Annotated in this window: 51 protein-coding genes, 3 tRNA genes and 1 other RNA gene (1 of these 55 only partly in view); 5 read left to right on the forward strand and 50 right to left on the reverse strand. The window is 69.0% G+C overall.

The features are described from left to right. Positions 1–142: 142 nt before the first annotated feature. The 3 genes from pcp to B5F79_RS07425 form a co-directional block, all read right to left on the reverse strand. Positions 143–787 (reverse strand): pyroglutamyl-peptidase I, encoded by a 645-nt coding sequence (gene pcp / locus B5F79_RS07415; protein ID WP_087219637.1) that lies wholly within the window; start codon positions 785–787, stop codon positions 143–145. 186 nt (positions 788–973) lie between these two features. After that, complete coding sequence (locus B5F79_RS07420; protein WP_087219641.1) at positions 974–1,933, reverse strand: DUF979 domain-containing protein; 960 nt, start codon at positions 1,931–1,933, stop codon at positions 974–976. After that, positions 1,930–2,664 (reverse strand): 5-oxoproline transporter, DUF969 family subunit, encoded by a 735-nt coding sequence (locus B5F79_RS07425; RefSeq protein ID WP_087219644.1) that lies wholly within the window; start codon positions 2,662–2,664, stop codon positions 1,930–1,932. The genes B5F79_RS07420 and B5F79_RS07425 overlap by 4 nt, the downstream gene beginning before the upstream one ends. Before the next feature lie 127 nt (positions 2,665–2,791). On the opposite strand from B5F79_RS07425, the gene sdaAA reads away from it, so the two are divergent. Both sdaAA and B5F79_RS07435 read left to right on the forward strand, forming a co-directional pair. After that, the gene (gene sdaAA / locus B5F79_RS07430) at positions 2,792–4,396 is read left to right on the forward strand and encodes an L-serine ammonia-lyase, iron-sulfur-dependent, subunit alpha (protein ID WP_087219647.1); all 1,605 of its coding nucleotides are present in this window, start codon (positions 2,792–2,794) and stop codon (positions 4,394–4,396) included. 226 nt (positions 4,397–4,622) lie between these two features. Beyond that, positions 4,623–5,501, forward strand: a complete 879-nt coding sequence (locus B5F79_RS07435; RefSeq protein ID WP_087219650.1) for an MBL fold metallo-hydrolase — start codon at positions 4,623–4,625, stop codon at positions 5,499–5,501. Positions 5,502–5,581: 80 nt separating this feature from the next. Here B5F79_RS07435 and B5F79_RS07440 read toward each other — a convergent pair. From B5F79_RS07440 to B5F79_RS07455, 4 genes are all read right to left on the reverse strand, one after another. Beyond that, positions 5,582–5,658, reverse strand: a tRNA-Glu gene (locus B5F79_RS07440). Between the two features lie 3 nt (positions 5,659–5,661). Next, a tRNA-Glu gene (locus tag B5F79_RS07445) sits at positions 5,662–5,738 on the reverse strand. Between the two features lie 17 nt (positions 5,739–5,755). Further along, a tRNA-Gln gene (locus B5F79_RS07450) sits at positions 5,756–5,829 on the reverse strand. A gap of 129 nt (positions 5,830–5,958) precedes the next feature. Continuing rightward, positions 5,959–7,353: a CCA tRNA nucleotidyltransferase gene (locus B5F79_RS07455; protein ID WP_087219653.1), complete on the reverse strand. Its 1,395-nt coding sequence runs from the start codon at positions 7,351–7,353 to the stop codon at positions 5,959–5,961. 432 nt (positions 7,354–7,785) lie between these two features. Between B5F79_RS07455 and B5F79_RS07460 the strand changes: the two genes are divergently transcribed. Further along, positions 7,786–9,144, forward strand: a complete 1,359-nt coding sequence (locus B5F79_RS07460; RefSeq protein ID WP_087219656.1) for an aminopeptidase C — start codon at positions 7,786–7,788, stop codon at positions 9,142–9,144. Positions 9,145–9,153: 9 nt separating this feature from the next. Then, a complete protein-coding gene (locus B5F79_RS07465) occupies positions 9,154–10,599 on the forward strand; it encodes an aminopeptidase C (protein WP_087219659.1) in 1,446 nt (481 codons plus the stop codon). A 377-nt stretch (positions 10,600–10,976) separates the two neighbouring features. Here B5F79_RS07465 and B5F79_RS07470 read toward each other — a convergent pair whose 3' ends face one another. Both B5F79_RS07470 and B5F79_RS07475 read right to left on the reverse strand, forming a co-directional pair. Next, on the reverse strand, positions 10,977–11,624 hold the full coding sequence (locus tag B5F79_RS07470) for an IMPACT family protein (RefSeq protein ID WP_087219662.1): 648 nt from the start codon (positions 11,622–11,624) through the stop codon (positions 10,977–10,979). Positions 11,625–11,630: 6 nt separating this feature from the next. Continuing rightward, positions 11,631–12,167, reverse strand: a complete 537-nt coding sequence (locus tag B5F79_RS07475; protein WP_087219664.1) for a PTS sugar transporter subunit IIA — start codon at positions 12,165–12,167, stop codon at positions 11,631–11,633. A 151-nt stretch (positions 12,168–12,318) separates the two neighbouring features. On the opposite strand from B5F79_RS07475, the gene rnpB reads away from it, so the two are divergent. Beyond that, an RNA gene (rnpB, locus tag B5F79_RS07480) (RNase P RNA component class A) lies at positions 12,319–12,677 on the forward strand. A 292-nt stretch (positions 12,678–12,969) separates the two neighbouring features. Here the strand turns inward: rnpB and B5F79_RS07485 are convergent. The 41 genes from B5F79_RS07485 to B5F79_RS07690 all read right to left on the reverse strand — a co-directional run. Then, complete coding sequence (locus B5F79_RS07485; protein WP_087219666.1) at positions 12,970–13,629, reverse strand: DivIVA domain-containing protein; 660 nt, start codon at positions 13,627–13,629, stop codon at positions 12,970–12,972. 63 nt (positions 13,630–13,692) lie between these two features. Further along, positions 13,693–13,959: a YggT family protein gene (locus B5F79_RS07490; RefSeq protein WP_087219668.1), complete on the reverse strand. Its 267-nt coding sequence runs from the start codon at positions 13,957–13,959 to the stop codon at positions 13,693–13,695. A 67-nt stretch (positions 13,960–14,026) separates the two neighbouring features. Further along, positions 14,027–14,836 carry a pyrroline-5-carboxylate reductase gene (gene proC, locus B5F79_RS07495; RefSeq protein ID WP_087219831.1) on the reverse strand — a complete coding sequence of 270 codons (810 nt, stop codon included), beginning with the start codon at positions 14,834–14,836 and terminating at the stop codon, positions 14,027–14,029. 12 nt (positions 14,837–14,848) lie between these two features. Then, positions 14,849–15,508, reverse strand: a complete 660-nt coding sequence (sepF, locus tag B5F79_RS07500; RefSeq protein ID WP_087219670.1) for a cell division protein SepF — start codon at positions 15,506–15,508, stop codon at positions 14,849–14,851. 57 nt (positions 15,509–15,565) lie between these two features. Continuing rightward, on the reverse strand, positions 15,566–16,294 hold the full coding sequence (locus B5F79_RS07505; protein WP_087219672.1) for a YggS family pyridoxal phosphate-dependent enzyme: 729 nt from the start codon (positions 16,292–16,294) through the stop codon (positions 15,566–15,568). After that, entirely contained in the window at positions 16,294–17,118 is an 825-nt protein-coding gene (locus B5F79_RS07510; protein WP_241147278.1) for a polyphenol oxidase family protein, read from the reverse strand. The genes B5F79_RS07505 and B5F79_RS07510 overlap by 1 nt, the downstream gene beginning before the upstream one ends. A 35-nt stretch (positions 17,119–17,153) precedes the next feature. Next, positions 17,154–18,296 carry a cell division protein FtsZ gene (ftsZ, locus tag B5F79_RS07515; RefSeq protein WP_087219676.1) on the reverse strand — a complete coding sequence of 381 codons (1,143 nt, stop codon included), beginning with the start codon at positions 18,294–18,296 and terminating at the stop codon, positions 17,154–17,156. 229 nt (positions 18,297–18,525) lie between these two features. After that, positions 18,526–20,025 (reverse strand): cell division protein FtsQ/DivIB, encoded by a 1,500-nt coding sequence (locus tag B5F79_RS07520; RefSeq protein ID WP_143786271.1) that lies wholly within the window; start codon positions 20,023–20,025, stop codon positions 18,526–18,528. An 8-nt stretch (positions 20,026–20,033) separates the two neighbouring features. Next, a complete protein-coding gene (murB, locus tag B5F79_RS07530) occupies positions 20,034–20,948 on the reverse strand; it encodes a UDP-N-acetylmuramate dehydrogenase (RefSeq protein WP_087219682.1) in 915 nt (304 codons plus the stop codon). 3 nt (positions 20,949–20,951) lie between these two features. Further along, a complete protein-coding gene (gene murC, locus B5F79_RS07535) occupies positions 20,952–22,367 on the reverse strand; it encodes a UDP-N-acetylmuramate--L-alanine ligase (RefSeq protein ID WP_087219684.1) in 1,416 nt (471 codons plus the stop codon). 506 nt (positions 22,368–22,873) lie between these two features. Beyond that, on the reverse strand, positions 22,874–24,001 hold the full coding sequence (gene murG / locus B5F79_RS07540; RefSeq protein ID WP_087219686.1) for an undecaprenyldiphospho-muramoylpentapeptide beta-N-acetylglucosaminyltransferase: 1,128 nt from the start codon (positions 23,999–24,001) through the stop codon (positions 22,874–22,876). A gap of 51 nt (positions 24,002–24,052) precedes the next feature. Continuing rightward, complete coding sequence (gene ftsW / locus B5F79_RS07545; RefSeq protein WP_241147279.1) at positions 24,053–25,585, reverse strand: putative lipid II flippase FtsW; 1,533 nt, start codon at positions 25,583–25,585, stop codon at positions 24,053–24,055. A 1-nt stretch (position 25,586) separates the two neighbouring features. Beyond that, positions 25,587–26,996, reverse strand: coding sequence for a UDP-N-acetylmuramoyl-L-alanine--D-glutamate ligase (gene murD, locus B5F79_RS07550; RefSeq protein WP_087219688.1), 1,410 nt, complete (start codon positions 26,994–26,996; stop codon positions 25,587–25,589). 19 nt (positions 26,997–27,015) lie between these two features. Next, positions 27,016–28,047, reverse strand: coding sequence for a phospho-N-acetylmuramoyl-pentapeptide-transferase (gene mraY, locus B5F79_RS07555; RefSeq protein WP_087219837.1), 1,032 nt, complete (start codon positions 28,045–28,047; stop codon positions 27,016–27,018). Between the two features lie 5 nt (positions 28,048–28,052). Next, positions 28,053–29,492 carry a UDP-N-acetylmuramoyl-tripeptide--D-alanyl-D-alanine ligase gene (locus tag B5F79_RS07560; protein WP_087219690.1) on the reverse strand — a complete coding sequence of 480 codons (1,440 nt, stop codon included), beginning with the start codon at positions 29,490–29,492 and terminating at the stop codon, positions 28,053–28,055. Between the two features lie 17 nt (positions 29,493–29,509). Beyond that, positions 29,510–31,303 carry a peptidoglycan D,D-transpeptidase FtsI family protein gene (locus B5F79_RS07565; RefSeq protein WP_164484275.1) on the reverse strand — a complete coding sequence of 598 codons (1,794 nt, stop codon included), beginning with the start codon at positions 31,301–31,303 and terminating at the stop codon, positions 29,510–29,512. 9 nt (positions 31,304–31,312) lie between these two features. Continuing rightward, complete coding sequence (ftsL, locus tag B5F79_RS07570; RefSeq protein ID WP_087219694.1) at positions 31,313–31,819, reverse strand: cell division protein FtsL; 507 nt, start codon at positions 31,817–31,819, stop codon at positions 31,313–31,315. Between the two features lie 249 nt (positions 31,820–32,068). Beyond that, a complete protein-coding gene (gene rsmH, locus B5F79_RS07575; RefSeq protein ID WP_087219697.1) occupies positions 32,069–33,031 on the reverse strand; it encodes a 16S rRNA (cytosine(1402)-N(4))-methyltransferase RsmH in 963 nt (320 codons plus the stop codon). A 27-nt stretch (positions 33,032–33,058) separates the two neighbouring features. Then, on the reverse strand, positions 33,059–33,517 hold the full coding sequence (locus tag B5F79_RS07580) for a division/cell wall cluster transcriptional repressor MraZ (RefSeq protein WP_087219700.1): 459 nt from the start codon (positions 33,515–33,517) through the stop codon (positions 33,059–33,061). Positions 33,518–34,099: 582 nt separating this feature from the next. After that, complete coding sequence (locus tag B5F79_RS07585) at positions 34,100–34,996, reverse strand: site-specific tyrosine recombinase (RefSeq protein ID WP_087219702.1); 897 nt, start codon at positions 34,994–34,996, stop codon at positions 34,100–34,102. 43 nt (positions 34,997–35,039) lie between these two features. After that, positions 35,040–36,689, reverse strand: a complete 1,650-nt coding sequence (locus B5F79_RS07590) for a CTP synthase (protein ID WP_087219704.1) — start codon at positions 36,687–36,689, stop codon at positions 35,040–35,042. Positions 36,690–36,885: 196 nt separating this feature from the next. Then, positions 36,886–37,791, reverse strand: coding sequence for a TIGR02452 family protein (locus B5F79_RS07595; protein ID WP_087219706.1), 906 nt, complete (start codon positions 37,789–37,791; stop codon positions 36,886–36,888). A 175-nt stretch (positions 37,792–37,966) separates the two neighbouring features. Further along, on the reverse strand, positions 37,967–39,604 hold the full coding sequence (gene recN / locus B5F79_RS07600) for a DNA repair protein RecN (protein ID WP_087219707.1): 1,638 nt from the start codon (positions 39,602–39,604) through the stop codon (positions 37,967–37,969). A 55-nt stretch (positions 39,605–39,659) separates the two neighbouring features. Then, positions 39,660–40,517 (reverse strand): NAD(+)/NADH kinase, encoded by an 858-nt coding sequence (locus tag B5F79_RS07605; RefSeq protein WP_087219710.1) that lies wholly within the window; start codon positions 40,515–40,517, stop codon positions 39,660–39,662. A gap of 239 nt (positions 40,518–40,756) precedes the next feature. Beyond that, entirely contained in the window at positions 40,757–41,494 is a 738-nt protein-coding gene (locus tag B5F79_RS07610; protein WP_087219714.1) for a TlyA family RNA methyltransferase, read from the reverse strand. 1 nt (position 41,495) lies between these two features. Beyond that, positions 41,496–41,816 carry an exodeoxyribonuclease VII small subunit gene (locus B5F79_RS07615; RefSeq protein WP_087219717.1) on the reverse strand — a complete coding sequence of 107 codons (321 nt, stop codon included), beginning with the start codon at positions 41,814–41,816 and terminating at the stop codon, positions 41,496–41,498. Continuing rightward, a complete protein-coding gene (gene nusB, locus B5F79_RS07620; RefSeq protein ID WP_087219720.1) occupies positions 41,816–42,379 on the reverse strand; it encodes a transcription antitermination factor NusB in 564 nt (187 codons plus the stop codon). Before nusB ends, B5F79_RS07615 begins: the two co-directional genes overlap by 1 nt. A 6-nt stretch (positions 42,380–42,385) precedes the next feature. After that, positions 42,386–42,748 carry an Asp23/Gls24 family envelope stress response protein gene (locus B5F79_RS07625; protein WP_087219724.1) on the reverse strand — a complete coding sequence of 121 codons (363 nt, stop codon included), beginning with the start codon at positions 42,746–42,748 and terminating at the stop codon, positions 42,386–42,388. 148 nt (positions 42,749–42,896) lie between these two features. Further along, positions 42,897–43,460, reverse strand: a complete 564-nt coding sequence (gene efp / locus B5F79_RS07630; protein ID WP_087219727.1) for an elongation factor P — start codon at positions 43,458–43,460, stop codon at positions 42,897–42,899. A 145-nt stretch (positions 43,461–43,605) separates the two neighbouring features. Then, positions 43,606–43,992, reverse strand: a complete 387-nt coding sequence (locus tag B5F79_RS07635) for a DUF956 family protein (RefSeq protein WP_087219730.1) — start codon at positions 43,990–43,992, stop codon at positions 43,606–43,608. A 112-nt stretch (positions 43,993–44,104) separates the two neighbouring features. After that, complete coding sequence (locus tag B5F79_RS07640; RefSeq protein WP_087219733.1) at positions 44,105–45,049, reverse strand: PTS system mannose/fructose/sorbose family transporter subunit IID; 945 nt, start codon at positions 45,047–45,049, stop codon at positions 44,105–44,107. 19 nt (positions 45,050–45,068) lie between these two features. Continuing rightward, a complete protein-coding gene (locus B5F79_RS07645) occupies positions 45,069–45,881 on the reverse strand; it encodes a PTS mannose/fructose/sorbose transporter subunit IIC (protein WP_087219736.1) in 813 nt (270 codons plus the stop codon). Positions 45,882–45,894: 13 nt separating this feature from the next. Next, complete coding sequence (locus tag B5F79_RS07650) at positions 45,895–46,896, reverse strand: PTS sugar transporter subunit IIB (protein ID WP_087219739.1); 1,002 nt, start codon at positions 46,894–46,896, stop codon at positions 45,895–45,897. A 657-nt stretch (positions 46,897–47,553) separates the two neighbouring features. Then, entirely contained in the window at positions 47,554–48,678 is a 1,125-nt protein-coding gene (locus tag B5F79_RS07655) for a M24 family metallopeptidase (protein WP_087219742.1), read from the reverse strand. A 170-nt stretch (positions 48,679–48,848) separates the two neighbouring features. Continuing rightward, positions 48,849–49,958 carry a hypothetical protein gene (locus B5F79_RS07660; RefSeq protein WP_087219746.1) on the reverse strand — a complete coding sequence of 370 codons (1,110 nt, stop codon included), beginning with the start codon at positions 49,956–49,958 and terminating at the stop codon, positions 48,849–48,851. Next, positions 49,955–50,503 carry a shikimate kinase gene (locus B5F79_RS07665; RefSeq protein WP_087219749.1) on the reverse strand — a complete coding sequence of 183 codons (549 nt, stop codon included), beginning with the start codon at positions 50,501–50,503 and terminating at the stop codon, positions 49,955–49,957. Before B5F79_RS07665 ends, B5F79_RS07660 begins: the two co-directional genes overlap by 4 nt. Positions 50,504–50,616: 113 nt before the next feature. Next, on the reverse strand, positions 50,617–51,117 hold the full coding sequence (locus B5F79_RS07670) for a YqeG family HAD IIIA-type phosphatase (RefSeq protein WP_087219752.1): 501 nt from the start codon (positions 51,115–51,117) through the stop codon (positions 50,617–50,619). A gap of 12 nt (positions 51,118–51,129) precedes the next feature. Further along, positions 51,130–52,419: an endolytic transglycosylase MltG gene (gene mltG, locus B5F79_RS07675; protein WP_206391078.1), complete on the reverse strand. Its 1,290-nt coding sequence runs from the start codon at positions 52,417–52,419 to the stop codon at positions 51,130–51,132. A 9-nt stretch (positions 52,420–52,428) separates the two neighbouring features. Continuing rightward, positions 52,429–52,842 carry a Holliday junction resolvase RuvX gene (gene ruvX, locus B5F79_RS07680; protein WP_087219756.1) on the reverse strand — a complete coding sequence of 138 codons (414 nt, stop codon included), beginning with the start codon at positions 52,840–52,842 and terminating at the stop codon, positions 52,429–52,431. Continuing rightward, positions 52,842–55,505: an alanine--tRNA ligase gene (gene alaS, locus B5F79_RS07685; RefSeq protein ID WP_087219758.1), complete on the reverse strand. Its 2,664-nt coding sequence runs from the start codon at positions 55,503–55,505 to the stop codon at positions 52,842–52,844. Before alaS ends, ruvX begins: the two co-directional genes overlap by 1 nt. A 319-nt stretch (positions 55,506–55,824) precedes the next feature. Further along, on the reverse strand, positions 55,825–57,318 hold the 3' portion of the coding sequence (locus tag B5F79_RS07690; RefSeq protein WP_158094863.1) for an S-layer homology domain-containing protein. The gene runs 696 nt beyond the window's last position; only the last 1,494 of its 2,190 coding nucleotides appear in the window; its start codon lies beyond the right edge, outside the window; its stop codon occupies positions 55,825–55,827.

Consider the following 57,318-nt stretch of genomic DNA (forward strand, 5'->3'; position numbering starts at 1 on the left):
GGCGCGACGTTCTTCTCGGCAATTGTGTCGCTCCCCCGCACGTCAAGAAAGGGGGTGCGGCTCCGCGACACTTTCTGGGTCAGAACCGTCGCAAAGCCGCACCCCCATCAAGGGCGCAGCAAGAAGAACGCCGCCGCGGGGCCTACTGCTCGGTGCCCTCGCCGGCGGCGACGGCGTCGTCGGTGCAGGTGACCGCCGCACCGATCATGGCGGTGAGGCCCGCCACCATCATGTCCACACTCATGGACGCGGTGCCCTCCCCCGTGGAGACGGCCTGCTCGGTGGCGTAGGGCACGTGCACGAAGCCGCCCCGGACGCCGGGGTGGCGGACGGCGAGGCAGTGCAGCAGCTCGTAGAGGACCTCGTTGCAGCAGAACGTGCCCGCGGTGTAGGAGACGGCCGCCGGAACGCCCGCGGCGCGCGCGGCGTCAACCATGGCAAAGACCGGCAGCGTGGCGAAGTAGGCGTCCGGGCCGTCCGCCTCGAGGCGGCCTACGGGCTGGTTTCCCTCGTTGTCCGGAATGCGCGCGTTGGCGTAGTTGATGCCCACGAACTCGGGCGTGATGTGGCTGCGCCCGCCGGCCTGTCCCACGCAGAGCACGAGGTCGGGCCGCTCGGCGTCGATGGCGGCCTCGACGGCGGCGGCGTCCTTGCCAAAGACGACCGGGATCTGCACCGTCACGACCTCGGCACCCTCGATCGTGCCCGGCAGGCGGCGCACCGCCTCGAGCGCGGGGTTGATGGTCGCCCCGCCAAAGGGCTCGAATCCCGTTACCAGTACCTTCATGCGAATCGCTTCCCTTCCTAGACAACCTGGGCGACCACGGAGGGTATGTACACCGGCCCGGAAGTGCCCGGCAAAATCCTTGCAGGTCAGAGGGTTGCCGAGAAGAACGTTCTTCTCGCAAAGTGTACATACCCTCGAGGGGTGGCGTACATACCCTCAGGAGCGCGCCCCGCGGGGCGCCGACGGCTACAGGCCGAAGACGATCATGTAGACGATCTGCGCCGCGAGCATGAACAGCGCGATCGGCACCTGCTTCTTGATGACGCCGTAGGAGTCCTTCATCTCCAGGATCGCCACCGGCACGATGTTGAAGTTCGCAGCCATAGGCGTCATGAGCGTGCCGCAGAAGCCGCAGGTCAGCGCCACCGAGCCGATGAGCGCGGGGTCGGCGCCGAGCGACAGCACGAACGGCGCGCCGATGCCCACCGTCATCACGGTGATGGCGCCGTAGGCGTTGCCCATGACCATCGTGAAGACCGCCATGCCGATGGCGTAGACGATCACGCCCACGACGGCGTTGCCCTGCGGAATCACGCCCGAGACCAGGCCAGAGATCACGTCGCCCACGCCCGCGGCCGTGAAGATCGCGCCCAGCGCGGCGAGAAGGACCGGCAGCATGGAGAGCGGGCCCACGGTGTCGAGCATGCGGCGGGTGTCGTCGAGAAAGACGCGCGGGGTGTTCTTTCTCGAGAAGGCCATGAGCAGCACGCCGCCCACGACCACGCCGAAGGTGAGGCCCACGAGCGAGCTGATGTTGGTGAACAGGGCGAAGACCAGCGCCATTACGCCCAGGGACAGGGCTGGCACGAAGAGCTTCATGCCGATCTTCTCGTAGTTGGACTGCATCTCCTCGGCCGTGGGCTCGCCGCCCACGCCGCGGCCGACCTGCTTGAGGATCGGCGGGATGACCATCAGCACCACGAGCACGCCCGCCACGGTGGACGGGACCCAGCGGCCCACGATGAACAGGACGCCGAGCACGCACCAGAAGAAGGCGGTGCCCAGGCGCTTCTCGTTGGTCTGGTCGAGGGCGTTGCGCACGCCGGCGTAGAACGCGATGAGGCCGATGAGGATGTAGACGACCTCGAGGAGCTTGTCGGAGAGCGTCACGTCGGCGCTCTGGAAGAACTGGAGGAACTCCGTCATCGGGCGTCACCGCCCTTCTCGCCCTGCGCGTCCTTCTCGGCGGAGGCGTCGGCGCGCCCGCGGCGCCTCATGAGGCGACGGTCGATGAGGTTGTAGTAGACGATCGCCGCGAGCATGGCGAGCACGGCCACCGGGATCTGAACCGCGGCGAGGTCGGCGAGGCTCACGTCGTAGCCCAGGCCCGCGAGCGTGCCCTGCACGAGCAGGCCGCCCGAGCCGCCGATGAACAGCACCTGGCCGAAGAACCACGCGACGTTGTCGATGCCGGCGGAGACACCCTTGAGCTCCTCGAGGTGCTTCTCGTCGATCTTCTTGCCGTCGCGCTCGACCGCGGCCTGCTCCATGGGCATGACGACCGGGCGGATGAAGCCCGCGACGCCGCCGAAGTTGACGTTGAACGCGGCAAAGAGCACGCGCACGACGCCGTAGGCCGAGACAATCATGCCGGCGGATGCGTTCTTGAGCTTGCGGATGAGCGCAGCGGCGGCCTGGCGCAGGCCGCTGCGCTCGAGGGTGCCCGTGATCACGAACGTCATGATGAAGATGCACATGCTTCGGTTGGAGACGAAGCTCTCGCCGAGGGTGTCCAGGAACGCCACCGGGTCCATGCCGCCCACCACGGCGGTCGCCACGGCGGCCACCATGATGATGAGGATGGAGTCGAGCTTGAGCGTAAAGCCCGCCACGACGATGACGATTCCCAGGAGCTTGAGCAGCTCTGTGGGATCCATCGGGGTCCTCCTTGTGATTCGGTTGATACGACGTGGGTATCATACCCCCTCACAGCTGCTAAGCTATCTGCGATGAGAGCGGGCGGCCGAGAAGAGCTCGCCGCCGCGACGACGCGGGAGGAGCCCCATGGCAGCCAAGCCCCAGACCCTTGCCACCACCTCTGCCTTCGAGGTGCTGGGCCCCGTCATGGTGGGCCCGTCCTCCTCGCACACCGCCGGCGCGCTTCGCTGCGCGCGCGTGGCGGCCTCGCTCCTGGAGGGGCGCATCGTGCGCGTGCGCTTCTCGCTCTGGAACTCCTTCGCCCACACCTATCACGGCCACGGCACGGACCGGGCGCTCGTGGCGGGCATCCTCGGGCTGGACACGGACGACGAGCGCATCCGCGACGCCTTCGACCTCGCGCGGGACGCGGGACTTGAGTTCGAGTTCTCCGAGGCCGGCGACGACACCTCCGTCCACCCCAACACCGTGGACATAGACATGGAGAGCGAGCGCGGCCAGCGCTGCCAGGTGCGCGGCGAGAGCCTCGGCGGCGGCAAGATGCGCATCAGCCGCATCGACGGCGTGGGCGTGGACATCACCGGCGCCTACGCCACCCTCTTCGTGGCGCACCGCGACGCCCCCGGCATCCTGGCCTCGCTCACGCACCTGCTGGCCATGGCCGACGTCAACATCGCCTTCTGCCGCACGTACCGCACCGAGCAGGGCGGGCAGGCCTACTCCGTCTTCGAGACGGACGGCGCGCCCGACGACTCCGTCCTGCCCATGATCCGTCGCATCCGCGACGTGAGCTTCGCCACCTTCATCTCCGTGCCGGGCTCCGCCTCCTCCGTCTCCCCCGGCGTCACCGCCGCCGAGCTCTTTGACGACGGAGCGCAGCTGCTGGACGCCTGCGCCGAGCGCGGCCTCTCCATCGGCGGCGTCATGGAGCTGCGCGAACGCGGGCTCTCCGGGGCCGAGCGCGCGCGGGGCGCCATGCGCCGCGTGATCGAGGTCATGCGCGAGGAGACGAGCGCGCCCATCGCGGCGCCCGCGCGCTCGCTGGGCGGCTTCATCGGCGGCGAGGCGCGGCTCGTGAGCGAGGGCGCGACGAGCTGGGCGGGGCCGCTCATGGGCGCGGTCCAGACCGACGCCGTCGCCCGCGCGATGGCGGTGCTCGAGCGCTCCGCCGCGATGGGCGTCATCGTGGCGGCCCCCACCGCCGGGTCCGCGGGCGTGGTCCCGGGGTGCGTGCTGGCCGTGGCGGACGCCGTGGGCGCCGATGACGACGCCGTCGCCTCCGCCCTCTGGTGCGCGGCGGCGATTGGCCTCAACATCCAGACGCACGCGTGCGTGGCCGGCGCCGAGGGCGGCTGCCAGGCGGAGGTCGGCTCTGCGGCCGCCATGGCCGCCGCTGCGCTTGTGGAGCTCCTCGGCGGCACGCCCGAACAGGCGCTCTGCGCGAGCTCGCTCGCCATCTCAAACCTGCTGGGCCTCGTGTGCGACCCCGTGGGCGGCCTCGTCGAGGTGCCCTGCCAGGCGAGAAACGCCATTGGGGTGGCGGCCGCGTTCTCCGCGGCGCAGCTCTCCCTCTCCGGCGTGAAGTGGCTCGTCCCGTTTGACCAGGTGGTGGCCGCGATGGCGGAGGTCGGGCACGCCCTGCCCTCGCGCCTGCGCGAGACCGCGCGAGGGGGCCTCGCCGCCACGCCCGCTGCCCGGACGGCCTGTGCAGGGTGCGCCGGCTGCGCGTAGGGATGCGTTAGAGACACGTGCGAGGCCGCACTTCTCGCCCGACGCCTGGAGTCCGCCCGCACTTCTCGCCCGCACTCATGAGTGCGGGCCGCACGGCACCGGATGCGCGCACTTACGACGATTCGCCGAGAGCGAGGCAGCACTCGACGGCTTCGCACCACGATTTTGCCCGCACTTCTCGCCCGCACTCATGAGTGCGGGCAACCAACGACCAGGGAGGCATCACATGTACGAGCTGATCCAGGTCACCGACCGGACCTGCTACATCGAGAGCCCCGCCAAGATCGGCCTCGTGCGGCTTGGCGACTCAGACGTCTGCCTCATAGACAGCGGCAACGACAAGGACGCCGGCCGCAAGGTTCGCCAGCTGCTGGACGCCAACGGCTGGCACCTGACGGCGATCTACAACACGCACTCCAACGCCGACCACATCGGCGGCAACCGCTACCTTCAGGGCCAGACGGGGTGCCGGGTCTTTGCGCCGGGCGTCGAGTGCGCCTTCACGCGCCGGCCGATCCTGGAGCCGTCGTTTCTCTATGGCGGCTACCCGTGCCGCGACCTCAGGCACAAGTTCCTCATGGCACAGGAAAGCGACGCGGAGCCCCTCACGGCGGACGCGCTCCCCAAGGGCCTCAAGACCATCGAGTTGCCGGGGCACTTCTTTGACATGGTGGGCTACCGCACGCCCGATGACGTCGTGTTTCTCGCCGACTGCCTCTCCAGCAGGGAGACGCTGGAGAAGTACCAGGTCAGCTTCGTCTACGACGTGGCGGCCTACCTGGAGACGCTCGAGACGGTGAAGGGGCTCTCCGCCCGGATGTTCGTCCCCGCCCATGCGCCGGCCGCAGAGGACGTCTCCGAGCTCGCGCAGCTCAACATCGACAAGGTGCACGAGATTGCCGAGAAGATCCTCGGGCTGTGTACGGAGCCCGCGTCCTTCGAGAGCGTGCTCCGGAGGCTCTTTGCGGACTACGGCCTGAGGATGACCTTCGAGCAGCACGTGCTCGTGGGCAGCACCGTGCGCTCGTACCTCTCCTGGCTTCGCGACGCGGGGCGGCTTGAGGTCGAGTTTGAGGACAACGTGCTGCTGTGGAGGCGGGCGTAGGGGCGACGCGGCGCGGAGCACCGAGAAGCCCGGAGATCAAGAGACAAGAAAAAGGGCCTCTTTCGAGGCCCCTGAACATTTGGTAGCCCGTACCAGATTCGAACTGGTGATCTCCGCCTTGAGAGGGCGGCGTCCTGAACCGCTAGACGAACGGGCCATTTGGTAGCCCGTACCAGATTCGAACTGGTGATCTCCGCCTTGAGAGGGCGGCGTCCTGAACCGCTAGACGAACGGGCCACATATGCAGTTGACAATGGCTGGGGTGGAGAGAGTCGAACTCCCGCTGACGGAACCAGAATCCGCTGTCCTACCACTAGACGACACCCCAATATTGCCATCTATGCGCCTCTCAGCGCGGAGAAACACTATACGGGAAAGGCGTCGGCGGCGCAAGCCCCATTTTTGGAGAAGTTGTGCGAGAGGTCTTCGGACGGCAGAGGAGCACCCGATATGCCCCCTACCAGCGCAGCCACGCGAGCTCCGCATCGCGGTCGTTGGGCAGCTCCCCCGCCATCACCACGGCGAGCAGCTGGGCGAGCACCATGCCCACGCCGGGCCCGGGCTCGATACCGCGGTCGCGAATGACGTCCGCGCCGCCCACGGCGAGGTCGCGCACCCGCCAGACCGCACCCGCGGCGAGCTCCGCGCGCAGGACGCGCGTCATCTGGTCGAGCTCGACCGCATACCCCATGCAGGCGGGAGCCTTTGCCACGGCGTCCGATCGCTTGAGGTCGAGCAGGGCAAAGGCGAGCTCGCGGGCCTGGCCGGGGGCCAGGCGCTCCAGCTCGGAAAGCATCCTCCTCATGGAGGGCGCCGTCGCCCTGATCTCGAAGTCATGGAGGGAGACGAGGGCGCACGCGGCGCGCGCCACCTCGCCGGGAATCGCCAGGCGTCCCATCACCCGCTTGGCCGTGCGGGCGCCGGCCCCGGGATGGCCGAAGAAGTGGCCGCGACCGGACACGTCCTCGCTCCAGCACTCGGGCTTGGCCACGTCGTGCAGCAGCGCCGCCCAGCGCAGCGCCTGGGAGGCCATCCCTCCCGTGAACTCCTCCACTCCCGCGCAGACGCGCGCGGTGTGCTCGAGCACGTCATGGGCATGGTAAGGGCTCCTCTGATCGAAGCCCTCCATAGGGGCGAGCTCGGGAATCGCAGACGCCATCACGGCGAACTCGTGACGCAGCGCCCACGCGGCGCGCCCGGTTGCCAAGATGCCGTCCACCTCCTGGCCTATGCGCTCGCTTGCGATCTGCCCGAGCTCGTGAGCGCACTCCAGGAGCCCCCGCTGCGTCGCGGGCTCGATCGAGGCGTCCAGCCGACACGCAAAGCGCACCGCACGCAGCACGCGCAGCGCGTCCTCCTCGAAGCGGCGCCTCGGCTCCCCCACTGCGCGAATCACGCGGCGCGCGAGGTCGCCCTGCCCGCCAAAGGGGTCGAGCAGGCCTCGCTCCGGGTGGAACGCCATCGCGTTGACGGTGAAGTCGCGCCGGGCGAGGTCCTCGCGCACGTCCGTGACAAAGCGGACCTCGTCCGGGTGACGGCGGTCGGAGTAGGCGCCCTCGACGCGATACGTGGTGGTCTCGACGGGCCTGCCGTCCACGACGGCGGTCACCGTGCCGTGGGCGGTTCCGGTCTCGTGCACCTCGATGCCGGCGGAGCGCAGCACCCGCGCCGTCTCCCGCCAGGGTGCGGACGTGGTGACGTCGACGTCGTGCCCCGGACGGCCCAGCAGCGCGTCGCGCACCCAGCCGCCCACGACCCATGCCTCGAAGCCCTCGGCCTCGAGCGCGCTCACGACGCGGCGGGCATAGCCGGGCAGCTCGCGCGCGAGGCGCGCCTCAATGTCGTCGGCCATGCGAGCCCCCTCTCCGTGTCGCGGAGAATTCTAGCATGCGCGACCGAGGGAAGCGGGTGCGCCAGCTGCAAAACAGCTCTTCGGGCCGGCAACTCAAGGCGTCCGGCGCAAAAGTCGCCTTCGGGCCGGTGGATTTCCCCCTCCTTAGGAAGTTAGATTTGAGTTTTGATATACATTCTCAGGTGTAACGCTGTTATCTGATGGCTTGAGAGCCTTTCGTGTCCCGTGTTACCGCTGACCCGAAGGCGACTTTTGCACCGGACGTCCCGAGTTGCCGGCCCCAAGGGAACTTTTGCAGGGGAAGCCCGGCTCGCGAGATCAGCGACGGGCCATTCACTCCTTGCGCAGACCACCACAATCACGCTGGCGGAACGCACGGTCAGTGCTACCCTAGTGCGCGGTCATTTCAGCCAACAAACGGGAGGTAAGACAATGGACGAGATGGCTTCCGTAACCGCCGACGACCTTGCCGCCGCGCGCGAGGAGTTCCTCTCCGAGCGGGCAAACGTCGTGGCCAAGAACGCTGTGAGCTCCAACGGCATCCGCGCCGCCGCGCGCGTGCCCGAGGGGGTGGGCGCCAACGCCATGACCTTCGACGTCGAGGTCACCCAGGGAGACCGCTGCGACCAGCAGCGCTCGGGCCGCTGCTGGATGTTCGCGAGTCTGAACACCATGCGCTACCGCGTCATCAAGAAGTACGGCCTCAAGACCTTCGAGCTCTCCCAGACCTATCCCCTGTTCTGGGACAAGCTCGAGAAGAGCAACTGGTTCTTCGAGAACATCCTCGACACGCTTGACGAGCCCCTTTCCGGCCGTCTCCTCGCCTACCTGCTCGAGGCGCCCATCGGCGACGGCGGGCAGTGGGACATGTTCAAGAGCCTCGTCAAGAAGTACGGCGTGGTGCCCAAGGAGGCCATGCCCGAGACCGCCTGCTCGCGCAACACGAGCGAGATGGACTCCTACCTCACGCGCTATCTGCGCGGCGCCGCCAAGCGCCTTCGCGAGAGCTACGCCGCCGGCGTCGGACCCGAGGACCTCGAGGAGATGAAGAAGGAGATGATGGGCGACGTCTACCACCTCCTCGTCACCTGCCTCGGCGAGCCGCCCGCGTCCTTCGAGGTGCGCCTGCGCGACAAGAACGACGAGCTCGTGCTCTCTGGCACCTTCACCCCTCAGGAGTTCTTCGAGACCGCCGTCGACATGAACGTCGATGACTTTGTCTCCCTCATCTCCGCCCCCACCGCCGACAAGCCCTTCGGTCACGTCTACACCGTGAGCCGCCTGGGCAACGTGGTGGAGGACGGCGGCGTCCGCTACCTCAACCTCCCGATCGAGCGCCTCAAGGACGCCGCGATCGCCCAGCTGCGCGACGACCTGCCCGTCTGGTTCGGCTGCGACGTGGGCCAGAGCTTCATCCGCGAGGAGGGCATCATGGACACCGCCGCGCTGGACGTGGACGCGCTCTTTGGCTTCGAGGTCGAGGGCTGCATGGACCGCGCCGAGCGCCTGGACTACGGCGAGTCCCTCATGACCCACGCCATGGTCCTCGAGGGCGTGAACTTTGACGCCGACGGCCGCCCGACGCTCTGGAAGGTCGAGAACAGCTGGGGCAAGGACCACGGTCGCAACGGCTTCGACACCCTCTCCGACCCCTGGTTCGACGAGTACGTCTACCAGGTCGTCGTTGACAGGAAGTACCTCACCGAGGAGGAGCGCGCCACCTTCGACTCAGATGAGCCCACGGTGCTCGCGCCCTGGGACCCCATGGGCTCGCTCGCCCTCGCCCGCTAGGGAGACCGCATGGCACCCAACCACCCCGAGGGCGCCCTCGCGCCCGCAAAGAGCGACGAGCTCACGGCGTCCTTCTCGGCCGACCGCGCCAACCGCGTGGCGAGAAACGCCGTCACCTCGATGAACGTCCACCCCGCCGCGCGCAACGTCTCCGCCCTGCGCACGTACCGCGACACCTTTGGCGTGAGCCGCCCGCGCACGGGCAAGGTCACCAACCAGCGCCACTCGGGGCGCTGCTGGATGTTCTCCGCCTACAACGTGGCCCGCGCGGCCACGATGGAGCTCCTCGACGTCGACGACTTCGAGTTCTCCCAGGTCTACGGCTTCTTCTACGACAAGCTCGAGAAGTTCAACGTGGGCCTCGAGTACGTGATCGAGACCGCGGGGCTCCCGCTGGACTCCCGCGAGGTCTCCCACCTGCTCGAGCACACCATGGGTGACGGCAACTACTACCCCGCCGCGATGAACCTCATCCGCAAGTGGGGGCTCGTCCCCAAGGACGTCATGCCCGAGAACGCGTGCTCCAAGGATGCCGACCAGATGAACGCCCAGCTCAGGCGTCTCTTCCACAAGAGCGCCATGGAGCTTCGCCGCCTCGCCGCGGCGGGCGCGGGCACAGGCGAGCTGCGCGCCGCCAAGGAGGGGATGGTCGCCGACTGCCACCGCGTGCTCTGCGTGTGCCTTGGCGAGCCGCCGCTCACCTTCGACCTCGAGGTCCCCGTGGGCAAGAACTGCTCGGCGGACGCCGAGAAGATCGTGGAGCAGGAGGGCGGCGACGCCACGGACGGCAAGCCGCGCCGGCTCCTCGTGGACCGCGGCATCACACCGCTCGAGTTCGCCGAGCGCTACGTGCCCTTTGACCCCTCGGACTACGTGCAGCTCGAGCACATGCCCGGCGAGACGCGCCCCTTCGGCCACGTCTACCACCGCCGCTTTGCCGACACCATGGCCGGCGGCGTCCCGCTCAAGTTCCTGAACGTTGAGTTCGAGGTGCTCGAGGACGCTGCCGTGGCGTCGCTTCGCGCGGGCGTGCCCTGCGAGATGGCGTGCGACGTCGCCCAGGAGTTCCCCCGGAAGATCGAGGACCTTCCCGGCATCCTCGCCACAGACACGATGGACTACGAGGGTCTCTTTGGCGTCGACTTCTCCATGGACCGCGCCGAGATGCTCGACGCGCGCGAGACGCGCAACACCCACGCCATGACCTTCCAGGGCGTGGAGCTGGGCTCGGACGGCCGTCCCGTCGCCTGGCGCATCGAGAACAGCTGGGGTGCCGACGCCTGCAGGAACGGCTACATCATCGCGAGCGCCGACTGGTACCGCCTCTACGGCGGCGAGGTCGTCGTGCGCCGCGAGTTCGTGCCGCCCGAGGTCCTGGACCTCTGGGACAACGCCCCCGTGGAGGAGGTCGCCCCCTGGACCAACGTGGGGTGCGCCCTGGCCCCGCGGCACTAGCCTGCATCAGAGCGTCTCTTCAGCGAGCCCCGAAGGCACTTCCCTCGGGGCTCGCTTCCTTTGGCGAGACGGCGCCTCCGTCGCACGCGGGCACATCCCCTCCCGCCGCTCGCCTTGGCGATTGGGCAGAACCTTTTATATCAACTCTCGAGATAATCAATGATGTTGCCCAATCGCCGTCAGATTGTGGCGAGAAGAACAAGCGGGACATTAAGTCGCCCGCCGCGCGCCCGCACGCAGGCGCGCGGACATCAAAGGTAGTGCCCAATCGCCGGGGGTTTATCGCAGTGGCGGCAATCGCGGGCTCACGTACGTCGGCAGTGCGCCGTCACGGGAGGCCAAAGCAGCCCGTCAGAACCCCGGGCTGGGACCACAGGCTAGAACTCGGAGAAGCGGGGCTCGCCGGCGCGGGCGAGGTCCTCGCCATTGGCGAGCTCGCGAACGGCTGCGAGGAAGGCGGGCTCATCACCGGAGCGAAAGACAAGGGAGAGCTGGACGTCCTCGGCAAAGAGCGAGTCGGTCACCTTTCCGCCGGCGTCCGCGCACAGACGGGTCACGCGGTCGTAGAGCGCATACGGGAGCTGCACGGTGACGGGCGTCACGAGCGTCATCTCCACGACCAGCCCGCTCTTCTCGGCCTCGGCGACCGCTGCCTGCGTGGCGGCGGTGTAGGCGCGCACGAGCCCTCCCGGGCCCAGGAGCGTTCCCCCGAAGTAGCGCGTGGCCACGCAGCACACGTCCGCAAGGCCCGAGCCGCGCAGCACGTCGAGCGTGGGCATGCCGGAGGTGCGGCTGGGCTCGCCGTCGTCCGAGCAGCGCTCGCGACCGTCCGCGAGAATCCAGGCGGGCACGTTGTGGCGGGCATCATGGTGGCGGCCGCGGACCTCGGCGATGAAGGCGTCCGCCTCTGCCTCCGAGCTCACGTGCGCGAGCTGCGCAATGAAACGGCTGCGCCTGTCCTCGAACTCCCCCACGGCCTCCGCTCCGGCGCGCAGCGTGCGGTAGCCCTCGGGAAAGACGGCCACGATGCCCTACCGCTCCACGCGGAGCACGGCGCTCCCGGCGGAGACCTCGGCGCCGCACACGGGCTCGACCTGCGCGAAGGTGTCCGAGTTGGTGACGGTCACGATGACGGTGCCGTCCACGCCGCTCTCCTCCATGAGGGAGCGGTCGAAGCTCATGACGGGCTCGCCGGCGCGCACGATGTCACCCTTGCTCACAAAGAGCCTGAAGCCCTTCCCGCGCAGCCTCACGGAGTCCACGCCCACGTGGAGAAGGACCTCCGCCCCCTCCTCGGTCTTGAAGAGGAGGGCGTGCTTGGTCTTGACGTCCGCCGCCACGGTACCGGAGACGGGCGCGAAGGCGACGCCCTCGGTGGCCACGATCCCCAGGCCGCGGCCGAGCATCCCCTGGGAGAAGACCGGGTCGCTCACCTCGCTGAGCGGTATGACGCGCCCCGACACCGGAGCGTCGACGGAACGAGGATCGTCCTCAGCGGCAATGGCCGCGGGCTTCTTGACGCGCACGGCGTCCAGCATGTCGAGCAGACCCACGAGAGAACCTTTCATCGAAAGGGGGCTCCCCTTCCGGCAGCGCACAGACCTTGCTCGACCGGCCCAGCCGGCGTGAGGAAACGCGCGGCAGACGGTCGAATGGACATAGTATATACCGCTCGCCGCCAATGGAGAACCGCTCAAGTCATGCTAGAATCACTCTCGCGAGGTGGGCCAGGCGACCGCGGGACGCGCAAGCGTCATGAGGAAAGTCCGGGCTCCACAGGGCAGGATGCCGGCTAACGGCCGGGCGGGGTAACCCGACGGAAAGCGCCGCAGAAAAGAAGACTCCAACTGGCCGGCCCCCGGGCCGCGCAAAGGGAAAAGCTGAAACGGTGGTGTAAGAGACCACCAGCGTCGTGGCAACACGGCGGCTTGGCAAGCCCCATCCGGAGCAAACGCAAATAGGAGCGCGATGGTGTGGCCCGCACTGCGCTCGGGTTGCGCGCTAGAGGCGGTCGGTGACGACCGTCGTAGATAAATGGCCGCCCACGACAGAACCCGGCTTACAGGCCCACCTCGCACCCTTCCACTTCATTTGGCCGTCGGCCTTCTCACCCGCTCTTCTCGACGGGTCGACTTTTGAGGCCTCAAAAGTTGCAGGCGTTTTCGGGCCAACTGGGCAAACTCCCATCGTGCTCCGACTTTTGAGGCCTCAAAAGTCGCAAGAGCTTTCCCGGGCTGGGGGCGGGCTAGCGCCGGGCGAGAAGAACGCGGAACGAGAAGGGCCCCCGCCCCGTTCCCCCGCTACGCAGAGCGGCCCCGGGCCAGAGGGCTCGGGACCGCAGCAAGGGCGAGGCGAGGGTCGGGGACCTAGCTAGTCGAGGTCACCAAAGTCGTTGACGCTGACGGCGGGCGTCGCGGGGGCGACGGGCGTCGGAGCGGCGATGGGGGCGTCGGCGCGGGAGGCCGCGGAGCCGTTGGGCGTGCTCGCAAAGCCCACCTGGGCAGGGAAGACGGTCTCGGCGTCGTCCATGAAGTGCTGGAGGAGCTTCTTGTACTCGGCGCGGAACTCCTCGCGGGAGGCCTTCAGGCGGTCGATCTCGTCGAGCTCGTTCTGCTTCTCGGCGAGGGCCTGGCGGATGACCTCGCGGGCCTTGGCGTCAGCGTCGTTGCGGATCTTCTCGGCGTTGTCGCGGGCCTCGGCGACGAGCTTGTCGGCGGACTGCTGGGCGACGATGAGCACGCGGGAGATCTGGCTCTCGGAGGCGGAGATGGTGTCGACCGGCGCAGCGGCGGGCGCGGGGGCGGCCACGGTGGCGGCGCCGCGCTCCTCGAGGCTGGCGATCTGCGCCTGGGCGGCGGAGAGCTGCTGCTCGGTGGAGGTCAGGCGGCCCTTGAGGTCGGCGATCTTCTGGAGCATCGCGTCCACCTCGGAGGAGAGCTGCTCGAGGAAGTTGTCGACCTCCTCGGTGTCATAGCCGTGCTTGGAGGGAGAGAAGGTCTGCTGCTCGATGTCTGCTGGTGTGATTGCCATTCTTGTTCCCTTTCGCTTCTCAGTGACGCGGGCAGGGCCCGTGAAACCGTACTGGATAGAATTCTACAAAATTAGGTAGTAGAGCACCCGCTCGATGAGGGTAAGTGCCAATATTGCCACAACTGGAGAGAAGTCCACGCCCATGACCGGCGGGATGAAGCGCCTGAAGACGTTCAGGAAGGGCTCCACGAGCATGCCCATAGCGGCCCTGATGTCATCCAGGAGACCGCCCGTGCGCGGCAGCCAGGACATGAGGCACCAGATGACGATGACCCATCCGTAGATGTCAATGAGCCGTTGAACGAGGACGAGCAGCGTGTAGGAACTCATTGCAGCCTTTCCGTGATCGTGACGAACTTGACAGTTTGCTCAGGTCAAACTGTCAAGGCGGGCGAGGCTAGTCGCCCGCGAGCTCGCGGGCGCGCGCCAGCGCCGCGTCCACCGCGGCGAACGAGCCCTCGAAGAGCAGCGGCTCGAGCTCCTCCAGCGCGGCGGCGGTGGTGCCGCCCGGGGAGGTGACGCGCTCCATGTATACCCGCGGGTGCACGCCCTCAGACACGAGCTGCTCGGCGCACCCGAGCATCGTGGCCTCGAGGAACTCGCGACAGGTCTGCGCGGGGAGCCCGGCGCGCACGCCGGCGCGCGTGAGCGTGTCCACGAAGAGCGAGAAGAACGCGGGTGCGGTGCCCACCACGGCGCTCGACACGTCGAGCTGGTCCTCCCGCATGACGGCGACGGCGCCGAGGGCGCGGAAGAGCTCGCAGGCGAGCCCGAGGTCTTCGGAGGTGGCGGCGGAGCCGGCGCACACGGCGGTGGCTCCCGAGCGCACCTGCACGGGCAGGTTGGGCATCACGCGCACCACGCGGGCACCGGGCAGGGCGGCCTCGATCGCGGCGAGCGGCACGCCCGCGGCGATCGAGACGACCAGTCTCCCGGCGACGCCGTCCGAGAGCGTGGCCATCACGTCGCCCAGCACCTGGGGCTTCACGGCCAGGACCACCACGTCGGGGCCCTCGGGGAGCATCTGGGCACCGTCCGGGAACGCGCGGCAGCCCAGGGACTCGAACGCCCCGCGCTTGCCCGCGTCCTGGTCCGCCACCATGACGCGCTCGGGTGCCAGCGTGCCGGACTCAATGAGCCCGCGTGCGATGGCCCCGCCCATGGAGCCCACGCCGATGACGCCGACGGTGCAGGAGAGCTGGCTCATCCCGGTCATCCCCTACCTCGTGAGGTCGCCGTCGGCGACGAGCTTGTCCACGTCTGCGGGAGAGAGCGTGACGCCGGAGGGCAGCACCGCGAAGACGCGGTCGCCGAGCTCCTCGACGGAGCCGGAGATGCCGCAGGAGAGGCCAAAGCAGAAGTCGAGGATGCGCTTGGCGGTGTCGATGTTGGTGTTGCGGAAGACGAGGACCACGGGCTGGCCCGTCCTCACGCGGCGCACGACGGTCTGAACGTCGTCATAGGAGACGGGCTTGAGGACGTAGGGGGGCAGCTGGCCGGAGTTCACGCGAGAGATCGTGCGGGGGCCGAGGTCGCCGGGGGTGGGGCCGCCGGAGGTCCCCAGGACCGCGGTGGTGTCGTGGTCGCGCGAGGGGTCGTAGGACGGGCGCGGCGCGGACTGGGTCTGCGGCGCGTACTCCTGCCTCGGGGCGGCCACGGGACGGCCGGAGCGGGTGAAGACCGAGACGCTCTCCGCCTCGGGGCGCGGCGTGTTGCCCAGCAGGCGCGGGCTCGAGCCCGGGTCGCGGCGGCGGGACTCGTGGGAGTCGCGCGCGTAGCCGGAATCGCCCTCGAAGTCGTCGTCCTCGTAGTAGTCGTCCTCGTAGTACTCCTCGTCCCCGCCGCGGAGACGATCCCTGATCGTGTCGAGGAAGCCCATGTTCTTCTCCTTTTCGTCGTCGCGCCGCCGCGCGGCGCGCGCACCCTACGCTGTCAGCTATCTCAGGGCGTAGCCCTGGTCGAACACACACCTGCCAAGGCGGACGAGGGTCGAGCCCTCCTCCACCGCGATCTCGAAGTCGTCGCTCATGCCGCACGAGAGCGTCTGGAGGGGAAGCCCCGTCCGGGCCCGAAGCCCCTCGGCGAGCTCCCGCAGGCCGCAGAACGTGCGGCGCGCGGCGTCGGCGTCACCCGCCGGCGCCATGGTCATGAGGCCGAGCACCCGGATGCCCGGGAGCGCCACCACGCCATCGGCCGCGGCGACGAGCTCCTCCGGAGAGAAGCCCGACTTCGAGCCCTCCCCCGAGACGTTGGTCTCAAGAAGGACGTCGGCCACGATCCCGCGCGCCTCGCAGCGCGTGGAGACCGCCTCGGCCAGGTGCGCCGAGGAGATGGAGTGGATGAGCGTCACGCGGCCGATGACCTGGTTGATCTTGTTCTTCTGGAGGTTGCCGATCATGTCAAAGCGGACGTCGGCGCACTCCGGCTCGCCCTCCAGCGCGGCGAGCTTGCGCGAGAGCTCCTGGGGTCGGTTCTCGCCAAAGGCGCGCCAGCCGGCGCGCCGGGCAAGAAGGACCTCGCGGGCGGAGACCGTCTTTGAGACGGCGATGGGCAGCACCTCGGCCGCGGACCTGCCCGAGCGGGAGGCCGCCGACGAGATCCTCCCCAGAATCTCCTCCCTGCGCTCGCAGAGGAACGCGCCGTATGACTCTTCGAGCCCGTCCATCAGGCCCTCGCCTCTTCCCCTTGGTCGTTTGCGAGCGCGCCTTCCGGCCACGCCCACGGGCGCTCCCCCATCACGGCGAGGGCGCCGTGCCTGCCGCACCTGCCGCCCTCTGCCCTGTACGAGAAGAACCTGTGGGTGGCGCTCGCCGTGGAGACGTCCGCCGCCTCGATGCGCCCCGGCTCCACGCCCGCGGCCTCGAGCGCCGAGACGACGGCGAACTCGAGGTCGAGGTGACGCCCGTCGAGGGCGACCCCGTCGCCGAAGGCGTCCACGAACCGCCCGAGGAGCTCCTCGGAGACCTCGTAGTCCGCCGCCTTGATGTGGGGTCCCACGTAGGCACGAAGCTCGCTGGGGCCGCAGCCCGTCTCGGCCACGAGCGCGCGGGCAGCCTTCTCGGAGATGCGGGCGATCGTGCCGCGCCACCCCGAGTGAGCCACCGCAAAGCCGCCGGGGCACGTGATGACGACGGGCACGCAGTCCGCGAAACAGAGAAGGACGGGCACGTTCGCAGCCGTGCAGACCACCGCGTCGGCGCCGGCCGCCGCCTCGTCGCGGGCGGCCTCGAGCTCGCCTGCGGCGGCGGAGCGCACGAGGACGACGTGATCGCCGTGCACCTGCTTGGGGCAGACCAGGCGGTCCTCGAGGCCCGCGGCCCCGATCGCCGCGAGCGCGCGGAGGCGGTTCTCCCTGACGGAGGCCTCATCGTCGCCGCACGAGGCGCCGAGGTTGAGGCTCTCGTACGGCGCGGCGGAGACGCCGCCCGTCCTCTCCGTGAACGCGAGCGCGACGTGACCCGCCGGCTCGCTTGCCGAGAGCAGGGTCACGTCGCCCGCGCGGTATCTCGCCAGAGGGCGCATCGCTAGAGGCGGCTGCGCTTCAGGAACTCAGGGATGTCGAACTCCTTGTCGTTGGACGAGGAGCCGCCGCGGCTCGAGGGGGCGGCGGAGGAGCCGGCCGTGCGGGAGGAGCCGCGAGAGGCGCTCGGGCGGCTCGGGGCGGACGGGCGCGACACCGTCATGGTGGGCAGCGCCTGCTGGACGGTGGAGTCGGAGAAGCCGGTGGCGATGACGGTCACGCGCACCTGGTCGCCGAGGGACTCGTCCACGACGGTGCCGAAGATGATCGTGGCCTCGGGGTCGACGTTCTGGGCCACGAGGTCGGCGGCGTCGTTGATCTCCTGGATGCCAAGGTCCTTGTTGCCGGCGATGGAGAGCAGGACGCGCGTGGCACCCTCGATGGAGCCCTCGAGCAGACGGCTGGAGATGGCCTCCTCGGCGGCGTCCGTGGCGCGGTTGTCGCCGGAGGCGGTGCCGATGCCCATCATCGCGGTGCCGGAGTCCTTCATGATGGTGCAGACGTCGGCGAAGTCGAGGTTGATGAGGCCCGGGACGGTGATGAGGTCCGTGATGCCCTGGGTGCCCTGGCACAGGACGTCGTCGGCCATGCGGAAGGCCTCGAGCATGGTGGTCTTCTTCTCGGAGAGGTCGAGCAGGCGGTCGTTGGGGATCACGATGAGCGTGTCGACGTTCTCGGAGAGGGTCTTGATGCCCTCGATGGCGGAGGAGTAGCGCTTGCGGCCCTCGAAGCTGAAGGGCTTGGTGACGACGCCAACGGTGAGCGCGCCGATGTCGTTCTTGGCGATGTCGGCGACAACGGGGGCAGCGCCGGTGCCGGTGCCGCCGCCCTCGCCCGCGGTGATGAAGACCATGTCGGAGCCGGCGAGCGCCTGCTTGATCTCGTCGCGCGTGTCCTCGGCGGCCTCCTTGCCCACCTCGGGGTTGGCGCCGGCGCCGAGGCCCTTGGTGATGTCGGTGCCGATGTGGACCTTGATGTCGGCATCGGAGATGGCGAGCGCCTGGGCGTCGGTGTTCACGGCGACGAACTCGACACCGCGGATTCCCTCCTCGATCATGCGGTTGACGGCGTTGGTTCCGCCTCCGCCCACGCCCACGACCTTGATCACGGCGAGATAGTTGCTGAGGGTGTCGGTGTCTTTGATCATCGTGTCCTCCTCAAAGGGGCCTTGCTGCGTATGCTTGCGACTTTTTCTTCCGTGCCCCATCCAGGCGCCGGCAGAAACCCTAAAGCTCAGGTTTACGTCAACGCTTCAGATTAAGCGAGGTATCTTGGCACACTTGAGGGTCGTCCGTCAAACGATTTGTCGAAATCGTGAAGTTGGCAGGTAGAAGCTATCGTTCTTCTCGGCGTGCGGGACTTGAGGGTGGACTCCTCTACTCCCAGGAGCCGTCCTGGGACGCGTCCTCCCCGCCCGAACCCTCAAGGTTGCCCTCACCGGAGCCGTCGTCGGCGTAGCCGGAGTCCCCGGAGTCGGTGCCGTCGCCGTCGGTGCCCTCCGAGCCGTCGCCCTGGGAGTCGGTGCCCTGGGCCCCCTCGCCCGAGCCCTCGTCTCCGGAGCCGCCCTCGCCCGATCCGTCGCCGGAGGCGTCCTGTCCCGGCTCGAGGAGGGAGACCACGCCCGAGCCCGCCTCGACGTTGTCGGAGGACACGGGGCGCACCGCGGGGCTGGAGACAACCCTCACGTTGATGTAGGTGACCGACCCCTCGGGCATCTCGGCGAGGGTCTCCGTGACGATCTGCTCCTTCGCGGAGATGTCCGTCGGGGAGCCCAGGAGCACCTCCACCCCGTTGTAGAGGGTGCAGGCGATGCTGTCCTCCGCGGGTGCGGAGTAGCACGCCACCTGGTTGGCAAAGGAGTCCGAGAAGCCGTCACGGAACTTCTGCACCGCCTCGAGGACGCCGTCCGTGGCCTTGGAGCCCGCAACCGGCGAGACGCTCGCCGGGACGTCCGTGATGAGGAGGCACTCGTTGTCGAGGGCTGTGCGCAGGGCGGCGTCGTTCACCGACTGCCCCTCGGCCGGCTCCACGCTCGTGGGCTGGATCCACACCCCGGCGTCACCGAGGTACCAGGCGACCGAGCCCGCGTTCATGACCACGAGGGCGTCGATGTTCTGCTCGATGACGTTGATCTTCAGGGTGTGCGGGAAGATTCGCTCGAACGTGACGTCCGCGACCCAGGGGTCCTTGAGGAGCCCCTCCTTGATCGCCTGCTCGTCAAGGTTGAGCAGGGTCGAGCCAACGGGCACGCTGACGAGGTTCTGCAGGTCCGCCTCGGTGACGTGCTCGGTGGGCTCCACCTGGACCGACTCGACCGAGAAGACCGAGGAGTTCCGGAGCGCGAAGAAGGCGACGGCCAGTGCGAGCGCGACTGCAACCAGGACGCCGGCCACGATTCCGGCGACGCGAAGAATCTGCCCGCGCTGATAGCGCTGCCTCCGCTCGGCACCGCCCGCCGGCCGCCTGGTCCCCGACGCGCCGCGCCTGCGCGAGGACACGGCGCTCGCGGCGCGCTCGAGAAACGCCGGGCGATCGGCGGAGACCGACGCCGCCTGGGAGCCCACGGTCGAGCCGATTGCACTCGTGGCGGGGGTCTTGAGGCGCTTGGAGGGCTTCTGCTTGACGGCGGCGGGCTTCGCGGACTGTGCCGGCTTGGCGGCGGAGCCCACCATCGTGAGCTTGGGTGCCTTCGCGGGCTTGGGCGCCTTGGGCGCCTTGGCGGGCTTTGCGGCCTTGGGGACCTTGGCAGGCTTGGGCGCCTTAGCGGGCTTGGCCGACGCCGCCCGCTTGGGGGCGAGCGACGCGGACGGCTTCACCTTGGGGGCGGACCCGCTGCGCTTGCGCGGCGTGGGGCGCCTGCTCTGATCCTTGGCCATGGCTCGGCTCACGCCCCGAAGCCGAGGAGCTTGACCTCGCAGGCGAGGTCGATCCCGTATGCGGAGCGAACCGCCTCGTGGGCCCGACCGATGAGCGTGATGACGTCGGCGGCGGTGGCTCCGCCGAGGTTGACGATGAAGTTGGCGTGCTCCTCGGAGATCTGGGCCCCTCCCTCGCGCTGCCCCTTGAGGCCGCAGGACTCGATGAGGGCCCCGACCGACTGGTCGGGCGGGTTGCGGAACACCGACCCGCAGCTGGGGACGCCGAACGGCTGGGACTCGCGGCGGCGGCGGAGCCGCTCCTCCATGTCCGCCGCGATGGCCTCGCGGGTGGAGGGCGCAAGCTCGAGGGTCGCCTCGAGGATGATCTCCGAGGTGGGGATGGAGGTGAAGCGGTAGCCCCACTCGATGTCGGAGGCCTCGTAGCGGTGAAGCCCCTTGCCCGGGCGCAGGACCACGACGTCGCGCACGACCGAGCCGATCCACTCGCGCCGCGTGCCCGCGTTCATCGAGAGGGCGCCGCCCACGGTGCCCGGTATGCCCACGCAGGGCTCCAGGCCGGAGAGCCCGGCCTTCATGGCCTCGTTCACGACCTTGGAGAGCACGGCGCCCGCGCCCACGGTGAGCGTGCCGTCCTCGCCGAGCGAGGTCCGGGAGAACTCGCCGTCGAGCACGATGACGCAGCCGTCGTAGCCCTTGTCGGAGACCAGGAGGTTGGAGCCCTTCCCCAGGATGACCCAGTCCACCCCCTCGTCCTCGAGGACCTGGATGGTCCTCACGAGCGCGGGGTAGCTGTGCACGGAGGCAAAGAGCGCCGCGGGTCCGCCGATGCGGTAGCTCGTGTGGCGCAGCATGCGCTCGTCACGCCTGACGTCGGCGTCGACGGCTCCGGAGAGGGTCATGTACGCGTTGAAGACGCTCAAGTGCTACCGCCCCTCGCGCTCGCGCATGGCGGCGATGAACGCCGGGCCCAGCGAGGTGACGTCGCCCGCGCCCTGCGTGATGAGCAGGTCACCGGGACGCACGAGGTCGCAGAGGTCCTCGATGAGACGCCTCCTGTTGGGGACGTAGGCCACGTCGCAGACGTTGCCCACGTGGCGCACGGACTCCACCACCGTTTTGCCGGAGACCCCGGGAACGGGCATCTCCCCGGCGGGGAAGACGTCCATCACGCGAAGGACGTCGGCGGAGTCGAAGGCGTGGCCGAACTCGGCGGCGAGCGCCTGGGTGCGGCTGTAGCGGTGCGGCTGGAAGACGCAGACGATGCGGTTGAACTGCAGGTCCGCCGCGGCGCCCAGCGTGGCGGCGATCTCCGTGGGGTGGTGGCCGTAGTCGTCGACCACGGTCACGCCGGCGACGTCGCCCACGTGCGTGAAGCGGCGGCGGGCACCCTTGAACTGGGAGAGCCCCGCGGCAGCCGCCTCGACGTCGAGACCGAGGGCGTCGGCCACGGCAATGGCGGCGGTGGCGTTGGACATGTTGTGGCGCCCGGGGTTGGAGCTGATGGTCACGTGCACGCTCCTCTCGCCCGGGAGACGCACGGAGAAGCTGCTCGCGAGCTTGTGGTGGCTCTCCTCCGGGACGCAGACGTAGTCACAGGACTCGTCGAAGCCGTAGGTGAGCACGCGCATGCCCGTGGAGCGGGCGAGCTCCACGTAGCGCGGGACGTCTCCGTTGATGATGACGGTGCCGTCCTCCCCCACAAGGCTCATGAACGTGCAGAAGGTCTTCTCGATGTTCTCGAGCGTGCCGTAGTGGTCGAGGTGATCCGCCTCGATGTTGGTGACCACCACGACGTTGGGGTTGAGGTAGAGGAAGGAGCCGTCGGACTCGTCGGCCTCGCAGACGAAGTGCTCGCCGGAGCCGTTGCGCCCGTTGGTGTCGTAGCCCTCCACCACGCCGCCGATGAGGAAGGACGGGTCGAGCCCCATCTTGTCCAGCATGGTGGCGACCATCGAGGACGTGGTGGTCTTGCCGTGCGTGCCCGCCACGGCAACGGTGCGCTGCGTGCCGGAGAGCCAGGAGAGCATCTTGGCGCGCGGCCAGATGGGGATGCCCAGCTCGCGCGCGCGGATGACCTCGGGGTTGGTGTCCGGGATGGCAGTGGAGGTCACCACCACCTGCGGGTTCGCTGCGTCGATGGTGGCGGCCGCGTGGCCCACGGTCACGTCGATGCCCGCCGCCTCGAGCTCGCGCACGTAGTGGGAGTTCTTGAGGTCGGACCCCGTGACCTTGCAGCCGCGCTCGTGGAGCACGAGCGCAATGCCGCTCATGCCAGCGCCGCCGATGCCAATGAAGTGGGCACTCGTGACGTTCTCAATCTCCGCGTTCTTCTCGACCATGAGACCGCTTTCTACGTGGCGTATCGTGCGTCCTCTAATGTATCTCAAATCGGGCGCCACCACGCAGGCTCCGCACAAATCGCGCGAGCGAGACGGGGCCTCAACCGGCGTTTTGGACGCCTGTGGACGGGGCCGGCTGAGGAGACGCGCGTCACGCCCGTGGGGGGCACCGCTCTCCCGACCGCCCCCTCTCGCCGGGGCGACCTTCGCACACCCCGACTGCCCTTCTCGCCGGGGAGGCACGCGCTTCCCGCAGAAGCGCGAGAGCGTGGCCGCACTCATGGGTGCGGGCCAGAAGTGCGGGCATCATGACGTGTTACGTCTGTCAAGTGCCGGCAACCTCTCGGGCGCCGTTCGCAAGTGCGCGCCACAGGTGCGAGCCGGACCGCACCCGCGCGATTAAGCGAGAAGTGCGCGGCGTCTCCCGGTGGATGCCGAGAAGTGCGGGGCGGGCTCTCTGCCGAGGGGCGAGAAGGGCGTGGGACGCTGGCGAGAAGGACGAAGCGCTAGCCCGCGCAGACGGCCTCCACCTGGTCGGCGAGGGCTGCCGCGGCGCGCGCCTGCCCCAGGCCGCGGGCGCACTCGCGCATGCGCTCGCGGCGCGCCGGGTCGTCCACGAGGCCCAGGAGCTCCTGGGCGAAGACGGGCTCGTCGATCTTGTCGTCGGCAAGAAGGACGGCCGCACCCGCGTCCACGAGGTAGCGCGCGTTGGTGGTCTGGTGGTCTGCCGTGGCGTGCGGGTAGGGCACGAGCAGGCTCGGCACGTCGAGGGCCGCGATCTCCGCGATGGAGGACGCGCCGGCGCGAGAGAGCACGAGGTCTGCGGCGGCAAGGGCCTCGCCCATGTTGGAGATGTAGGGCATGACGCGCCAGCGCAGCTGCTCCTCGGGCGTGAGCGCGAGGGCCGAGACGGTCTCGTCGAAGCCGTCCGCACCGGTGGAGTGCACCACGACGAGCCCCTCGCGGGAGAGGAGCTCGCCCTTGAGGCGGCAGACGCCCTCGTTGATGTGGGCCGCCCCGAGCGAGCCGCCAAAGACGAGGAGCATGGTCTCGCCGGGCTCCACGCCAAAGGCCGCGCGCCCCGCCTCGCGGCTCGCGGAGGTCACGCTCCTGCGCACCGGGTTGCCCGTGAGCACCACCGTGCGCGCGGGGCGCTTGGCGCGCTCGAAGACCTCGCGCGCGGCGGGAACGGAGATGCACACCGCCTCCGCGTGGGGGGCGAGCGCCTTGTTGGCGAGGCCGGGCACGGAGTTCTGCTCGTGCAGGAGGTAGGGCACGCCGGCCTTGTGGCAGCAGTTGAGAAGCGGCATCTCCACGTAGGCTCCGAAGCCTATGGCCACGTCGGGGACGCCCTTCTCAGAGAAGAGCCGCGCGATCTGAGACTGCGCGCGGCGCATGCGCGAGAGCGACGAGACGAGCGTCCAGGGGCGCGCGCGGTCGAAGCCGCTCACCACCACCGGCACGAGCTCGAAGCCCGCCTCGGGGACGAGCCTCCCCTCGAGCTTCGCCGTCTGCCCGAAGAACCTCACGTGGTGGCCGCGGTCGCGCAGCTCCTCTGCCAGGGCGAGCGCCGGGTTGATGTGCCCCGCCGTTCCGCCCGCCGCGATGGCGACCTCGAGGTGTTCGCGTGCCATGTGTCCCCCTGTCTAGTGTTTTCCGTACTTCCGTGAACGGCGTTCGGGACGCTACCTCCTCCGGCCGCCACCCCTGCCGCCGCCGCGCAGGCGGTCGGTCGCGCTGGGCCCGAGGTCGATGCGCCTCCTGCCGTTGGAGTCCGTGGTGGTGCGCCCCTTGGGCGCCCCGCCGCGGCCGGAGCCCCCCCGCGAGCCGGAGCCCCGGGAGCCGCCGCTCATCACCGTGAAGCCGCGACGCGGGCCCGAGGCCTCCCCTCTCCCGCCCGAGCCGGCGCGTCCGCGCGTCGCCGAGGAGCCGCGCGCGGAGCGGGGCACGGGCTCGCCCACGAGGGACAGCCCGCCGTCCTCCGGGACCCCGTCCATCTGCCAGGAGCGCCGCGCGCTGTCGTAGGCGGTCTCCGGGAGGTGCGAGTGCACCGAGACGGACACGATCATGCCGGCGATCATGAGGCTCGCCAGGATGGACGTGCCGCCGTACGAGATGAAGGGGATGGGCTTCCCGGAGAGCGGGAAGATGCCGATGACGCCCGCCACGTTGAGGAGCATCTGGACCACGATGAGCGAGGTGCACCCCGCGGCGATGAGGCGCCCGGCGAGGTCGGGCGCATGCTGGGCGATCTTGAGCCCCGCCCAGGCAAAGACGGCGAAGCCCGCGAGCATGCCGAGCGTGCCCACCAGGCCGCACTCCTCGCCTATGACGGCAAAGATGAAGTCGTTGTAGGCGTAGGGCAGGTACGAGTACTTCTGGCGGGAGAAGCCTATCCCCACGCCAAAGAGGCCTCCCGACCCAAAGGCGTAGAAGCCCTGGATGAGCTGGTAGCCCGCCCCGTAGGGGTCCGCCCACGGGTCGAACATCGTAAGGAAGCGCTGGCGCGAGTAGTCGTCCTTGAGGGAGAGTCCCAGAAACGCCACCACACCCAGGATGAGAAAGCCCAGGATGATGTGCTTGGGCACGCCGGCGAGGTAGGCCATGAGCACGATGGTGATGCCCAGGACCATGGTGGTGCCCTTGTCCGGCTGCATGATGATGAGCAGGACGGGCAGGCCCACGCCCACGGCCATGAGCTTGATGAACTCGTCCCAGCGAAGCGTCCCCTCGTCGAAGTAGCGCTCCGCCAGGCTCGCCGCCGTGAGCACGATGGAGAGCTTGGCGAACTCCGACGGCTGTATCTGGAATCCCGCCACCGTGATCCAGCGGTTGGCGCCGAGGGCGTCGCCGCCGGCGAAGGGCGTGAACACCAGAAGGAGAAGGACGGCCGTCAGGACCCAGATGAGGTTGATGAGGCTGCGGCTCCAGGTGTGGTAGTCGACCCTGGCTATGACCACGGCGGCGACCACGCCCACCAGCGCCAGGAGCAGCTGCTTCTTGAAGTAGGAGGCGGCGTCGCCGTCCTCGAGAAGCGCCGTCACCGATGACGACGAGTAGACCATGAGCAGGCCAAAGCCCACGAGGATGGCCGTCACGGCAATGAAGACGAGCCTCGGCCGCATGAAGCGCTCGGGCACGCCGAAGACGGTCTTGCCCTCCTTTTCCTCCCGGCGCCCGGCGCGGGCGCGGCCCAGGGCGCGAACGGCTGCGGCCACCCTACTCACCCGTCCCGGACAGGCCGCGCACGAGCTCCTTGAAGAGGCGTCCGCGCTCCGCCATGTTGGAGAACTCGTCGAAGGACGAGCAAGCCGGCGAGAGGAGGACCGTCTCGCCCGGACGGGCGGCGGCCACCGCGGCGTCAAACGCCTCGCGCAGGTGCGGCGCCCGGTCGACCTCGAGCGCGGCGCCCGTCTCCAGGCGCGCCTGCTCGAGGGCCGACGCGATGCGCTCCCCCGCCGCGCCGAAGCACACGGCCACGCGGCAGCGCTCGCACACCGCGGCGGCGAGCGAGGCGAGGTCGGTCATCTTGTCGTGGCCGCCCAGCATGAGCACGATCGTGCCCGGCGGAAAGGCGGTGAGCGCCTTCTCCACGGAGTCCGTGTTGGTGGCCTTGGAGTCGTTCACGAAGCTGACGCCGCCGACGGTGCCGGCGGGCTCGATGCGGTGCTCGATGGGCGAGAAGGACCTGAGGCCGGAGCGCACGTCCTTCTCCGCAACGCCCACCTCGAGGGCCACGGCCGCGGCGGCGAGCGCGTTCTCGGCGTTGTGGAGGCCGAAGATCCTGAGCTCGGACGCGGGCACGAGCTCGTGCTCCGCGCCGTCCAGGCGAACCACGAGGGCGCCCTCGCGCAGGAAGGCGGCGCAGGGCGAGCCGGGGTCCCCCGCCACGGAGAGGCGACAGGTGCGCACGCCGCGCGCCTCGCAGCGCTCGGCGACCGCGCGGCACCAGGAGTCGTCGACGGAGACCACGGCGAGGTCGCCCTCGCCCAGGTTGGCGAACGCCCGCTCCTTGGCGGCGGCGTACGCCTCCATCGTGTGGTGCCACTCGAGGTGGTCCGGCGTGACGTTGAGGAGCACCGCCACGCGCGGGGCAAAGAGCCGGGTCTCCGCCAGCTGGAAGCTCGAGAGCTCCGCCACGAGCCAGCCGCCCTCGGCGCGCGACGGCACGGCCTCGGTGGGGGGCGTGCCGATGTTGCCCACGGACTCGGCCGCGAGGCCGCCCTCGCGCAGGAGGTGCGTGGCGAGCGAGGTGGTGGTGGTCTTGCCGTTGGTGCCCGTTATGGCGACCCAGCGCTCGGGGCTCTCGCGCCAGGCGAGCTCGGGCTCGCTCACGACCTCGCGCGAGCAGGCCTCGGCGGCGCGGAAGAAGGCAGCGTCCATGGGGATGCCGGGAGAGGCCACGGCGAGGTCGAAGGATCCGGTCACGTCCTCGGTGCCGCACGTCACGCTGACGCCGGCGTCCTCCAGCGCGCGCGTGCGCTCGCCCTCCTCCGAGCTCGCGCCGCCGTAGAGGGTGACGGAGGCCACGCGGTCGGGGCCGAGCGAGGCGAGGTAGCGCGCGGCGGACTCGCCGGTGCGGCCGAGCCCGAGCACGAGGGTGTTCCCGAGATATGCCTGAGAGGCCATGTTCTTCTCCCCCATCTGGCTAGCCGAGCTGGAAGTAGAGCGCGAAGCCGAGCGCGGCGAAGGCGGCCGAGACGATCCAGAACCGCACGACGACCTTGTTCTCCGCCCAGCCCATCTGCTCGAAGTGGTGGTGGATCGGCGTCATGAGGAAGACGCGCCTGCCCGTGAGCTTGAAGCTCGTGACCTGGATCATGACGGAGAGGGCCTCGCAGACGAAGAGGCCGCCCATGATGAGCGAGGTGACCTCGGTCTTGGTGAGCACCGCGAGCGAGGCGAGGGCCGCGCCCAGGGCGAGCGAGCCGGTGTCGCCCATGAAGATGGACGCCGGGTAGCAGTTGTGCCAGAGGAAGCCCACGCAGGCGCCCGCGATGGCACCGGCAAAGACGGCGAGGTCGAGCTCGCCGTAGAGGAAGGCGACCATGGCCATCACGCCCATCACGACCATCGAGCACCCGCCCGCGAGGCCGTCGAGGCCGTCCGTGAGGTTGACGGCGTTGGAGAGGCCCGCCATGAGCAGGAACACGAAGACGAGGTAGAGCCAGGGGACGGAGACGGCGGCGTCGGGCGTGACGATGGTGGTGGTGAGCACGCCGAGGTCGATGGCGAAGCCGCCCGGGAGGCGCACCTCCGGGGAGACGCCGCAGACGTTGACGGCAACGAGGCAGAACACGACGGAGATGAGGATGAGGCCGATCATCTTCTGCGAGGGCGTGAGGCCGAGCGAGCGCTTGTGCGCCACGCTCTCGATGTCGTCCAGAAGGCCGAGCGAGCCCGTCACGAGCGTGGCGCCCACGGCGAGGATGAGCCCGGGCGTCCACTCGCCGAGAAGGGCCACCGAGACGAGCACGCCGGCGAGGATGATGAGGCCGCCCATGGTGGGCGTGCCCTGCTTCACGAGGTGGCGCTGGGGGCCGTCCGCGCGAATCTGCTGGCCCACGCCCTCGTGGCGCATGAGGCGGATGAAGAGGGGCATGAGGAGCCCCGTGACCAGGGCGGCGACGCCGACGGCCAGAAACACCTGGTAGGTGGGATAGGCGGGGTTTCCAATCATGGGAATCATCGGGCGAGCACTCCCCTCACGAAGTAGTCCAGTCCGGAGGCACGAGAGGCCTTCACGAGCACGAGGTCACCGGGCGCGAGCACGGGGCCGATCACGTCCACGGCCTCCTCGACGGTGGAGAAGCGCTCCACGGCGTCCTCCGAGAGGCCCATCGTGAGCGCCGCCTCGGCCATGGCTCCGGCGAGCTCGTCGCCAATGAGCACGAGGAGGTCGACGCCCTTGGCGGCGGCGTAGGCGCCCACGTAGCCGTGGAGGCGCTCCGCCTCGTCTCCGAGCTCGCCCATCTCGCCGAGCACGGCCACGCGCCTTCCGGCCGTCTCCATGGAGGCGAGGACGTCGAGCGAGGAGGCCATCGAGGCGGGCGCCGCGTTGTAGGAGTCGTCGATGACGCGGGCGCCGCAGGGGGCCTCGCGCACGTCGAGGCGCATGCTCGTGGGCTCCATGGCCTCGATCGCCGCCGCGGCGGCGTCGCGGTCGAGCCCGGCGCGCCAGATGAGCGCGAGTGCCAGGAGGAAGTCGTCCACGACCTTGCGGCCCGGGAGCGAGAGCGCGACCTCGCGGCTCCAGCCGTCCGCGCACCTTACCGTGAGGCGCGCGCATCCGTTTGCGTCGAGGGTGACGCCCTCGGCGCGGACCGCGTCCGCCTCCCCCGAGCCCACGCGGACGACCTCCGCGCCGGCCGGGCGGCAGAAGCCCTCCTCGATGAAGCCGGTGAAGTCCCCCGAGCTCATGAGCGCGAGGGCGGGACCCACGCCGTCGTGGGCGGCGAGGCCCGAGACCACCTCGGCCTTGGCGCGCGCGATGTTCTCGCGGCTGCCGAGGATGCCGATGTGGCTCGTGCCCACGTTGGTGATGCAGGCGAGCGCCGGGCGGCAGGCCGCGGCCATGCGGGCGATCTCGCCGGCGTGGTTCATGCCGAGCTCGCACACGAGGACCTCGGAGTCCTCGGGCGCGGAGAGGACCGTGAGCGGCAGGCCGATGAGGCTGTTGAGGTTGCCACGGGTGGCGTGGCAGCGGCGCGTGGCGCCCACGCCCGCCGCGAGCATCTCCTTGGTGGTGGTCTTGCCCACCGAGCCCGTTACCGCGAGCACGAGCCACTCGGGGTGGGCGTCGCGACGGTGGGTGGCAAGGCGCAGGAGGAACTCCTCGCAGTCGTCGCCGGCGGCGCGCAGCACCGCGCAGCCCGCCTCGCGGGCGGCGTCGAGCGCCTCTGCCGGCACCTCGGCGGACGCCACCACGGCGCCCGCGCCCGCGCGCGCCGCCTGGGCGAGGTAGGCGTTGCCGTCCGAGCGCTCGCCGGCAAAGGCCACGAACACGTCCCCGGCGCCCACCTTGCGCGAGTCTATCGCAATATCCCCCACGAGCCTCTCGCCCGGGTCGAGGAGCACGGCGGCGCCGGTGGCCTCCGCGAGCTCGGTGACTGACATGCTGATCATGGTGAATCCCCCTACCGCTATGAGACGGGCGAGACGCCCATTATGTTAACCGTCTGCGTCATGACGTCGTGGAAGACGGACGCCGCCGACTCCGCCGCGAGGTACGGGACGCCGTTCAGGCCCACGTACGCAAAGACCTCGGGGTCGTCCGCGTTGGCAAAGCCGGCGAGCGACGCCACGAACTTGCCCGCCACGTAGCCGGAGCCGTCCTCCGCGGCCACCTCGCCCGTGCCGGTCTTGCCCGCCACGTCGTAGCCGTCCACGGCGGCGTTCTTTGCCGTGCCCTCGGTGACCACGAGGCGCAGCATCTCCACCTCCTGGGCAGCGACCTCGGCAGAGACCACGGGGTCGCCGGCCGGCCAGTCGACCTCCTCCTCGCCCTTCGTCACGAGGAAGTGCGGCGTGATGGGCACGCCGCCGTTTGCCACGGCGCCGTAGGCGCGCACGAGCTGGACGAGCGGGATGGCGAGGCCCTGGCCAAACGCCATCGAGCCCAGGGACGAGACGTCGTACTCGTCCTTGGTCTTCACGAGGCCCTCCACCTCGCCCGGGAAGTCGATGCCCGTCTTGTGGCCGATCCCGTAGCGGTCCAGGCCCTCGGAGAAGACGTCCTTGCCCATCACGTCCTGGGCAAGGAGCGCCATCGCGGCGTTGGACGAGCGCCTGAGCATCTCGCGGATGGACATGTCCATCGTGTAGTCGCGCCCGTCGTCGTCCGTGACGTAGCTCGAGCCCACCTTGACGGCAGCGGGCACGGTGTAGACGGTGTCGGGCGTGTAGAGCCCCTTCTCGAGGCCGATGGAGGTGGTGATGACCTTGAAGATCGAGCCGGGCTCGAAGGAGCTCGTGACGAGCTTGAGGTTGAGCGCCTCGAGGTCCTCGAGGTTGGAGAAGTCCGGCAGCGGCGTGGAGCACGCGGCGAGGATCTCCCCGGTCTTGGGGTCGGTGACCATGACCGAGCCGGAGTCCGAGGTGTAGTGCTCCACGGCCTCGGCGATGATGCCCTCGCACGCCTCCTGGAGGTCGATGTCGAGCGAGATGACGATGTCGGTGCCGTCCACCGCCTCAGTTATGCGCGAGGCGCCGCCTGCGATGGGCGTGCCGTAGAGGCCCGTCTCCACGAGCATCTGGCCGTCAATGCCGGTGAGCAGGTCGTTGTAGTAGTACTCGAGACCCGAGGCGCCGTCCCCGTCCATGTTGACGTAGCCCAGGATCTGGGCCCCCACGTTTCCGTAGGGGTAGACGCGCTTGGTGTCCGCGAGGAAGTAGACGCCCGAGAGCTCGCGCTTGGCGAGGGTCTCGGAGAGCTCGTCGGCGATCTCCTGGTCCACCTGGCGCTGGATGTAGACGAAGGTGGACTCCCGGTTCTCGGTGATGAGGTCCATGTAGTCGCTCTTCTTGCCGCCGAGGGCGTCCGCGAGCGCGGAGGCGACGCCCGAGGGGTCGCTGATCTCCGAGGGGTTGGCGTAGATGGTCTCGCAGTCCTCGCTCAGGGCGAGGACGTTGCCGTTGCGGTCGTAGATGGTGCCGCGCTTGGCGTGGAGCGCGATGGCGTTGGTGCGCTGGGACTCCGCCCTCGACTTGAGGTTGGCGGCGTCCACCACCTGGAGCCAGCCCAGACGGGCGGCCACCACGCCAAAGACGGCAAGAAGGACGCGCCGCGTGACCGAGAGGCCCCTGTCCGTGCCGCCGCTCCCCGACCCGCCCGGTCGGGAGGCGCGCACGCGGTAACGCGCACGAGAGGCCTCGTCGTACGAGGCCTCCGGATAGCTCCGCCGCCTGGAGCGGCTCTGTCGTTCTCTTCTGCTCACAAGCTCAGTCTAGCCCATGTTCGCCTGCTCGCCGGTGGCCTCGGGAGCCTGCGCAGCTTCCCCATCAGCGGACGCGGGAGCCTCCTCGGGGGTCTCGTTCGCGGCGGCGCCGAGGGTGATGTCCACGTGGTCGGAGGGAAGGAGCATGCCGTAGTTCTGGGTGGCGATGCGGCTGATGCGCGAGTTGCTCGAGAGGACCGACCTCTCGATGCTGAGGTCGGAGCTGAGGGTCTGGGCCTCGGAGATCTGCTCCTTCAAGGTCGAGTTCTCCTCCAGGAGGGTGACCGTGGCGGTGGTGAGGGTCACGCGCACGAGGCCGAGCCCCACCAAAAGCGCCGCGGCGAGAAGGGCCATGCGGACGTTGGAGACGAACTGCGGGGAGACCCCCCTGCGGGCCTCGGCGTCAAGGCCGCCGCCGGACACGACCTCGAACGACGGGCGGGTCGCGCGCCCCTGTCGCCGGGCGCGCCTCTCGGCCGCCTCCACGTTGTATGCCTCAGATCCCTGGTGCCTCATGCCGAGTCCTTCTCGTTCGCGCGGCAAGGCCGCCGCATTGTTCTTTAGTGGTGCAGGTACGCTGGGGACTTGAGGGTTGTGCGGAGCGTTCCTCGAGAGTTGGTTGAGCGACCTTGAGAGTGTGTCTAGCGTTTGTGCGTTGCTGCGTTTGTCGTACGTTGGTGGTGCGTTTGAGCTGCGTTTCTGATGCGTTGGTGGTGCGTCTGGCCGTGCTATGTAGACGGCTTTCGCCGGCTACGCCTCACTTCCTCACTCGGTGACGTCGAGCTTGACCGCCACGCGCATGAGGGCGCTTCGCGAACGGGGGTTGGCCGCGACCTCCTCCTTGGAGGCGACGAGCGGCTTTCTCGTCCTGACCTCGACTATCGGCACGTGTCCGCACACGCACACCGGAAGGTCCGGCGGGCAGGTGCACCCCTGCGAGAGCTCAGAGAAGACGTGCTTCACGATGCGGTCCTCGAGCGAGTGGTAGGAGATGACGCAGATCCTGCCACCGGGGTTCGCCCAGCGGACGGCGGCCCTGAGGCCGCGGTCCAGAACGTCGAGCTCGTGGTTGACCTCGATGCGCAGCGCCTGGAAGGCGCGGCGCGCCGGGTGCCCGCCCGTTCTTCTCGCCGCCGCGGGAATCGCGCCCTTGATGACCTCCACGAGCTGGAGGGTCGTCTCTATGGGCTCCTTCGCCCGGCGCTCGACGATGCGACGGGCGATGCGCGAGGCAAAGCGCTCGTCTCCGTATACGCGTAAGATTCGGGTGAGGTCTGCTTCGTTGTAGGTGTTCACGACCTCGGCTGCGGTTAGGGTGTTGTTCCCCGAATTCATACGCATGTCCAGGGGCGCGTCCTCGTGGTACGAGAAGCCGCGCTCCGGGATATCGAGTTGCGGTGACGAGACCCCCAGGTCAAAGAGGAAGCAGTCCACGCCGGGGACCTCGGCCTCGACGAGCAGTTCGTCAAGGTCGCCGAAGTTGCCCCTGAGCAGGCGGACGTCGGCCTCCGGGACCTCGCTCGCAAGACGCCTGGAGGCTGCCTCGAGCGCCATCTCGTCCTGGTCTATCCCAAGCGAGAGGCCGTCAGGCGCCACGCGCCTCGCGAGCTCCACCGAGTGCCCGGCCCCGCCGAGGGTGCAGTCGCAGACCACCTCTCCCGGCCTGGGGTCGAGCTCGGCGAGGACCTCGTCGAGCATTACGGGTACGTGCCGATATTCCCTTGTCAAGACCCTCACCCCCTCTCGTTGCAGCGGCTAGTCGTGGAAGAGCAGCGCATCGAGGTCGTCCTCGAAGCTCGCCTGCGTCGCGTTCCACTTCTGGGTGTTCCAGACCTCGAAGTGGTCCCCGGCGCCCACGACCGTGACGTCCGCCGTGAGCCCGAGCTTCTCGCGCGAGCCGGGCTTGGCCGCGTCGAGCTTTCCCAGGGCTACGCGGCCGGCGGAGTCGATGTCGACCTCCACGGCGCTCGCCCAGAGGCCCGTCCTCAGCTGGACGTCCCTGCGGCTGCGGGGGTCGTAGTGGTGGTCGCCGTACTCGAAGAGGCCGTCGACGAACCGCTCGAACCCCTCAGGGGTGAAGCCGTTCACGCAGCCGTTCATGGGAACGAGGTATATCGTCTTCTTGTCGCCGTCGATCAGCTGCTTGCGGAAGACGGCGGGGAGCGTGACGCGGGCCTTGGCATCCACGGACATCGGATACGAGCCTGCGAGCATGTCACCCTCCCTTCGAGACAACGGACCTGCCCCCGAACGGAGCGTGGGAACACTATACGTCAATGGCCCCACCTTGCGACACCAGAAAACACTTTCCCACACCCTGCGGTTGAGAAATGGGCGTCGGCGGGTCTGGGAGGCCACGGGGAGTCTCCGCACCCCCTAGATGTTGCGCATCTCAGGGAGCTGAGGCACAAGAGAGGGCGGACTGTTCGCTTTTCTCGGAAACGATTTATGGCGGCGCCGTGAATCCGCAGGTAGGCCGAGAAGAACTGTGGCCCGTGCTCACATTTTCCCAGCTCAGATATGGTGGGGCGCCGTCCCACGCGGCACGCGGGCCCGCACTTCTCGGCTCGCGCCAAGAGCTACGCCGCACTTCTCGCCCCAACAATCAAGTGCGGGCAAAAAACAGCCCTCCCGTCAACAAGTGCGATGGACGTCTCGACGTTCGCGCGCAGGTGCGCGCAGCAAGTGCCCTCCAGGCCGCACCTGCGTGGCAAGGCACCAAGTGCGACCGCACTCGAAGCCAACGCCCGCGAGCAGGGTCGCTCCTGGGTGACGGGAGGCTGTCCCGCGCCGCCCCTACTCCCGGGCGCGGGGGTGTGCCGCGAGGTACACGCGCCGGATGTGGCTGCGGTCCACGTGGGTGTAGAGCTGCGTCGTGGCGATGTTGGCGTGACCGAGGAGCTCCTGTACCACGCGCAGGTCCGCCCCGCCCTCGAGCAGGTGCGTGGCAAAGCTGTGGCGCAGCGTGTGGGGATGCAGCCCCGAGATGCCCGCCACGCGCCCGTACCTCTCCACGATCGCGTGGACGGACTGCCGGGAGAGGCGCCCGCCGCGCGCGTTGAGGAAGACCGCGGCCGTGGGACGGCGGCCCACGAGGGCGCCGCGCCCGCGGTCGAGGTAGGAGCGCAGCGCCCCCTCCGCGGCTCCGAGCACGGGAACCACGCGCTCCTTCTCGCCCTTGCCAAAGACGCGCAGGAGCCCCTCGTCAAGAAGGACGGCGCGCAGGTCGAGCCCGGTGAGCTCGCTCGCGCGAAGGCCGCAGCCGTAGAGCACCTCCAGGATGGCGTGGTCGCGCAGGCCGGCGGGGGTCTGTGGGAAGGGCTGGTCCAGGAGGCGCTCGGCGTCCTCCACGGAGATCACGTCCGGCAGGCGCGAGGGCTTGGCGGGGAGCGGCAGGTCGGAGGTGGGATAGGCACGGCAGATCTCGTCGGAGACCATGAAGCGGTGGAACCCCTTGATGGCCGAGACCGCGCGCTCGACGGAGGCGGGCGCCAGCCCCACGTCCACGAGGTCGGCCACGTGCGCCTCCACGAGCTCGCGCGTCACGCCCTCCGGGTCCGTGACGCCGCGCTCGGCGAGCCAGCCCAGGTAGCGCCTGAGGTCGCGGCCGTACGCCCCGACCGTGTTGGACGAGCTCCCCCGCTCCACGGTGAGGTAGCCCAGGTACTCCGTGAGGGCACGCTCGAGGTCCATCCGCCCCTCCCCTCGTCCTTCTCGCCGTCTCTTCTCAACAACCTTACGCGATTGGCGTCACCTCGTGGCGGTCGCACCCCTCGTGGCGGGCGATCGACGCGCGCACGAACTCGCGGAAGAGCGGGGCCGGGCGGTCCGGGCGGCTCCTGAACTCGGGATGGGCCTGGCTCGCCACGAACCAGGGGTGGACGTCCTCGGGAAGCTCCACCATCTCCACCAGGCGCCCATCCGGGGAGAGCCCGGAGATGACGAGGCCCGCCGCGGTCAGCTCGTCGCGATAGGCGTTGCTGACCTCGTAGCGGTGACGGTGCCGCTCGTGAACGAGGGGCTCGCCATAGGCCTCGGCAGCGAGCGTGCCTGGGGCGACCTCGCAGGGATACGCGCCCAGGCGCATGGTGCCGCCCTTCTGGGTGACGTCAGCCTGATCCGGCATGATGTCGATCACGGGGTGCGCGCACTCCGGGTCGAACTCGGTTGAGCTCGCGCCGGAGAGACCGCAGACGTCGCGCGCGAACTCGCACACCGCCACCTGGAGGCCCAAGCAGACGCCCAGGTAGGGCACCTTGTGCGTGCGGGCGCGACGAACGGCACAGATCTTGCCCTCTATCCCGCGCAGGCCAAAGCCGCCGGGCACGAGGATGCCGTCGGCGTCCCCCAGCACGTCCTCGACGTTCCGGGCGTCAAGCGCCTCGCCGTCCACCAGCCGGATGTCCACGTTGCGCCCGAAGAGCACGCCGGAGTGGTGGAGCGCCTCGATGATCGAGAGGTAGGCGTCGGGCAGCTGCGTGTACTTGCCCACCACGCAGATGCGCGTCGCGTCCCCGCACGCGCTTGCCGCATGCATGGCGTCCGTGAAGGCGTACCAGCCCTCCATGTGGCTCTCTCGCGGGTCGAGGCCCAGGCGCTCGCAGACCTTGAGGTCGAACCCCTGCTCCGCCAGGTGCGCGGGGACGTCGTAGATGGACGGTAGGTCGGAGTTCTCGAAGACGTGGTCGGCGGGCACGTCGCAGAAGCTCGCGATCTTGGCGCGAATGGAGGCGTCCACCTCATGGTCGGAGCGGCAGACGATGAAGTCGGGCTGCAGGCCAAAGGAGCGCAGCTCGCGCACGCTGTGCTGCGTGGGCTTGGTCTTGACCTCGTGGGCGGCAGCGATGTAGGGCACCAGGCTCACGTGGATGAGGATGCAGTCATCGCGGCCCTTCTCGTTCCTGAACTGGCGGATGGCCTCCACGAAGGCCTGGCTCTCGATGTCTCCGATGGTGCCGCCGAGCTCCGTGATGACCACGTCGGCGCCCGTCTGCTCCTCGATGCGGCGGAAACGCTCCTTAATGGCGTCCGTCACGTGCGGGATCACCTGCACGGTGCCTCCGAGGAAGTCGCCCGCGCGCTCGCGGGAGATGAGGTCCTGATAGATGGCGCCGGTGGTGAAGTTGGAGGCGCGCGTGAGGTTCTCGTCGATGAAGCGCTCGTAGTGGCCGAGGTCGAGGTCGGACTCGTAGCCGTCCTCCGTGACGAAGACCTCCCCGTGCTGGAACGGGCTCATGGTGCCCGGGTCCACGTTGAGGTAGGGGTCCGCCTTCTGCATCATGACGCGGTAGCCCCGGGCCTTGAGAAGGCGCCCCAGGGAGGCCGCCGTGATGCCCTTGCCCAGGGACGAGACGACGCCGCCGGTTACGAAGATGTGCTTTGCCATGTGAGCCTCCCGCAGAATACGGCGCCCGACGGGGCGCGACCTAGCGCCGGACGGGCGCCGTTTCTTTTCCACGGGTCTCCATAGTAGCACGGGCGGGCGGCGCGGGCGGCGCGCCGAGGATGCCGACGCACGGGAGAAACAGTTCGCCACATCGCTGAAACACAGCTGAGGGGACGGGTGCGGGGACAGACGCTCTCTAGAGGTACTTCCTCCAGTCGTCGTCCTCGTCCTCTTCCGCCGCGGCGGCGCGGGCCTCCTCTGCCGCGGCCGCGCGCTCCGCGCGGGACGCGTACGGCGCAGGGTTTGGCTCCGGGAACGTGGCGAGCGCGTGCTGGAAGACCTCGAGGTTCTCGTCCGCGCGGCCGCGCGGAACGGCAAAGGTCACCTCACTCGCCACGTGCGCGCCACTCGCGAGCTCGACGCGGAAGACCTCGGCAACCGTGGCGGCGTCCCAACCGAAGACGCCGCAGCCGAAGGCGCCCAGCACGAGCTTGTCGTGACCCAGGTCGTCCGCCACGGACATCACCATGCGCACGCGGTCGCGCAGCGCCGAGAGCAGGGCGTCCTCGGAGACGCGGTACTCCTCCCGGGCGCGGCGGGCGTCGGGGGCCGCGGCCACGATGACGTCGGCGTAGGAGTGGAAGCCATCGCGCTCGAAGCGCACGCGCGGCACCACGAGGGCGCGGTTGCGGTAGAGATGGCAGTTGACGTTGCGGCGGCGGTTCTCCGCATACCATCCGCCCTTCTCGGAGAGCACGTTGAAGAGGAAGCTCGCCGAGCAGAGCGCCTGCTCCTGACCCCAGTTGCCGCGGTCGTAGCCGCCTCCCGGGTAGAGGAACGAGGCAAAGTCCAGGACAGCGAGGTCGCAGGCGGAGGCCAGGCCGCGCCCGCGCTCAAGGACCGCCTGCACGCCGTCCTGGTCGACGACCGTCACCTCCGGCACGCGTCCCTCCGCGACGGGCCTGGGAGACGGTGCACCGTCATAGGAGCGGGTAGCCGCCACGGCGCGGGCGATCTCCTCGGAGAAGCGCCGCTCCTCGTCCTGGATGTGTCGCCTCGCCTGCTCCGCTCGGCCCCCGCGCCTCGGGTTCTTCTCGGCCATGTGCGCTCCCCTCTCGTGCGACGTTGTGGCCATTCTCGCACAACGGCAGGAGGTCGCGCGGGCGGACGCGACGGAGTCCTGGTGCGGGCGGACGCTCTACGGGGCGGAAACGTCCGGCGGAACCCAAGACCCGTGGGAACGGGAAAGTCCTGGGCGCTGGCGGACGGCTTGAAAGCTACCGAGAAGAGCCGGCGCGCTCGGCCAGCATCTCGCGAGCGAGGTCGAGGCTCGCGGCGCCGGTGTCACCGGAGAGCATGCGGGCCACCTCCGCCACGCGCTCCTCGCCCGAGATCTCCGCGAGCGTGGTCTCGGGCACGTCACCCGCGCTCTTGCGCACGAGGTAGTGCTTCTGCGCGGCCACCGCAACCTGCGCGAGGTGCGTGACCACGATCACCTGGTGGGTCTTTGCCAGTCGCGCGAGCACGCTCGCGAGCGCCACGGCCGTGGCCCCGCCCACGCCGGCGTCGACCTCGTCGAAGACCAGGGTCTCGCAGTCGTCCGCCTCGCCCAGGACCACCTTGCAGGCAAGCATCACGCGGCTGACCTCGCCGCCCGAGGCTATGCGGCGGAGCGGCCGCGCCGTGAGGCCCGCTGCCGGACGGTACAGGAGCTCGACGCGAGAAGGGCCGCGGCGCCCCCACTCCGCGCGCGGGAGGCGCTCCTGCGAGACCTCGAGCTCGGCCGTCCCCATCTCGAGAAACGCCATCTGCTCGGTGACCGCCGCCGCCAGCCGGGGCGCGGCCTCGGCGCGCACGGCATCGAGCGCGTCGGCCGCCTCGGCGAGCGCGGCCTCGCGACGCTCGAGCTCCTCGGCGGCGCGGCGCTCGAGCTCGCCGCCGTCGCTCGCCGCGGCGACCACCTCGCGGGCGCGCTCGCGGCGCTCCAGGACGTCCGCCATGCCCGGGCCGTAGGAGCGCATGAGGCCCTGGAGCTTTGCCATGCGCTCCTGCAGACGCTCGAGCTCCTCGGGGTCAAAGTCCAGGCCGCTCGCGTAGCCGCGCAGCTCAGAGGAGACGTCCTCGACGTCTATGAGCGCGCTCTCGAGGGCGCGCGCCCACTTTCCGAGCGCGGCGTCGTAGCGAGACGCGTCCTCGAGCGCGCGCACGGCGTCGCCCAGCGCGTCACAGGCACCGCCCTCGCCGGATATGAGCTCGCGCGCCCCTGCGGCAGCCTCCATGAGGGCCTCGCCGTGCTCCACGCGCGGGAGCTCGGCCTCGAGCTCCTCGAGCTCGCCCTCACGGGGGTCAACCTCGTCTATGCGCCGCAGCACGAAGGCGGCCTCGTCGAGCCGCTCCCCCGTGGCGCGGCTCATCTCGCGCACGCGCTCGAGCTCTGCCGCCGCCTCCCCCGCGGCGTCGAGCGCCACCTGGTAGGCCTGCAGGGCCTCGGCCGCAGCGGCGCCGATCCACGAGTCGAGCATGTCGACGTGCGTCTGGACGGAGAGCAGGCGCTGGTGCTCGTGCTGGCCGCAGAGGTCGACGGTGGCCCCCACGCGCGCCGCGAGCTCGCGCACGCTCGCCATGCGCCCGTCAAGCTCCACGCGCCCGCGGCCGTCGGCGCCCACGCGCCTGCGCACGATCGTTCCGTCCTCGTCGTCGCCGCGCAGGAAGAGACGTCCCTCCACCTCGAGGGCGTCCGAGCCCTCGCGCACCATTCCGGCGTCCGAGCGCTCCCCCACCAGCAGCTTGATGGAGGAGAGCAGCGCCGTCTTGCCCGCGCCCGTCTCTCCCGTGAGCACGGTGAGGCCGGAGGCGGGCTCGATGGAGGCGTCCCTAATGAGCGCGACGTTGCGCGCGCGAAGCTCGTCGATCATGCGGCGACACCGTCCCTTGCGCCGCAGGCCCGCCCGCAACCCTGGCTCGATGCGCTCACTTGCCCACCTGCCCGTAGAAGACGCGGGAGACCGAGTCGTAGAAGCTCTGGGCGCTGCGGTCCAGAAGGACGAGATCGCCCGGACCCCTGCGCACACAGGCGCGCACCCCGCGCCATCCCTTCTCGCGCGGGACGGGCTGGCCGTCCGCAAAGAAGTGGCGCATGACGGGGCGCTCGGGGCTCATCTCGATCTCCACCACGTCCGCGGGAGAGGTGAGGAAGGCGCGCGCCATGATGGTGTGCGGGGCTATGGGCACGCACACCATGCCCGTGAACTCGGGCGTGACGATGGGGCCGCCCGCGGCGAGCGCGTAGCCGGTGGAGCCGGTCGCCGTGGAGACCACGAAGCCGTCGCCGCGAAGGCGGTCGATGTGCTTGCCGGAGACGGAGACGTCGAACTCGACCATGTTGCCCGCCCCGCCGCGCGAGACCGCGAAGTCGTTGAGGGCGAAGCAGTGCCGGGAGTGGGTGCCGCCCTCCTTGTCCTCGAACTCGCACTCTATGTCCAGCGTGGCGCGGCGCGAGACGTGGAGCTCGCCCGCGAGGGCGTCTCCCACGGTGACGATGAGGTCCTCGGGGCCGGCAGCGGTGAGAAAGCCGAGGTGGCCATAGGAGATGCCCACCACGGGCACCCCGGTGTAGCCGACGATCCTCGCGGCGCGCAGCAGCGTGCCGTCACCACCGAGCGAGACCACGAGGTCGCAGCCCTCGGCGGAGTCGTCGGCATCTGGGAAGAGCTTCTTGTCGCGGGCCCATACCACGTCCGCGCCCTGATCGAAGAGCCAGTCCTCGAGATGGCGCGCGCCCTCCAGGGCGTCGGGACGCGAGTAGTTGGGAACGATGAGAACCTTCACCCGTGGGTCTCCTTCTCGTAGGTTGCGTCTTGAGTGTATCACCGGAGGGCCCGATCCGAGCAGCCACCGCCCGACGTGCAGGCAAAGAGCGCGACGCGCGTTTGTAGGGTAGTTTCACACGCCCATCCCAGATACCCTACAAATGCAACGAGCTTCTGAGCAGGCAAAACATCTGTTTTCATTTGTAGGGTATCCGAAGGTGCGCCCGGCAAATGCCCTACAAACGCACGGCACGGAGACTATCGGCAACGCACGCCGCAGAGCAGGTACTCGACGTTGCCCTTGTGACCCGTGATGGGGCTCTCGCAGGTGCCCCTTACCATGAGACCCGCCTGCTCGAAGGCGCTCCGCACCCGCTCGAGCGCGGCCTCGCGCACCGCCGGGTCGCGGACCACGCCGCCCTCCCCCACGTCCTCGCGCGGGGCCTCGAACTGGGGCTTCACAAGGGTGAGGAAGGTCCCGCTCGGACGCAGCAGCTCCATGACGGCAGGGAGAACCGTGGTGACCGAGGTGAAGGAGACGTCGCAGACTGCCAGGTTAGCGACACCAGAGCCCACGATGGCCGGAACGTCCACGATGTTGGTGCGCTCGAGCAGCCGCACGCGCGGATCCTGCCTGAGCTCCCAGGAAAACTGGGCGTAGCCCACGTCCACGGAGATGACGGACGCGGCGCCGCGCTTGAGCAGGCAGTCGGTGAAGCCGCCCGTGGAGCATCCCACGTCCAGGCAGGAGAGCCCCTCCGGGTCCACGTCAAAGGCGGAGAGGCCGCGCTCGAGCTTGAGGCCGCCGCGGCTCACGTAGCGAGAGCGCCCGCGCACGTGCAGGTCAATCCCGGGGCGCACCTGCTCGCCCGGGGAGGTGAGGCGTCGGTCCGTGGTGGAGACCTCGCCGGCCATGACGGCGCGCATCGCCTCGTCCCTTGTCGAGAAGAACCCCTGCTCGACGAGCTCTGCGTCGAGGCGGCGGCGAGCGGCCACGCTACGCCTCGTCGGGCGCGGCAGCGCCCTCGGGCGCGGGGTCGCCGTCCGGGGAGGCGTCGGCGTCCTTCTCGGGCGCCACCTGCCCCTCACCGGCGGCGGCCTGGCCCTGGGACTCCCCGAGGCGGGCCTCCTCCTCCGGGGAGAAGTCGGTGGTGTCCACGAGGCTCACGGCCTTGGAGCCAAGGGCGATGGCCTCGTCAAAGAGATCGAGCGAGCGCTCGAGGGAGACGTCCTTGTCGCGCACCTCGGAGACGATGACGTCCAGGCGCTCGGCGATGTCCCCGAAGGTCTGGTAGCCGGAGACGTCAACCTTGGCCATTACTCGGCCTCCTCCGCAGCGTCCTCGGCAGCGGCGCCCTGCTCGGCAGCAGCTGCCTGCTCCTCAGCTGCGGCCGCGGCCTCGGCCGCAGCGGCCTCCGAGGCCGCTCTCGCCTCCGCGGCCTCGCGGGCAACGGCGACGACGTCCACGCCGGTGTCGAGGTCGTCCGCCACGCGGCCGAGGACCCCGTTCACGAAGCGGGAGGACTCGTCGGTGCCGTAGGCCTTCGCCAGCTCGACGCACTCGTCGATGGCGACGGCCTGGTCAACCTCGTCGACGAAGAGCATCTCGTAGAGGGCCATCCTGAGGAGGTTGCGGTCCACGCCGTTCATGCGCGAGAGCGACCAGCCCGTCGAGCGCATGGAGATGACGGCATCGAGGTCGGGACGCATCTCGTCCACGCCCAGGGCGATCCTGCGGGCGTAGTCGTCCAGCGGCCCCTCGGAGAGCGCGAAGTCATCATCGAGGACCGAGAGAACGGCACGGGAGTTGGCCTCCGCCTGAAAGAGCAGCTGGAGGGCCTGGCTGCGGGCAAGCGTGCGCCCGCCGAAGTGAGTGCTCAAGTGAGGTTACTCCTTGGGGAAGACGAGGCTGTCAATGCACACGTCCACGGCGGCCACGCCAACGCCGATCTGCTCGGTGATGGCCTCGGCCACGGCTGCGCGAACGTCTGCCGCGAGCTTGGTGAACGGGTAGCCGTAGAAGACGGCGAGGTGCACGGTCACGTGGAGGGAGTCGTCCTCGACGGCGGACTCGACGGCCTTCTCGGGCGCGACGGTCCTGCTCGTGAAGACGGAGATGAGGCTCGAGGCGATGTCGTTGCCCCCCACGGAGGCGACCCCCTCGACGCGACGGGCGGCGATCGAGACAATCGTGGAGACGACATCCCTGGAGATGCCGATGCCAGAAACGTGGAGCTCGCTTTCGGCCATGGAGACCCTCCTCGTCGAAACCGGGCCATGGGGCCCGTTGCGTCCATTCACCCAACCAGTATACCCGTTGCCGCCCCGCATGCACGGCCGACAAAATGCCCGCGGGGAGCGACGTCCCCGCGGGCAGGACCCTCTCTGAGGGGCTGAGCTAGACGCGGCTCACGAACTTGCCGGTGCGGGTGTCCACCTTGATGCGCTCGCCCTGGTTGAGGTACATCGGAACCTGGATCACGGCGCCGGTCTCGATGGTGGCGGGCTTGGTGCCGCCCTGGACGGTGTCGCCCTTGAAGCCGGGGTCGGTCTCGGTGATCTCGGCCTCGATGAACATCGGGGGCTCGCAGCCCAGAAGCTCGGTGTCAGCGTAGAGGAGCTGGGCGTTGTCGTTCTCCTTGAACCACTTGGCGTTGTCGCCGATGAAGTCGGCGGGGAGCTCGACCTGCTCGTAGGTCTCGTTGTCCATGAAGTAGTAGGTGCCGCCGTCGTTGTAGAGGTACTGCATCTCCTTGGTGATGAGCTGCACGTTCTCGAACTTGGTGCCGGCGTTGCAGGTCTGGTCGATCACGCGGCCGGTCCTGAGGTCGCGGATCTTGTAGCGGACGAAGGCGCCGCCCTTGCCGGGCTTGACGTGCTGGAACTCAACGATGGTGTAGTACTTGTCGTTGATCTTGAGGCCCATGCCGTTCTTGAAGTCTGCGGTGCTGATGGTTGCCACGTGTGCTCTTTTCCCTCTATGCCCGCTCGGGGCGCGTACATACGACCCCGTATTCTAGCACGGGCTCGCCGCTACCAAGAAAACGCCAGAAAATGCCGAGAATGGGACAGGGGGACGGAGCGGTGACAAAGCCCCCGTCCCCCTGTCACGCGCGCCCGGTGACGCGGTGCCAGAGGCCCACCACGCCGGCGCGCAGGACGCCGAAGAAGGTCTCGGAGCGCACGATCTTCTCGCCGCCCACGTACTCGCGGATGGCGCGCAGGGCCTTGTGGTTGTTGCGCGTGGAGAAGGCGAAGTGGCCGTTCTCCTTGGTGAAGACCGCGAAGCGCGGGATGATGCGCCCGCCAAAGAGGACCGACGCCGCTATGTGGTCGATCTGGTCCCAGGGAATCTGGATGTAGTCCTCGACGTTGCGCTCGTTGTAGTACTCGAGGGCCTTGTCCCCCACCATCATGTTGCCCGTGGTGGTGAGCCCCACGAACATCGTGGCGGGGATGGCGAGGTCGACCTTGGTGTTGCGAGACTGAGCCATGGGAGAGCCCGTTCCTTTCCGAGATAGGCGAGGGGCCGCGCCCCCGCACGAAATGCCATTGTGACACTTCCTGTGAGAGCGCGGCCCCGAGAAGTCGGGCTGGCCGAATGCCTTAGAGGATACCGGCGAGGTGGCCGAGGATGCCCACGGCGAACATGCCGATGATGATGGCGATCGGGGAGACCTTCTTCTTGAGCAGCCAGCAGCAGAGCAGCGTGACGGCCACGGCCGCGAGGCCGGGGATCAGCTGGTCGAGGTTGGCCTGGAGGGTGGTCACCTTGTCGACGTCAAGGCCGGTCGCACCAAGGGAGCTGTAGGAAGACAGCGCGCTCTTGATGGCGTCCGCGACGCCCTGGCCGCCGCCGTTGGCGGTCTCTGCGATGGCGTTCCAGTCGATGTAGGCGCCCTCGGACTGCGTGACGGTGGAGACGATCGGGGTGAACTTGATGGACACCCAGCGCTCGACCAGCGCGCCGATGACGAACATACCAAGGATGGAGGCACCCTCGGTGATCTTGCCCATGATGCCGCCGGAGAGGTCCTTGGTGATGGACGTGCCGAGCTGGTAGCCAAACTCCTGCGTGTACCACTCGAACGCCAGACGGATGACGTTCCAGGCGACGAAGAACAGGATCGGGCCCATGATGGAGCCGCCCATGGCGAGGGAGGCACCCAGAGCGCCGAGCAGCGGGCGAAGGGTGAACCAGAAGACGGGGTCGCCGACGCCGGCGAGCGGGCCCATCATGCCGACCTTGACGCCCTGGATGGCCGCGTCCTCAACGGGGGTGCCGTTGGCACGGTCCTCCTCGAGGGCGAGCGTGACGCCGATGACCGGGGACGACACGTAGGGGTGCGTGTTGTAGAACTCCATGTGGCGCTTGAGGGCCGCGATCTGGTCTTCCTTGTTGGGGTAGAGCTTCTTGATGGCGGGGATCATCGAGAAGCACCAGCCGCCGTTCTGCATGCGCTCGTAGTTCCAGGAGCCCTGGAGGTACTGGTGGCGGAACCAAACCGCAAGGCGGTCGTTCTTGGAGAGCGTGATCTTCTTGTCTGCCATTTAAGCCTCTCCTCCCTTCCTACTCGTAGTCGTCCAGGATGTCGCCGAGCGGGTCGCCCGAGCCGGCAGCGCCGGCACCGGACTTGGCAACCTCCTTGAGGCCCAGGTAGATGAGGGCCATGGAGACGCCGATGACGCCGAGGGCGATGAGGGTGAGCTGGGAGATGGCGGCGAGGCAGAAGCCCAGCGCGAAGAACGGCCAGACCTCCTTGGTCGCCATCATGTTGATGACCATGGCGTAGCCGACGGCCGCGACCATGCCGCCGCCGATGGTCATGCCCTCGTTGAGCCACGCGGGCATCATGTTGAGGGCGCCCATGACGGCCTCGGACGGGATGAAGCAGAGGGCAGCGGCCGGGATGGCGATGCGGATGCCCTGCAGGCAGATGGCGATGATCGACCACATGTCGATGGCGGCAAAGTTGCCCTTCTCAGCGGCGCCGTCCATGAAGTGGACGATGGGGATGGCAATCGTACGGACGATCATCGTGAGGAAGAGGCCAGCCACGGACAGCGGCACGGCCACGGCGATGGCCGTGGAGATGGCCGTGGCCTGGTCGGAGCCGCCGATTAGGGCGATGACCATGAGAATTGCCGATGCCACGGAGGCGAGGGCGGCGTCAGGGGCGACGGCGGCGCCGACGTTGGCCCAGCCGAGGGCCATCATCTGCAGGGTGCCGCCGAGGATGATGCCGGCCTCGAGGTAGCCGGAGACCAGACCGATGAGCGTGCAGGCGACGAGCGGCTGGTGGAACTGCCACTGGTCGAGAACGCCTTCCATGCCGGCGAGGAAGGCAACAAAGACAATCAGGATGATTGTGAATACCGACATGTTTCCCTCCTTCTTATGCCATAGCGGCGAGCTCGGCCTTGGCCTTGCTCATCATGTTCTCGAAATTCTCGGGCGAGTCCGCAGGAACCTTTCGGATGTCGAACTTGATGCCCTTGGCGGCGAGCTTCTCGAGCGTGTCGTAGTCGTCCTGGTCCATGGCGATGGCCTGCGTGGCCACGACCTTGCCCACGGAGTGGGCCATGGAGCCGAGGTTGATGTTCTTGATGTCCACGCCACCCTCGACTGCCTTGAGGACGTCCTGCGGGGTCTCGAAGAGGAGCATCACCTTGGTGGCGCCGAAGCGCGGGTCCTTGGAGACCTCGATCATCTTGGAGATGGGCACGACGTGCACCTTGACTCCAGGAGGCGCAGCCTGGACGATCATCGTCTTGCGGAGCTCGTCGTGGCTGACGCCGTCGGAGACGACGATGATGCGGTCCGGGTTGACCTGCTTGGTCCAGGTGGTGGCCACCTGGCCGTGGAGCAGGCGGGTGTCCACACGGCAGTGGGCGATCTTGATGTGACCGTCACCGAGCACCGTGCCGGGCGGGATCGCGCCGACGGGAGCGGCGGCCGGGGCGGGAGCAGCCGCGGGCGCGGCCTCTGCCGGGGCGAGCTCCTCGGGCTTGATGCAGACGCCGGCCTTGGCCTCCGGGTAGATGGCCTTGGCGACCTCGGCGGCGGAGTCGCTGCCCATGCGCTCGCCATAGGCGGAGATGAGCATCGGCAGGTTCATGCCGCCGACGGCGACCCAGTTCTCGTGCCCCTCCTCCCCGAGCAGCAGCGAGACCTGGTTCCAGGGCGTGCCACCCTGGAGGTCGACCAGGAACAGAACCTGATCCTGGTCCTCGAAGCCGGAGACAGCTTCGAGAATCTTCGCCCTGAGGTCATCTGGCCCCATGTCGGGCGTGAGCGTCACGGCGGCGACGTTCTCCTGAGGGCCAAAGATCATCTGGCCGGACATCTTGATGCCCTCAGCGAACGAGCCGTGACTGGCTAGAACAATGCTAACCACCGCATACCTCCTTCTCACAAACGCGGACTCTTACCTTACGGACCGTACACGCAGCAACAGGTTCCCCCTGCACAACTTCTCCCCCGTTGCTCCACGTACCGCACACATTTTAGTACGTTCTGTGGAGGAAGGGAAGATTTCGAAGAGATTACGTGACAGAAATGGGGGCCCGGCAAACGGTGCCGGCCAACAATCCGCATGCAGAGGGGGCCATCGCGCGCGGAGACGCTTTGGCGAGAAGAACGCCCTGACGCAAACGGCGTCCTAGAGTCGGCAAGCGGCAGGAGGCGCCTCTCGTTGCGCGACGTTCTTCTCGGCCAGACCGCACTCCCCCCCCCGTGAAGCGCGAGAAGGACGTCGCGCTCCTCTGTGAGGCGCGAGAGGGCCGCCGCACCCCCGGGCAGCGCCCGAGAGAGACACCGCACCCCCGGACCGCACTCATAGGTGCGGTCCGGGGGGCACCTGTTGAGAGCACTTGGGAGCAAACGCCAAGAGGCGCATCGCACTCCGGCGTCTTTGGACGCAATCTGGCCCGCACTCCTTGGGCGCACTTATGAGTGCGGGCAAGGAGTGCGGCACGCGGGGACGACGCGACGCTGAGACACTGGAGGCCGCGTCGCACGACAAAGATGACGTGCCGAGAAGAACGGGCGGCCCTTACTCCCCCACCACCACGAGGTCGTGCGTGGAGCTGGTGAAGGGCTCGTAGCCATCCTCGGTCACCACGCCGAAGTCCTCCAGGCGGATGCCGAACTTTCCCGGCAGGTAGACGCCCGGCTCGATGGTGACGACGGAGCCCGCGGGCACCGGGCGGTCCCAGGCGCGGTTGAAGTTGGGGCGCTCGTGGATCTCGAGGCCCACGCCGTGCCCCAGGCCGTGGCCGAAGTAGTCGCCGTAGCCCGCCTCGGTGATGACGTCCACGGCGATCTGGTGGATGTCGCGGCCGATGACGCCGGCGCGGACGGCGGCGGCGCAGGCCTCGTGCGCGCGGCGGACGACGTCGTAGGCCTCGCGCTGCTCGGCGCTCGGCTCGCCCACGCAGACGGTGCGCGTCATGTCGGAGTGGTAGTCGTGATAGCCCGCACCGTAGTCCATGACAATGAGGTCCCCCCTCTGGACCACGTAGGGGCCGGGCTGGGCGTGGGGGTTGGCGCCGTTGGGCCCGGCGGCGATGATGGTGCCAAAGGAGAGCTCGTCCGCGCCATGGCTGAGCATGTAGTTCTCGAGCTCCACGCGGATCTCCTGCTCGGTCTGGCCGGCGCGGATGAAGCCGCAGATGTGGTCGAACGCGGCGTCGGTGACCTCCTGGGCCCGACGCATGAGCTCGATCTCCTCGGCGTCCTTCACGCTGCGCAGGTCGCAGATGTCTCCGTGCAGGCGCGGGGTGAGGCAGGCGATGGAGGCCGCGGCGCAGGCGGAGGTGAAGCCGTCGAAGAAGGAGAGCGTGCAGGTGTCCTCCACGGCCACCACGCGCGCGTGGGCCTCGCGGACGCGCTCGGCCGCCCAGCGGGCGGGGTCGATGACGTCCATGTCAATCTTCCAGGGGCAGTCGGCGCCCAGGCGCTCCACGAAGGTGTTGTAGTAGCGGGAGTCCGTGTGGAGCCAGAGGCTCTCCCGGGTCACGACCGCGGTGTGCGCGGTCTCGAAGTCAAAGGTGCGCTCGGCGCCGGTGAGCCAGCGCAGGTCGGGGTTGTTGCGCAGGATGACGGCGTCGTAGCCGCGATCTGCCATGAGGGAGCGCAGGCGCTCCACGCGTCCCGCGCATGCGTTCTTGTCTGCCACGTTCGTTCCTTTCTCGGCCACGGGCCCGGGCGGGCCCGTTCTTCTCGGCCTGACGTTTGAGGCCTCAAATCTCGGAATCCGTATAGCGTTATGCCTGTTGACGCACAAGTCCGCCTCGACTTTTGAGGCCTCAAAAGTCGAGGGGCGCCAGCATGGGCGCGCTCAGGCGGCTAGCGGGATGAGCACCAGGCGGCCACGTGCTCGGCCAGGAGGTCGTCATCCACGATGGAGAGGCGCACGCGCCCCAGCGAGCGCGGGAGCGCCAGCATGAAGCGGCGGCTGCGGCGGAAGCGCTCGGCCCTGAGGGCGGCCACGAGCTCGTCCGGGTCCACGGGGACCTCGGTGGTGCCCACGCCCAGACGCTCGAGCAGCTCGTCCTGGGTGAACATGTCGTCCACGGAGAGCGCGTCCGTTGCCACCGCCAGGCGCGCGGCGAAGCGCATGCCGTCGGCCAGAAGGACGGAGGCAGGCACGGCGGGCCCCACCACGCTCGCAAGGGCGCGCGCGAGCTCCGTGCCGTAGACGATGGACTGGCGCGTTGAGGCGGCCGTGGACGCGGCAACCCTGCCCCGGCTCTTCACGGAGTCAAGGATCTGCCTCATGATGACCTGCTCGTTGCCGGACGCGAGGTCGTCCGCCGCGTCCCAGAGGTGCTCGAGGGCCTTGTTGCCGTCGCACATGGCGGCGGCCACCATGAGCGCGAACGCATGGCGCATCTCCTCGGAGGCGGGGTTCGTCTCAAAGGCCCCCACGTCGACTATGGAGAAGCGCGCCGAGCCCTCCTGCGAGACCACGCGGGACAGCCCCGGGAGGTCGAGGGCGCGCGGGGTGGGCGCCGCCACGATGGCGGACGGCGCGTCAAGCGGGACCTCCACGAGGGAGACGCCCCCGCACCACGACGAGCACGCAAAGGACGCCACGGAGAGCGTCTCCAGGCCGCCGAGGACCACCACCGCGTCGTCCGCGGTGATGCCGGACTCGGCGAGGACGCGGTCCAGGCGCTCGACCTGCGCGAGGTCGCAGGCGCCATCGGGCATCTGGTGCGCGTGGACGGTATAGCCCTGGTCGGAGAAGTCGCGATGCACGGCTTCCACAAGCTCGCTCGGGGTGCCCGCCTCGCTCAGGAGGGCGCAGTCGTGCGGCTTCCCGATGGCAGTGCGCAGGTCCCGGGCAAAGTGCCCGCAGATGCCCTTGCCGCCGCGCACGTCGAGCGAGCCGCCGCGCAGGGCGACCCACTGGCGCTGCTTGAGCACCTCTCCGGTGGTCTCTTCCTCGCTCACAGGAGCCCCCTTTCCCAGAGCAGCTGGCCGGCCTCGTGCGCCACCTGCTCGAACGTCTTGTTCCTGATGTCTATCGTGAGGTCGGCGGCAGACTCGTAGAGCGGCCGGCGGCGGCGGTACACCAGGGCCGCGTGCTCGGCCGAGCCGAGGTCCGGCCGGCGCTCCGGGCAGCGGATCTGGCGCAGCGAGTCCTCGAGATCGCCGTCAAGAAAGACGACGACGCCCATCTGGTGCATGAGCTCGCAGTTCTCCGAGCGCTCCACGATTCCGCCCCCGCAGCTCACGAGCAGGGACTTCCTGCCCGACAGCTTGCGGAGCTCGCGCGTCTCGGCCTCGCGGAAGGCGGGCTCGCCCAGGGTTGAGAAGATCTCCGTCACGCTCTGGCCGAGCGCGCGCTCCACCAGGCGGTCCGTGTCCACGTGCGGGCGATGGAAGAGCGAGCCCAGGTTGCGGGCAAGCGTCGACTTGCCAGCGCCGAGAAAGCCCACGAAGAAGAGGTGGTCGCACCCCTCGTGAACGACGTATCCCCGACCCTGTGGCTGCACGCACCCTCCCTCTCGACTAGTCCGCTCACGATTCTAGCAGTGACGCGGGGCGAGAAGAACCTGGGGCCGTGACGAGGGACGGGGCTTTGCCGCCGCTCCGCCCCCCTGTCACGTCACTCGCCGTCGAAGGTCACGCCGTGCAGGGCGAGGCGCTCGAAGACGCGGAAGACGTGCGTGTACCAGAGGTCGGTTCGGGACTGCGGGCGCACGAGCACGGTGCGGACGCCGGCGAGGCCGCCGGCCGCCACGTCGGTGAAGACCTGGTCGCCGATCATCACGGTCTTCTCGGCGGGCACGCCAAAGCGGCGCATGGCTCGGCGCAGCGCAAACGGGAACGGCTTCATCGCGTGGTCCACGTAGTCCACGCCGAGCTCCGCGGCCGTGCGGCTCACGTGGCTCGTGTGGAAGTTGTTGGACACGAGGCAGAGCGAGAGGCCCGCCGCGCGTGCGCGCCCGAGCCAGGCCGTGACCTCGGCCGGGGCCTCGCGCGCGTCGCGCGGCACGCAGGTGTTGTCGCGGTCGAGCAGCACCAGCTCCACGCCCTCGCGCACCAGCTCGTCAACGTCGACGAGCGGCAGCGAGGCAACGTAGCGCCACGCCCTCAGAAGGCCCATGCGAATCCCACCCTACGAGTTGTTGGCGATGGCCTGCATGTGCTCGTCGTAGGTCCTGCTGAAGGCGTACTCGGTCTCGCCGGCGTCGTTGGTCCAGAAGTAGAAGTAGAAGATGCCGTTCTCGATGGCGTCCATGTCCGGGGAGCAGACCGCCTGCAGGGACTCGAGGCCCGGGTTGCAGATGGGCGTGGGCGGCAGGCCCACGTGGGCGTAGGTGCTGTAGGGGTCGTTCTCGTCGTGGACCTCCTCGGCGGAGGGGTCGTGACCCACGGAGTAGGCGGTGGTGGCGTCGGACTGCAGGAAGCCGTAGTTGGGGTCTCCCATGTTGTCCAGGCGGTTGTAGAAGACGGCCGCCACGGTGCCGCGCGTGCTCGGGGCGGACTCCTTCTCCACGATGGAGGCGAGGTTCACCATCTCGGCGATGGAGAGGCCGTCGGACTCCGGGTAGCTCAGGTCGAGCGTGTCGAGCTCGGTCTGGAACTGGCTCAGCATGGTGCGGATGACCTGGTCCGCCGTCACCTCGCCCGTGGGGAAGCTGTAGGTCTTGGGGAAGAGGAAGCCCTCGAGCGAGTCGTTGCCCGCGCCCTCGAGGAAGTCGTAGTCGTCAACGTAGTTGGACGCCTTGGCCTGCGCCAGGAAGTCGTCCGCGGGGATGGAGAGCGTCTCCTCCACGGCGGCGGCGATGCTCGCCACCGTGTAGCCCTCGGGGATGGTGAGTGAGATCTCCGCGTTGGGGCCCGTGGTGAGCGTCTGGATGATGTTGGCGGTGTCGTCCCCGGTGCGGAAGGAGTAGGAGCCGCTCTTGATGCTCTGCTCGGCGTTCATGCGCCTCACCTGGGAGAGGAACTCGCTCTTGTCCGCGATCACGCCGGCCTCGTAGAGCGCGTCCGCCACGGCGGCGGCGCCAGAGCCCTCGGGCACGGTCACGGAGACAGTGGTGCCGGGGACGACCTCCTGGGTCTCGCCCCCGCCGTTGCCGCCCGTGATGGCAGGGACCACCACGAGGACGATGGCGAGCACGGCGGCTATCGCCACGAGCCCCAGCACGAGGAAGGGCGCGAGGTTCCTGCCCCCGGAGCGGCTCTCGCGCTGGACGTGGTGCGCGCCCGCGCGGCGCGTGGCTGCGGCCGTGCGGCTGGAGACGCGCCTGCCGCCCATCGCGGGGCGGGGCGCGGACGCCTGCATCGTGGGCACCGGCGCCTGGACGTCGGGGCGGTTGGTGGTTTCCTGGCGCGCGGTGGCGTCGCCGTTGCCGAAGTGGGACCCGCGGGTCTTGGGGGTCCTGCCGTCAGGTGTGGCCATCGTGACCTTTCAGATCTGCCTGGCATCCAGCCAGGACTGCAGGAACAGGGAGGCGGCAACCATGTCTACCTTGCCGCGCATGCCCCTCTCGGAGAGGCCCTGCTCTCTCAGGATACGCTTGGCCTCGCTCGAGGAGAGGCGCTCGTCCGCGAACTCCAACGGAAGTCCGCAGGATTCAGCTATCTGTTGAGCCTGCTGCGTGATGCGGGCCGCCTGCGGGCCCTCCTCCCCCGCCATGGTGAGGGGCCTGCCGCAGAGAAGGACGTCGGGCTCCCAGTCCTCCAGCACGCGCCTGAAGCTGCGCGCGCGAGAGAGCACCTCGGCGGCCGGGAGCACGCACACCGGAGACGCGACGCGCGCGTCGGGGTCGCTCACGGCAACCCCGACGCGCACCTCACCGATATCGAGGGCGAGGACCCTCACTAGATTCCAAGAGCCTTGCGGGCGGCGTCGAGCGCGGCATCGATGCCGGAGGCGTCCGAGCCGCCGGCTTGGGCCATGGCGGGCTTGCCGCCGCCGCGGCCGCCCACGAGCCCGGCGACGTCCTTGATGATGGCGCCGGCCGAGAAGCCCTTGGCCACGGCGCCGTCCGTGCCGCCGGCCAGGAGCGCGACCTTGCCGTCGGGCGTGGCGGAGGCGATCACGCAGGCAACGGGCTCTCCGCCCGCGGCGTCGCGGATGCCGTCCCAGGCGGAGCGCATCTCCTTGCCGGAGAGACCGTCGAGACGGGCCACGACGACCTTGTAGCCGTCCATCTGCACCGCGCCCTTGAAGGCATCGGCCACCTTGCCGGCGCCGGCGCCGGTCGTGGCGGCCTCGAGGGCCTTGCGGGTCTCGCGCAGCTCCGCCTGGAGGGCGGCCACGCGCTCGGCCACGTCGTCCGGGCGGCACTTGAGCTCGCGGGCCACGCCGTCGAGGGCGAGCAGGCGCTCGTCCACGTACTCGATGGCGCCCATGGAGGTCACGGCCTCGATGCGGCGGGCGTTGGAGCCCACGGAGCTCTCAGAGACGATCTTGAAAAGGCCCAGGTCGGCGGTGCTGCGCGCGTGCGTGCCGCCGCAGAGCTCGCGGGAGAAGGGCGTCTCGGACTCGCCGGTGGAGACCACGCGCACGACGTCGCCGTACTTCTCGCCAAACAGGGCGACGGCGCCGGAGGCCTTGGCCTCCTCGATGCCCATGACGCGGGTCACGATGGGCTCGCCGGCAAAGATCTCGGCGTTGACCATGCCCTCGATGCGGGCGAGCTCGTCGGCCGTCACGGCCTCGAAGTGGGTGAAGTCAAAGCGCAGGCGGTCAGGCGCCACGAGGGAGCCGGCCTGGGAGACGTGGTCGCCCAGGACCTTCTTGAGCGCGGCGTCCAGCAGGTGGGTGGCGGTGTGGTTGCGGCGGATGAGCTCGCGGCGGCCCGCGTCGATCGCGGCGGTCACGGTGTCGCCCTTAGAGAGCGAGCCCTCCTCCACCACGGCGGCGTGCACGTAGAGGCTGTCCTTCACCTTGGTGCCCGTCACGCGCAGGCGCGCGCCGTTAGCAGTGGTGATGGTGCCGGTGTCGCCCACCTGGCCGCCCATCTCGGCGTAGAACGGGGTGTGGTCGAGCACGACCTCGACCTCCTGGTCCTTCTCGGCGCGCTCGGCCTCGGCGCCGTCGGCCACGATGGCGAGGACCTCGGCCTGGGCGTCGTCGTTGTCGTAGCCCACGAATTCAGTGGCCGCCAGGCGGTCGCAGAGCTCGGTCCAGACGTCGTTGAAGGTGCCCCAGGCGTCGCGGTTGGCGGAGGCGCGGGCGCGCTCGCGCTGCTCGGTCATGCAGGCGTCGAAGGCGTCCATGTCAACGGCCACGCCACGGCCCTCGCAGATCTCGCGCGTGAGGTCGATGGGGAAGCCGTAGGTGTCGTGCAGCTTGAAGGCAACCTCGCCGGGCAGGGCGTCGCCCTCGCCGAGGGTCTCGAGCTCGGCCGCGAGGCTCTGCTCGCCGGCGTCGAGCGTGGCGCCGAAGCGCTCCTCCTCCGCGCGGACGATGCCGTCGATGAGCGAGCGGCTCTCCACGATGGCGGGGTAGTTGTCGCCCATGAGCTCGCAGATCTTCTCGACGTAGGAGCCGAGGAACTCGCCCTCGATGCCGAGCAGGCGACCGTGGTAGACGGCACGGCGCAGCAGGCGGCGCAGGACGTAGCCGCGGCCCTCGTTGGAGGGGAGGATGCCGTCGCCGATCATGAAGGTGACCGCGCGGGCGTGGTCAGCCACGATGCGCAGGCTGCGGTCGCGCGCGGCGTCGGTGCCGTAGACGTGGCCGGAGAGGCGCTCGCCCACGCCGATGAGGCCCTGGAGCAGGTCGCCGTCGTAGTTGGTGGACTTGTGCTGCATGATGGCCGCGATGCGCTCGAGACCCATGCCGGTGTCGATGTTGCGGTGCGGCAGCTCCGGCATGGAGCCGTCCTCCTGGCGGTCGTACTGCGTGAAGACGAGGTTCCAGAACTCAAGGAAGCGGTCGCAGTCGTCGCAGCCGGGGCCGCAGTGCTCGCCGCCGCAGCCGAACTCCTCGCCCTGGTCGAAGTAGATCTCGGAGCAGGGGCCGCAGGGGCCGGTGGGGCCGGCCGCCCAGAAGTTGTCGTCCGCGCCCAGGCGGGAGATGTGGTCATAGGGGACACCCTGCTTGTGCCAGAGCTCGATGGCCTCGTCGTCGTCCTCGAAGACGGTCATGTAGAGGCGCTCGGCGGGAAGGCCCAGGTGCTCCGGGCTGGTGATGAAGTCATAGGCCCACTCGATGGCGTTCTCCTTGGTGTAGCCGCCAAAGGAGAAGTTGCCGAGCATCTCGAAGAACGAGAGGTGCGTGGCGTCGCCGATGTTGTCGATGTCGTTGGTGCGCAGGCACTTCTGGCAGGAGCAGGCGCCGATCTCGGGCATGGTGCGCTTGCCCTGGTAGTACTCCTTGAACTGGTTCATGCCCGCGTTGGTGAGCAGCAGCGACGGGTCGTCCGGGACGAGCGAGGACGAGGGGTACAGCTTGCAGCCCTTGGCCTCAAAGAATCGGAGGAAGTCCTCGCGGATCTCCGCGGTTGTCATGGTCTTGTAGTCGGCGGTGCTCATTGGTCTCCCTGCGTTTGGGTTTTATGCGCATACAAGCTTGTGATTATAGCGCGTGACGCGGGGACGTGGGGTTTGGCCGGTCGCAGGCGGCCGAGGTCGCGAATCGACCACATTCGGCCGGCGCTTGATTCCCGGCGGGGACGCGGGGCGAGAAGAACGGGGTTGGTGACGGGGCGGGGCAGGCGGCGCGAAAAAGAGCTTCTGCCACTATTCCGGCGGTTTCGGACCGGATTGTTGGCAGAAGCTCTTACTCGGCGCGGGCGGGGCCGCCGGCTGCGCTGCCGGCGGCCCCGCCGTGGGATGGTGCCTGTTGCTGGCGCTACTCACCCATGCGCATGAGCATCGCGGCGGCCTCCGCGCGGGTGCACACGCCCTGCGGGTCGAGCTTGGCGCCGTCGTCCTTGCCGGTCACGACGTCGGATTCGACGGCCCAGGAAAGGGCGTCGGTGGCGTAGTCGGAGACGGACGCGGAGTCCGAGAAGGACGAGAGGTCGAGGGAGCTCTCGGGCTCGCCGGACAGGCGCCAGAGCACGGTCGCCACCTCCTCGCGGGAGATCGGGCGCTCGGTGCCGAAGGTGTCGCCGTAGCCCCTGAAGATCCCCTCGGAGAGGCACCACGCGACGGCGTCGGCGTACCAAGCGTCAGGGTCGACGTCGGAGAACTGGCTCAGGTCGGCGGTCGCCTCCGGCCTGCCGGCACGGTTCCAGAGGACCTGCGCCATCTCGGCGCGGGTGATGGTGTTCAGCGGACCCAGGAGCTCGCCGCCGTCGCCGTAGCCGTTGAGCACGCCCTCGGTCACGGCCCAGTCAGCGGCGGCGTGGTACCACTGGGACTGGTCGACGTCGAGGAAGCCGCGGGTCGGGCAGAGCTCGCCGCCGTCGCAGCGGAAGGTGACGGTAATGGTGACCGAACCCTTCGGCTGCTTAAACGACCACGTGCCGTCCCCGTTGTCCACAACGTCAATCAGCTCCCCGTCGTCGCCGATGACGACAATCTCGTCAACAACCTGGCCATCATCGGGGTCAGGCGCGATGGTTACCTTGTCGCCCTCATGCGGACGCTCGGGCGTAACCTCAACGGTGCCGCCCTCGCCCTCCTCGACCTCAGGCGGATACGTGGGGTCGGAAGGCGGAGTCACCTGCCCCGGCTGGCGCGCGCCGCAGACGATGCACACGCCGTTCACATAGTTGTGGCCATCCGCAGGATCAACCAGGTCGGCTTCGGCAATCTGATTCGTGCCCGCATTGTCCGAGAAGAGCAGGCCGCATTCCTCGCATTCCCAGTACTCAATGGTCCCATCGTCCGTGCACGTCGATGGCACGGCTTCATAGTGCGTCAACGTATGATTCTCAAAAGTTGCCGTGAGCGTCACGTCGCACGCCGGCATGGTGAAGGTAGTAGAAGAGGCATTAGCGTTCTCCATCACGCCCATGCCTTCCGGATCAACCGTCCAACCTGCGAAATGCTTGTCCGAAACAGGAGCACTTGCAACAACCGACACCGAAGTGCCCGCCACATAAGAACCAGCGCCCGACCCGTCTTCAACGGTCAGCCTGTACGCGGTGCCCGAAGGCTCGAAGCGAAGGTACGCACTCTTGTCGTCGGCGTAGGAGTACGATTCGTCAGTGGCCTGCGTGACCGCACCCGTAGGCGAGGTGGCCCACTGATACCACTTGGAATTGCTGCCAAAGCTGACACTGCCGCCGTTCTTGGACACGTAGATGGCGCCGGTGCCGCTCTCAAGCGTGATGGTGCCGCCCGTGAACTCGGCTACGCCATTGGTCATAAGGGCATAGGTGATGTCGGCATCGTC

Origin of the sequence: Olsenella sp. An285 (genome assembly GCF_002159625.1) — a bacterium.
Classification (GTDB): domain Bacteria; phylum Actinomycetota; class Coriobacteriia; order Coriobacteriales; family Atopobiaceae; genus Thermophilibacter; species Thermophilibacter avicola.

Coding starts and splice junctions, on each gene's coding strand:
- pcp (WP_087219637.1), bottom strand. CDS start 787: ATGAAGGTACTGGTAACGGGATTCGAGCCCTTTGGCGGGGCGACCATC.
- B5F79_RS07420 (WP_087219641.1), bottom strand. CDS start 1,933: ATGACGGAGTTCCTCCAGTTCTTCCAGAGCGCCGACGTGACGCTCTCC.
- B5F79_RS07425 (WP_087219644.1), bottom strand. CDS start 2,664: ATGGATCCCACAGAGCTGCTCAAGCTCCTGGGAATCGTCATCGTCGTG.
- sdaAA (WP_087219647.1), top strand. CDS start 2,792: ATGGCAGCCAAGCCCCAGACCCTTGCCACCACCTCTGCCTTCGAGGTG.
- B5F79_RS07435 (WP_087219650.1), top strand. CDS start 4,623: ATGTACGAGCTGATCCAGGTCACCGACCGGACCTGCTACATCGAGAGC.
- B5F79_RS07455 (WP_087219653.1), bottom strand. CDS start 7,353: ATGGCCGACGACATTGAGGCGCGCCTCGCGCGCGAGCTGCCCGGCTAT.
- B5F79_RS07460 (WP_087219656.1), top strand. CDS start 7,786: ATGGACGAGATGGCTTCCGTAACCGCCGACGACCTTGCCGCCGCGCGC.
- B5F79_RS07465 (WP_087219659.1), top strand. CDS start 9,154: ATGGCACCCAACCACCCCGAGGGCGCCCTCGCGCCCGCAAAGAGCGAC.
- B5F79_RS07475 (WP_087219664.1), bottom strand. CDS start 12,167: ATGAAAGGTTCTCTCGTGGGTCTGCTCGACATGCTGGACGCCGTGCGC.
- B5F79_RS07485 (WP_087219666.1), bottom strand. CDS start 13,629: ATGGCAATCACACCAGCAGACATCGAGCAGCAGACCTTCTCTCCCTCC.
- B5F79_RS07490 (WP_087219668.1), bottom strand. CDS start 13,959: ATGAGTTCCTACACGCTGCTCGTCCTCGTTCAACGGCTCATTGACATC.
- proC (WP_087219831.1), bottom strand. CDS start 14,836: ATGAGCCAGCTCTCCTGCACCGTCGGCGTCATCGGCGTGGGCTCCATG.
- sepF (WP_087219670.1), bottom strand. CDS start 15,508: ATGGGCTTCCTCGACACGATCAGGGATCGTCTCCGCGGCGGGGACGAG.
- B5F79_RS07505 (WP_087219672.1), bottom strand. CDS start 16,294: ATGGACGGGCTCGAAGAGTCATACGGCGCGTTCCTCTGCGAGCGCAGG.
- ftsZ (WP_087219676.1), bottom strand. CDS start 18,296: ATGATCAAAGACACCGACACCCTCAGCAACTATCTCGCCGTGATCAAG.
- B5F79_RS07520 (WP_143786271.1), bottom strand. CDS start 20,025: ATGGCCAAGGATCAGAGCAGGCGCCCCACGCCGCGCAAGCGCAGCGGG.
- murC (WP_087219684.1), bottom strand. CDS start 22,367: ATGGTCGAGAAGAACGCGGAGATTGAGAACGTCACGAGTGCCCACTTC.
- murG (WP_087219686.1), bottom strand. CDS start 24,001: ATGGCACGCGAACACCTCGAGGTCGCCATCGCGGCGGGCGGAACGGCG.
- murD (WP_087219688.1), bottom strand. CDS start 26,996: ATGGCCTCTCAGGCATATCTCGGGAACACCCTCGTGCTCGGGCTCGGC.
- mraY (WP_087219837.1), bottom strand. CDS start 28,047: ATGATTGGAAACCCCGCCTATCCCACCTACCAGGTGTTTCTGGCCGTC.
- B5F79_RS07560 (WP_087219690.1), bottom strand. CDS start 29,492: ATGATCAGCATGTCAGTCACCGAGCTCGCGGAGGCCACCGGCGCCGCC.
- ftsL (WP_087219694.1), bottom strand. CDS start 31,819: ATGAGGCACCAGGGATCTGAGGCATACAACGTGGAGGCGGCCGAGAGG.
- B5F79_RS07580 (WP_087219700.1), bottom strand. CDS start 33,517: ATGCTCGCAGGCTCGTATCCGATGTCCGTGGATGCCAAGGCCCGCGTC.
- B5F79_RS07585 (WP_087219702.1), bottom strand. CDS start 34,996: ATGGACCTCGAGCGTGCCCTCACGGAGTACCTGGGCTACCTCACCGTG.
- B5F79_RS07590 (WP_087219704.1), bottom strand. CDS start 36,689: ATGGCAAAGCACATCTTCGTAACCGGCGGCGTCGTCTCGTCCCTGGGC.
- B5F79_RS07595 (WP_087219706.1), bottom strand. CDS start 37,791: ATGGCCGAGAAGAACCCGAGGCGCGGGGGCCGAGCGGAGCAGGCGAGG.
- recN (WP_087219707.1), bottom strand. CDS start 39,604: ATGATCGACGAGCTTCGCGCGCGCAACGTCGCGCTCATTAGGGACGCC.
- B5F79_RS07615 (WP_087219717.1), bottom strand. CDS start 41,816: ATGGCCAAGGTTGACGTCTCCGGCTACCAGACCTTCGGGGACATCGCC.
- B5F79_RS07625 (WP_087219724.1), bottom strand. CDS start 42,748: ATGGCCGAAAGCGAGCTCCACGTTTCTGGCATCGGCATCTCCAGGGAT.
- B5F79_RS07635 (WP_087219730.1), bottom strand. CDS start 43,992: ATGGCTCAGTCTCGCAACACCAAGGTCGACCTCGCCATCCCCGCCACG.
- B5F79_RS07640 (WP_087219733.1), bottom strand. CDS start 45,049: ATGGCAGACAAGAAGATCACGCTCTCCAAGAACGACCGCCTTGCGGTT.
- B5F79_RS07645 (WP_087219736.1), bottom strand. CDS start 45,881: ATGTCGGTATTCACAATCATCCTGATTGTCTTTGTTGCCTTCCTCGCC.
- B5F79_RS07670 (WP_087219752.1), bottom strand. CDS start 51,117: ATGGGCCTTCTGAGGGCGTGGCGCTACGTTGCCTCGCTGCCGCTCGTC.
- mltG (WP_206391078.1), bottom strand. CDS start 52,419: ATGGCCACACCTGACGGCAGGACCCCCAAGACCCGCGGGTCCCACTTC.
- alaS (WP_087219758.1), bottom strand. CDS start 55,505: ATGAGCACCGCCGACTACAAGACCATGACAACCGCGGAGATCCGCGAG.